A 56392-nucleotide genomic window follows, 5' to 3' on the forward strand; every position below is an offset into this window, starting at 1 on the left:
CAGCCCGGAGTTTTTTGCTAGTCGACAGAAGTTGCTCAGGCAACTGGATGGACAGTTGAAGGCGGCGTTTTTGAACAAGCGTCTGAATCTCGGCCCGTACGAGCGTCTTCGCCATGATCTGAAGATATCTACCAAAAGCCTGGTTCACCATTGGTCAAAAGCCGGTGGGCCGGGGCAGATTCCGGGGTATGCGACGCATCTGGATGAGGTGGCGAAGGCGGTCAAGTACGTCAAATATGGCGGACACATCGGCACAGCCTTGGGAGGTACTTCGTCTTATTTGAAGGTGGAAGAAGTATGTCGGGCGGGCGAGACCGAAGAGTGCAAGCGTATTCGGTTTATGGAGGCAGGTAGTTTTTCAGGTGGTTTAGGGGGAGGAAGTCTTGGGTCTCTTTTGGTAACCCAAGCGGCTCCATATATATGTAGCTTCGGCGTTTATGGGCGGCTCGCTTGTGGCATCGCATTAGCAGTGGGTGGCTCCGTCGTAGGGGGCGCAGCCGGGGGTAAGGCGGGCGAGACATTTGGCGAGGTCATGTACGAATGGATTACACCCTGATTCCTAACCCCAGATCCTGGTCAATAGTATGGCAAGTGGTCGTAGTGCTTGGTCCTCTCGCGATCATGATCGTGGGCATGTTCATGAGCATTTTGATTGCTTGGGGGCGCGACCTTGAACGCATGCTAGGCGCTTTGCAGAGTAGTGTCTGGCTCGATACGCAGAAGCGGATGTGGGGTAACGAAAGACTTTTTTCTCGCTGGCTGTTGTTTGGCACCATTAGTGGAATTCTCGCCATGCCGGGAATTCATATAAAGCGAGGTGAGCTTGACGAGCAAGAGCTGGATAGTTTTCCAAGATCACTGAGGCAGCGGGTTCTTACAGCGAACGCAATGATGTATGGCGCAGCGTTGATCTTGCTCTGTGTAGCCGGCCTGTACAACTTACACAAGCAATAATTTGGGGCTTATCCTGGCAGTTCCGGCGGCTGCGTCCATCGCTATACCCGCGCTCGTGGTACTGAGCCGCCGTCGGATCAAAATCAAGATAACGGCGCGCTTCGCTCCGCCGGGCCACGCCGGAATCGTAAGTGGGGTCGGGGCCGTGATGGTGGCTTGATGTTCGATTGCCGGGGCCGCGGCGCAGCCCTGGCCCTATGGGCTGCAAGCACAAAAAAAGCTGACACTCCCAAAAACGACCCCGAGCAACCGCAAAGGGCCACAAAGCCGTGCTCACACGAGCGCTTCAGAAGCTGGCCTTGACCTGCAATCCCACCACCAGCGCATTATCGATATCGGCCCCGGAAAACGCTCCAGGCTCGATGATGTATTGCACGTCCGGCCGCAGATTCAGCCAGGGCGTGGCCTGATATCCATAGCTCAGCTCGATCAACTGCTCAGCACTGTCGATATTTGGGAACTCCCGATCACTGCCAGCAGCTGCATCCTCCAGCACTTCCCGACTACGTGGATTCGGCACTGCTCGGCCATAGCCCAACGACAAGGTGTCCCGCGGGCGGCCTGCAAACGGCTGGTACAGCACCACGCCCGTGCCATACCACTTGGTAAACGGCGATGCCGCCTTGCTCGACGCCGAGTATTGACCAAACGCATGCAGGCTACGGCCCGCCAGGGCGGGGTCATTCCATACCGCCTGATCAATCAACAGGTAGTGCCCACCTCGGCCAGCCACCTCGTCATCACTGCCAATGCGTTTGACGTTGGAGCTGTCGTAGTAGTAACCCAGCTTGTACTCACCCGGCAGTTCGCCCCGCAGTTTGTACACCAGCTCTACCGGCACAACCGTGCCTGTGGTGTGCTTGGGGCCCAGCTTCCAGGCACGGCTGGAATTGCCGTTGCTTTCGGGGTCAACGTTGAACGCCGCCACGCGCACTTGCCAGGCTGGCGAAAGGTCATATTTGACCCGCGCACCGAGCCGCGCATTGGGGTAGTTGGTCCAGCCACTGCCGCCGGACATGTTCAGCGGATGGCCGCAGAAGCCGGCGTTCATGAAGTTGCACAGGATGCCGCTGTCGAGGCCGCCGAGGTCGTTGCCCATGGCCATGTAGCCGAGCTTGATGTTCAGCGCCGGAGTGAAGTTGCGTTCGTAGCTGAGCTCGGTCAGGCGTGTGTACAGGCCGCCGAAGTTTTCCTGGATCGGCAGGCGGTTGCCTACCAGTTCCTCCGAGGCGCTGTGGCCGCGGCGGTCGTTGATGCTCAGTTGGACCTTGCCGGCGTTATCCACCCCATACAAGCGGGACAAGTCGAACTGCACGCCCAGCTTGATGTTCTGTGAATAGCGCGCCGAGCGGTGCAGGCCGCCATCGGCGTTGTAGGCGGTCTCGCCGCTGTAGTCGGCGCTGAACTTGACGCCATCGTCTTCAAGTTGATGGCGCAAACCGCCCCAGTCACCACTGAGGGTGCTGCGCTGGAGCAGATCGGCTTCGGCCATGGCGCCGTTGCTGGCCAGTACCAGCAGCAGGCTGGCGGTGATGCGGGTAGGAGTAAAACGGAACACGGAGGACATTGCGCAGCTTTCCTGGGAATCGCGAGGGGGTGATAAATAGCGCCGCTGAAAGCATGAGGCCGCTCCTGCAAAGGGTGTGCAGGAGCGGCCTCATGCCGCACGGGAGTGACGCGCGTTATGGCAAGGCGTAGGCCATTACATAATCGCCACGGTCGGTCGACTGGCGGGCACCGCCAGCGGTGACGACCACGTATTGCTTGCCGGTCTTGGGCGAGACGTAGGTCATCGGGCCACCCTGGCTGCCGACGGGCAGGCGGGCTTTCCAGACCTCTTCACCGTTGCCGCTGTTGAAAGCGCGCAGGTAGAAGTCCTGGGTGCCGGCGATGAACACCAGGCCGCCTTGGGTTGACAGGGTGCCACCCAGCGTCGGCAGGCCAACCTTGATCGGCAGGTGCATGCGGATGCCGAGCGGGCCGGTGTCTTCAACGGTGCCGACCGGCACTTGCCAGGCGACCTGGCGGGTCTTCATGTCGATCGCGGTCAGGGTGCCGAATGGTGGCGCCTGGCAAGGGATGCCGGCAATCGACAGGAAGCGGTTCTTGTTCACCGCGTACGGCGTGCCTTTCAGCGGTACCGCGCCCATGCCGGTGTTCAGCGCTTCGCCACCACCGGCGGCTTTGCCCTGGTTCTGCGACGGGATCATCTGGATCCACAGCCCCAGGCGCATGTCGTTGACGAAGATGAAGCCATGCACCGGATCGGTGGAGATGCTGCCCCAGTTCATGCCGCCCAGCGAGCCCGGGAAGCTCAGCGACAGGTCGGTGCCTGGCGCGGTATAGAGGCCGTCGTAGCGCATCTTCTTGAAGTCGATGCGGCACAGCAGTTGGTCATACGGGGTTGCGCCCCACATGTCCGATTCGGTCAGGGTCTGCGCGCCGATCTGCGGCATGCCGACTGACTTCGGTTGGGTCGGCGAGTACGGTTCGTTGGGGATGTTGCTTGGCTTGACCGGCACTTCGTCGACCTGGGTCAGCGGTTTGCCAGTGGCACGGTCGAGCACGTAGATCTGCCCGGCCTTGGTGCCGATCACCACCGCAGGGACGGTCTGGCCGTCGTCCTTGGTGAAGTCGATCAGGCTCGGCTGCATCGGCAGGTCGAAGTCCCACAGGTCGTTGTGGACGGTCTGGTAGACCCACTTCTCGTTACCGGTGGTGGCGTCCAGCGCCAGTACCGATGCGCCGTAGGTGTGGTCGAGCTTGCTGCGTTCTACACCATAGATGTCGGTGGACGACGAACCCATCGGCAGGAACACGGTGTTCATTGCCGGGTCGTAGGACATCGGCGCCCAGCTGTTCGGCGTGCTGCGCACGTAGGTGCTGCCGTCAGTCGGGGCGTTACGGTCTTCAGGGTTGCCTGGGTCAAAGGCCCAGCGCATTTGCCCGGTGATCACGTCAAAACCACGGATCACGCCACCTGGCATGTCGGTCTGGACGTTGTCGGCGACACGCCCGCCAACCACCACGGTGGTACCGGCCATCAGCGGTGCCGAGGACAGCTGATAGAACGAGTCCGGGACATCGCCCAGGCCCGCCATCAGATTGACCTGGCCGTTGTTGCCAAAGCCTTGGCAGAACTCGCCGGTGTCAGCGTCGACTGCAATCAAGCGGCCGTCGATGGTGTTGGTCAGCAGGCGGCGCTGGCAGTTGGCGCCAGGGGCAACCGTGGCTGCAACGACCGGCGAGCTGTTCGGCTGGGAGGGCTGGGCCAGCGGCGCGCTAGCGTCGAAGTAGGCCATGCCGCGGCAGCGCTGCCAGACTTTCGACTGGGCGTTGATGGTGTTTTTCCACAGCTCTTTGCCGGTGTCGGCGTCGAGTGCGATCAGGTTGTTGTGCGGGGTGCAGATGAACACTTTGTTGCCGACTTGCAATGGGGTCAGCTGGTCTTCGGCACCGTTGCCGTCGCTGAGGGCAACATCACCGGTGTGGTAGGTCCAGGCGACCTGCAGCTTGTCGACGTTGCCACGGTTGATCTGGTCGAGGGCGGCGAAGCGGCTGCCACCTTCGGTATTGCCGTAGTGAGCCCAGTCTTTCTGCGCTTGCGCAGGTTCGACGGCGGTCAGCCCGGGGCCTTTGCCAGTTGGGGCGACGCTTGGGTGGGCGACGAACATGTTGCCGGCCGCGACCATGACTGCTACCGCCATGACGCCAGCGACGGCGTAGGCGCCGCGGCCAGTGGCGGTGCCGTTGGCGCGGGCCAGCAGCGGGTACACCAGCGCGACTACGGTGCCGATCACGGCAAACATGAACAGGCGCGAGAACAGCGGCCAGAACACCAGGCCGGTGTCGAGCACTGCCCACAGCGCGGTGCCGAGCAGGAACGCGGCATACAGCCAGGCGCCGGCGACCTTGCGACGGGCGATGAGGATACCGGCGATGGCCATGGCCAGGCCGCCGATCAGGAAGTACCAGGAGCCGCCCAGGCCGGCCAGCTTGATGCCGCCGGCAGCCAGCAGCAGGCCGAGCAGGGCGATGATCACGCCCAGGCCAACCAGAATGATTTTCGAGGCGCCAGAGGCGCGCGGTGAGTCGTTCATGCCAAGGATCTCGCAAGTGGAATGCGCCGAGTTTAAGCCCTTAGCAAGCTAATTAACAAGTTGGTACATTTATGCTTGAGGCCTATTGTCGCAGGCCTGAGCTTGCCAAGATGCCTCGAAAAGCTTAGATCAAGTCGCCAATTTCAGCTTAAAAACGGCCAAATCACTAATGTGAAAATTTCGCGAAAAAGCTCGATCTAGCGTTGTCGAGGTGGTTTTTTGCGTCTGCCCCCTGGGGTTAAGCTGACGGACTGGTCAGGTAAGGCTGGCCGGGATTGCACCCAGGCTCCGTTTGGAGCAAGGTTGGCCGATTTGGCGGACAACAACTGCGATGGACAAGCTGCTGGCAATCAAGGCCTTCATGGCAACCGTCGACGCGCGCGGCTTCTCGGCTGCAGCGCGTAGCCTTGGGGTCGCCACCTCTTCGGTGACGCGCCTGGTCGACGCCCTGGAGGCTGAACTGGGCGCCGCCTTGCTCAACCGCTCCACCCGGCAAGTCAGCCTGACCGAGGCGGGCGCCAGTTATTACCAGCGCTGCCGCGAGGTGCTCGAGGCATTGGCCGAGGCCGATGCCAATGTCGGCGACCGTGGCGAGGAGCCCGTCGGGGTGCTGCGTTTGTGCCTGCCCGTCGAGTTCGGCCGGCGGGTGATAGCGCCGCATCTGGGGCGCTTTCTCGCCGCGCATCCGGGGCTTGAGCTGGACATCGACCTGAGTGATCGCTTCGATGACCTGCTCGAAGGTCGCTACGATGTGAGCATTCGCCTGGGCGAGGCCGCGGCCCATGACGAGCTGGTCTGCCGTCCGCTCGGACGCTTTCAGCGCTGGCTGGTGGCAAGCCCCGCGTACCTCGCCGGGCACGCGCCGCTGGAGCACCCACGAGGTCTCAATGAACACGCCTGTCTGCGTTTTCGCTATGGGCAGTCCGCACGGCCGTGGCGCCTGTCACGTGACGAGCAGACGCTGGAGCTGGATATCAGCGGGCCGCTGCGCAGCAGTAACGCCGACGTGCTGCGCGAAGCTGCACTGAGTGGCGCCGGCATTGCCTTGCTGGCCGACTGGCTGGTGCGCGAAGACGTCGCCGCCGGGCGTTTGCTGCGGCTGTTGCCTGATTGGCAGATCAGCCCCGGCTCCGCCAGCAACGCGATCAATGCCCTGTACCTGCCCAACCACCGCGGCTCACGCCGGGTACAGGCGTTTGTCGGCTTTTGCGAGGCACTGCTGGGCGAGTGAGGGCAGGGCGTTGCGCTACGCGCAAAGACCCCTTGCGCAGCCGCTGGATTCTCTTGCACTGCACCGCTGGGTAACGTGCACAGCATCTCCCCTGAACATCGACCGAGGCACCTGCACATGAGCCCATCCATCGCTGCCAGCCAGCCCTCCACCGGGGGCCTGAGTCGGGCCCTGGTAACCCTGTTGGCGTTTTGCTGTGGCGCGATCGTCGCCAATATCTACTACGCCCAGCCGATTGTCGGCTTGATTGCGCCAGACCTTGGCCTGTCAGCCAAGCACGCCAGCCTGATCGTGTCGCTGACGCAGCTCGGCTACGCGCTCGGTCTGCTGTTGCTGGTACCTCTGGCAGACCTGGTGGAAAACCGCCGGCTGATGGTTGCTACCGCAGTGCTGGCTTGCATCAGCCTGGTCCTGGCGGGCACCAGCAGCAATGGCCAGGGTGGCTTGTTTCTTGGCTATGCCTTGTTGATCGGCTTCAGTTCGGTGTCGGTGCAGATGCTCATTCCTCTGGCAGCGCACCTTGCCCCTGAGCAACAGCGCGGGCGCGTGGTCGGCAATATCATGGGTGGCCTGTTGCTGGGGATACTGCTGGCACGGCCACTGGCGAGCGTGGTTGCTGACCACTTCGGCTGGCGCACAGTGTTTGTCGGCGCCGCCGGGATCATGTTGGCGATCATCCTGTTGCTGGCGCTGACCTTGCCGCGGCGGGTGCCCGAGCACAAAGCCAGCTATGCGCAACTGATGGCCTCGTTGGCAGGGCTGTTGCGCCGCTACCGGGTGCTGCGTCAGCGCTCGCTGTATCAGGCATTGATGTTCGCCGCGTTCAGCCTGTACTGGACGGCGGTGCCTATGGCATTGAGCGGGGAGCATGGCCTGTCGCAGAGCCAGATCGCAGTGTTCGCTCTGGTGGGCGCAGTCGGCGCAGTCGCTGCGCCATTGGCGGGGCGGCTGGCTGATGCCGGGCATGCCCGCCGCGGCTCGCTGCTGGCATTGGTGCTGGCGCCGCTGGCGCTGTTGCTGGGCCTGAGCGCACCGGGGTTCAGCGTGATCGGCCTGGCGCTGAGCGGGGTACTGCTGGACTTTGCTGTGCAGATGAACATGGTGATCGGCCAGCGTGAGGTGTATGCACTGGACCCGGCCAGCCGCGGCCGATTGAATGCGCTGTACATGACCAGCATCTTCGTCGGCGGCGCAGCGGGTTCGGCGCTGGCCAGCCCACTGTATGAGCAGCTCGGCTGGCATGGCGTAGCGCTGGTTGGCGCCGCGCTGCCACTGCTGGCGCTGGGCATATTCGTGCTGCGCAGCCGGCGCGGTTGAAGGCGCCGCTTCAATGACTGTAGCGCGAGCCGATTCAACTCAAGCGATCACAGCGGCGCACCAAATAGTCCGGTCCAGTAGATCCCGGCATCGCTCTTGGGGTCCACGGCGTAGGCCGCGCCCAGTTCGCTGAAATCGGGGTTCATCAGGGTCGCGCAATGGCCTGGGCTGGCCAGCCAGCCATCGATGACCTTGCGCGGAGTGTCCAGCCCGGCCGCGATGTTTTCGCCGACCAGCCGGTAGGAGTAGCCGGCCAGTTCGGCGCGGTCACCCGGGGTGCGGCCATCACGGTCGATATGATCGAAGAAGTTCTGATTGGCCATCGCCCGGGTATGGTCGGCAGCAACGCCGGCCAAGGTCGCGTTCCAGCTGAGCGGCGCGGCGGCGGCGAACGGCTGGCCACCACATTGGCGGGGCACCTGGCGCGCTGCATTGATCTCCTGCAGCAGCTTCTGGCCCTCGGCCTGCCAGTCACCGAGGCGACCACTGAGCAGCGGCCGAGCCAGCACGATGCGCCAGTCGCGGCCTTCCTGGCTGACGCCTATATCGACGAACTGCGGGTCGAGTACCACCTGGCAGAAGCTTTCGGCGATGGCCTTCATCGCCGCCGGCGCATCGCGGGGCCCGGACAAGCTGATCGCCTGCACATTGACCATCGGGTAAGCCGCGCGGGACATCGCCTGCTGCAGGTCGCGAGTACCTTCCGGCGACAGCGCCAGGCGCGTATCGCTGCTCAGCGGCGGCAGCTCCAGCGAACCCTCGCCGGCGCAGCTCTGCGGCTGGCTGCGGTAGGCGTTGATCGACGCGATCAGTTGCCCTTCCTCGCTGGTGAACGCCTGGGCGCCACAAGACACACCAAGGCCCAGCGTCAGCACAGTAAGACAGGCAACGGATGACAGGACGCGCATGTGTATCTCCCTATCTGGCAGCGCGAGACTCGGCGCTGCTCATCCTACACAAGCATCTGGCTTTTCGCCCTGCGTCGTGCGGTGCAATTGAACGGCCGATTGTCGAACATTATCGGCAAAAGGGGGAGTAGACCTTTCTTGCTGAAGAAAGTGCGGTACTTGCTGGGAATTATTTGCATTCTCAGCGGGGCAACCACCGTTACTGTCCGCCGGCCAACAGTAATGCAACAGTTTGCCCGTCGCCATTCACTGCCAATAAAGCCTAACCCAGCAAAATCAGGCAGTTGCAACCCGGCACAAGTCCTGCAATAGCCCTGGCATCACCCTTGGGCCCGTGCAGGAGCATCCTTGAATAACTCCATCCTCCCCCTGACCTTGCTCAGTGCAGCATTGATGCTGGCCGGCTGCGAACGCACCGAGCAGGTCAACGCCCATGGCGATCAGCCGGTCCACGGCGGCACACTGGTGTACGCCACCGACCGCGAACCAACCTGCCTTGACCCGCACGTCGCCGGGGACATGCCGCAGGTATTCGTTGCTCAGCAATACCTCGACTCACTGGTGTCGATGGACAGCCAGGGGCGCGTCGGCCCATGGCTGGCCACGCACTGGCAGGTCGCCGCCGATGGCCTCAGCTACACCTTCCAGCTACGCCGCGATGTGCGCTTTACCGATGGCACGCCGTTCAATGCCGAGGCGGTCAAGGCCAACCTTGATCACATGGCCAACCCCAAGACCCAGTCGAGTACCGCCGGTGGCTATATCCGCCAGTATCGTGGCACCGATGTGATCGACGAGTACACCGCTGTGGTCCACCTGGCAACGCCCTATGCAGCGTTTCTTGAAGTGCTGGCGCAGGGCTTTCTCGGTATTCAGTCGCCTACTGCGCTCAAGCGCAGCCGTGACGTCAACTGCGAAAGCCCGGTCGGCAGCGGGCCGTTCAAGGTGGCGCGCTGGGACCGGCAGAACCAGGTCGAGCTGGTGCGCAACCCGGACTACAACTGGGCGCCGCCAACCGCCCAGCACCAGGGCCCGGCTTACCTGGAACGGATCGTGTGGAAGTTCATCCAGGAGCCGTCGGTACGCTTTGCCTCGCTGCAGGCCGGCGAAGTCGATGTGATCGAAACCCTGCCGCCCGAATCCCACGAGGCCGCACGGCGCAACCCGGATGTCGAGCTGATCGTCGCCCAACGCCCGGGTAACCCCACCAACGGCACTTTCAACCTGCGTCGCGCACCGTTCGATGACATCCGCGTGCGCGAAGCCTTTGTGCGCAGCGCCGATATCGAGGGCGCGCTGAAGAGCGTTTATTTCGGTGAATTCCCCCGCGCCGGCGGCCCGCTGAGCATGGCCACGCCGTTCTACAGTGCCGATTTCGAGCACAGCCAGGACTACCAGCCGGCCCGCGCCGGCAAGCTGCTCGATGACGCTGGCTGGACCAGCCGCGATGCCGAGGGCTACCGCAGCAAAGACGGCAAGCGCCTGCGCGCAACGGTGTTGATCGGAGCACGCACACCACCGTCGGAGCTGACCTTGTGGGAGCAGGTCCAGGCCACCACCCGCCAGGCTGGGATAGAGCTGGTGCTGGAGCAGATGAGCGATGTGCAGGTCACGGCCCGGCAGGCCGCCTGGGACTACGACATCCGCATTGGTTACTGGAACACCAACACCCCGGACGTGCTGCGGATCATCTTCAGCTCGGCCTTCGTCCAGCCGGCCGGGGTCGGTGGCTACCACCAGAATTCCTCAGGCTACGCCGATCCCGGCTTCGACAGCCTGCTTGATCAGGCCCTCGCCACGCAGCAGCCGGAGCAGCGCCGCACGCTGTATCAGCAGGCCCAGGCGCAAGCCGCCGGGCAGTACCTGCAGCTCACCACCTATCCGCAAAGCACCCGCCTGGGCATTTACAAGACCGCCCGAGGGGTGCGCCTGGAGCCGTCGTTGGCGGTCACTTACCTGTATGACGCCTGGGTGATCAAATGAGCAGTGCAACTGAACTGGCAATAGCCGACCCGCGCCGCGAGCGCCTGGCCGCACTCGGCCGCCGCGCAGTAATCCGCCTCGGTGGCGGGTTGCTGGTGCTGTGGGCCGTGGCGACGCTTACGTTTTTTGCCTTGCGTCTGATGCCGGGCGACCCGGTGCTGGCGATTCTCGGTGGTCCCAGCGGCAACCCCAGTCCGGAAACCATCGAAGCCACGCGCATCGAGTTCGGCCTGGATAAACCACTGGCCGTGCAATACCTGCTGTACCTGGGCCGCCTGCTGCAAGGCGACCTTGGCGTGTCCTACTCGCAGCACCTGCCGGTGACGCGGGTGCTGGCCGAGCAGGGCGGTGCGACGCTTGAGCTGACCATCGCCGCGTTGCTGCTGGCCTGGGTGCTGGTGTTGTTGCTAACGGTGATCACCGCCGGGCGCGGTCGTCTGATCGGCGGGCTGGCCTCGCTGGCGGAAACACTCAGCGCCGCCTTGCCGCACTTCTGGCTTGGTGTGGTGCTGCTGGCGGTATTTGCCTTTGGCCTGCGCTGGTTCCCGCCGGCGGGCAGCGACAGCCTAGCCAGTTTGGTATTGCCGGCATTCTCTCTGGCCATTCCGCTGGCGGGCTTCATCGCCCAGGTGACCCGCGAGTCGCTGGAGCTGACCCTGGAACAACCGTTCATTCTCACTGCCCGCAGCCGTGGCTTGAGTGACCTGGCCGTGCGCTTCCGGCATGCCTTGCGCCATGCCTTGTTGCCTGGCGTATCGCTGTCGGGATGGGCCGTTGGCGCGCTGATCAGCGGCGCGGTGGTGTGCGAAGTGATCTTTTCCCGCAAGGGCATCGGCCGCCAGCTGTATCAGGCGGTGCAGGCCCAGGACATGCCGCTGGTGATCGGCATCAGCCTGGTAGTTGCTGCGGGCTATGTGCTGGCCAACATTCTGGTGGACCTGCTCTACCAGTGGATCGACCCCCGCCAACAGGAGGCCACGCCATGAGCGACCTGATACTTGACCGTGTGCAGGCGCCGCTGCGCCGTCGGCGCCGGATCACCCTGCCGCCAGTCGGCGCAAGCCTGGCCCTGCTGTTTCTGGCCGCGTTACTGCTGGCTGCGCTGTTTCCCGAGCTATTTACCCACGTCGACCCACTGGCAATCGTGCCGCGCGATGCGTTCCAGGCGCCGAGCTGGGCGCACTGGCTGGGCACTGATCAATCCGGACGCGACATCTTTGCGCGGACCATTCACGGCGCCCGCCAGAGCCTGTTGATCGGCGTCGCCGCCACGGCGTTGTCGATGACCATCGCAATCAGCCTGGGCTTGCTTGGCGGCCTCGGTGGTGCGCGGGTCGACCGCGCTGTCGGCTGGCTGCTGGAGGTGCTGTTTGCTTTCCCCAGCTTGATCCTGGCGTTGCTGTTCGTGGCGGTGTTCGGCAGCGGCGTCGGCACGCTGATCGTTGCCACCGGCCTGGGGGGTGCGCCCGGTTACGCGCGCATGGTGCGTGGCCAGGTGCTGGCGGTGCGCAACGCCGGCTACATCGAAGCGGCGCGCGCGCTCGGCCATCCCACCTCGCGGATTGTGCTGCGCCAACTGCTGCCCAACGCTATGCGCCCACTGGTGGTGACCATGACCATGGGCGTCGGCCAGGCCATTGTCTGGGCCTCGGCGCTGAGTTTTCTAGGCCTAGGCGCCCGGCCGCCGGCACCGGAGTGGGGGACCATGCTGTCGATGGGCCGCGACTTCATCGCCAGCGCCTGGTGGCTGACGTTCTTCCCTGGGCTGTTCATCGTTCTTACCACCTTGGCCACGACGGTCACGGGGCGCTTCATTCAACAACGCCTGGAGGGTCGCCAAGCATGAGTGACAAGACCTTGATCGTCGACGGCCTGACAGTGTCGTTCGCCGGCCACAGTGTGGTCCGCGACCTGAGCTTTACCCTGGCGCCCGGGCGTTGCGTGGCCTTGGTCGGCGAGTCCGGCTCGGGCAAGAGCGTCAGCGCCCGGAGCCTGGTCGGCCTGACCGGCACGGGCGCCGAGGTGTCGGCGCGTCAATTGCGCTTTGCCGACCACGACCTGCTTGATCTCAGCGAGCATCAGTGGCGGCAGGTGCGCGGCAAAGACATCGGCTTTGTCTTGCAGGATGCCCTGGTCTCGCTCGACCCGTTGCGACCGGTCGGCAAAGAGATCCTTGAAGTGTTGCAGACCCATGGCTACGGCGACCGCCAGCAGCGTGCGGCGCGGGTGCATGAGCTGCTTGAGCTGGTCGGCGTGCCGGACCCTGCACTACGCGCCCGCCAGCGCCCCGGACAGCTGTCGGGAGGCTTGCGTCAGCGTGCCCTGATCGCCAGCGCGCTGGCCATGCAGCCGGCGCTGGTGATCGCCGACGAGCCAACCACCGCGCTGGATGCCACGGTGCAGGCGCAGATTCTGCAGGTGTTTCAGCAGATCAAGGCGCGCGGTGCGTCGTTGCTGATCATCAGCCACGACCTGGCCGTGGTCGCCCAGCTGGCTGACGAAGTGCTGGTGCTGCGCCATGGCGAAGTGGTCGAGCAGGGGCCGATGCAGCAGGTGCTGCGCGAGCCTCGACATGCCTACACCATGGCGTTGCTGGCGGCGGTGCCAGCCGAGCATCCGCGGGGCACCCGGCTGTCGCCGCAACGCGTGGCCAGCACGCCCAGGCTGGTCAACCGTGGCCTGGGCGAGGTCCTGCTCGAAGGCCGTGACCTGGGCAAGCGCTACACCGGCCCGGACGGGCTGGCGCGGCAAGTGGTGCAGGGCGTCAGCTTCACCCTGCACGCCGGCCGCACGCTAGGCATCGTTGGTGAGTCCGGCTCGGGCAAAACCACCGTGGCGCGCCTGGCGCTGGGCCTGCTGACGCCAGACCAGGGCCAGGTGCTCTATCGCGGCAAACCCTGGAACCTGCCCGACGATGCCATCGCCGAGGCCAGCCGGCGGCCGCTGCGCCGCGAAATCAGCGTGATCTATCAAGACCCGCTCGGTTCGTTCGACCCGCGCTGGACGGTTGCGCAGATTTTGGATGATGCCTTGCAGGTCGCCGGCGTCGAGGCGTCAGCACGGCCGGCGCGGATTGCCGTGCTGCTCAATCAGGTGCGCCTTGCCGCGGACCTGGCCCAGCGCCGGCCGTTGCAGCTGTCGGGCGGCCAGCGTCAGCGCGTGGCGATCGCCCGCGCCATCGCAAGCGAGCCGAAGCTGATCATCTGCGACGAGCCGGTGTCGGCGCTGGACGTTTCGGTGCAGGCGCAGGTGCTGGATCTGCTCGCTGATCTGCAGGACGAACTGGGCCTGGCCTACCTGTTTATCTCCCACGACCTGGGGGTGATCCGCCATGTCAGCGACGACGTGCTGGTGATGCGTCACGGCGAGGTCGTCGAGCATGCACCGGTCGAGCAGCTGTTCCGGCAGCCGGCCCATAAATACACCCAGCGTCTGCTTGGCTCAGTACCGCGCCTGCCCGGCGCGGGTACTGAGTTGGTCGTACCGCCGCTCGACCTCGAGCATGAGGCCTTCGACCTGTTCGACGAAGCAAGACTGTGGAAAATTGCCATCTAAGGACTGCCCCATGACTACCTTTCAACGTTTGCCTGCCCAAGCCCCAGCCAATACCGTCGCCGCGCTCAAGGCCCGTGTCAGCGCCTTGCTGCCGGCGATTGCCGCCGGCGCTGCCGAGCGTGAGCGCGAGCGCCGGCTGCCCTATGCGGCCATTGCCGAGCTGGCCGCAGCCGGCCTGTACACCGTGCGTATCCCGCAGCAGTACGGCGGCCCTGGTGGCAGCGTCAGTGATGTGGTCGAGTTGCTGCTGCAGGTGGCCGCCGCCGACTCCAACGTCGCCCAGGCGCTGCGCCCGGGCTTCGCCTTTGTCGAAGGCCTGCTCGCGGCCAGCGCCGAGGGTGCCGAACAGGAGCGCGTGCGCTGGTTTGCCGTGTACCTGCAAGGTGCGGTGATCGGCAATGCCGGCTGGGAGCTGGGCGGTGCCAATGGCGCCATTGCCGCGCGTTTGGTGCGCGAGGGCGATCACTTCCGCGCCAACGGCAGCAAGTTCTATAGCACCGGGGCGCTGTTTGCCGACTACGTCAGCGCGGTGGCGCTGGACGAGGACGAGCAGCCGGTGTCGTTCATCCTGCCGCGTGACCGCGAAGGGCTGGAGCTGGTCGACGACTTCGATGCCATGGGCCAGCGCCTGACCGCCAGCGGCACCACCCACCTGCACAACGTGCGGGTCGAGGCCAGTGACATCCGCACGCGCACCGTGGAGGAGGGCAAACGCACCATCGTCACGCCGTTCCTGCAGCTGTTTCTCGGCACCGTGCTGGCTGGTATCGCCCGCAATGCCCTGAACGACGCCAGCCAGTTTGCCCGTGAGCATGCACGGCCCATCAAGCACAGCAGCGCCAGCCAGTCGGTCGATGACCCTTACGTGCAATTGTCGGTGGGCGATATTGCCGCCAGGGCTTTCGGTGCCGAGGCACTGGTGCTCAAGGCCGCCGCCAGTATCGATCGCGCCTGGGCCGCGCAGTTGGATGAAAGCGCCGTCGAGCAGGCTGCACTGGAAGTCGCCCAAGCGCAGTACCTGGCAGCCGAATTGGCGCTGAAAGCCGGCGAAACCCTGTTCGATGTCGGCGGTGCCTCGACCACTGGCCGTCAGCACAACCTCGACCGGCACTGGCGCAATGCGCGCACGGTGGCCAACCACAACCCGCGCCACTGGAAGGCGGCGGTAGTCGGCGCCTGGCAGCTCAAGGGCACCCGGCCACCCGTCTCGGGGCTGTTTTGACGGCTCAGCCGGCGGCGCTGGTCGGCCATCTGCAAAGCCCCAAGGTGCCGGTGATCATCGGCGCTGCGCTGTTCATGGAACTGCTCGACAGCACGGCGGTGATGACCGCGCTGCCGAGCATGGCCGCGGATTTTGGCGAGCCGGGCCTGCGCATGAATCTGGTGGTCTCGCTGTACATGCTGGCCCTGGCGCTGTGCGTGCCGATCAGCGGCTGGGCGGCCGAGCGTTTTCGTCCGCGTCAGGTAATGCTGCTGGCGATGGGCTTGTTTACCGGCGCCTCGCTTACCTGTGCGCTGGCTGACACGCTCTGGCAACTGTGCCTGGGGCGAATGCTGCAAGGTGCGGCCGCAGCGCTGATGACGCCGGTGGGGCAGGTGATCATCCTGCGCTGGTCGAGCCGCGATCAGCTGCTGCAGTCGATGTCGTGGCTGGCGTTGCCGGCCTTGGTCGGGCCGTTGCTGGGGCCGCTGTTGGGTGGTTTGTTGGTGACGGTGCTGTCGTGGCACTGGATCTTTCTGGTGAACCTGCCGATCTGCCTGCTTGGCTGCTGGTTGATTCTCAAACATGTGCCGGACTTCCCGGCGCGCAGCGTACCGCCACTGGACTATCGCGGCCTGCTGCTCAGCGGCGGCGCGTTGGCGCTGCTGGTGGCTGGCCTGGAGTCGCTAGGCCTTGGCCAGTTGCCGCGGCCATGGGCCCTCGCGCTGATCGCCGCCGGCGGGCTGTTTGCCCTCGGCTATTGGCTGCATGCCCGCCGCCATGCCAGCCCGCTGGTCGACTTGAGCTTGTTGCGCCTGCGCAGCTTCGGTGTTGCCCAGGCGGGCGGGGGGCTGTTCCGGCTGGGCTCGGCGGCGCAGCCGTTTCTGCTGGTGCTGTTGCTGCAGAACAGCCTTGGCATGAGCCCACTGGCGGCGGGGTGGTTGATGGTCAGCGGCGGCGTCGGCGCGTTGTTGATGAAGTTGCTGGCAGTGCCGCTGGTACGCCGTTACGGCTACCGCCGGGTACTCAGTTGCAACGCGCTGCTCAGCGGCGTGGGCATCGCCTTGTGCGCAGCGTTCGACCGCGACACGGCAGTGTGGTTGATGGCGGTGGTGCTGTTTGCCGCAGGCCTGGTGCGCTCGTTGCAGTTTTCCACCCTGGGTGCAGCGAGCTATCAGGATGTGCCAGGCGAACGCTCGGCGGCGGCCAGCTCGCTGTCGGCGATGTCGGTGCAGTTGACCATGGCCATGTCGGTAAGTATGGCTGGGGTGATGCTGGGGATCCTGGCCGCGGCTGATAGCAGGGTCGAGACGTCTGTCGAAGATATCGCTGCAGTGATGCTGTTGTCGGCGCTGCTGTGTGTGCTCTCGGGGCTGGTGTTCCGGCGTTTAGCCAACTGATGAACGGGGCCGCACAGCAGCACCGTTCATTGGTCGATCAGTGCGCGCCGGCGGCCTTGCTCAGGTCGCTCTCGGCCCACTCGGTGTAGATGCAGGCATCGGCCACCGCCCAGCGCACCTTGACCGTGTCGCCCGGCTGCATCGGCATACCGGCTGCCGACAAGGCCTTGACCGTCATCTCGGTGCCGCCTGCGCTGACCACATGGCAGGTCTGGCTTTCACCGAGGAACAACACTTCGCTGACCTTCGCACTGACTTCGTTCCAGCCTGCCGGCAAGGGCTCCCGCGCTGCCTGTTCGGCGCTCAGGGCCAAGGCTTTTTCCGGGCGCACCATGATCAGCGCGTCCTGCCCGGCGACCAGTCCTGGGGTCAGGCGAATCGCCAATGGCTGCCCTTCGAAACTTCCGGCACCGTTGCTGCTGGCCTTTATCCGGAAGAAGTTCGAGTTGCCCAGGAACGAGGCCACAAAGGCATTCGGCGGGTTCTGGTAGAGATCATAACCGCTGCCCAGGCCGACGATCTTGCCGTGGCTGAAGATGGCGATGCGCTGCGACAGGCGCATGGCTTCTTCCTGATCGTGGGTCACGTAGACGATGGTGATACCCAGGCGACGGTGCAGCTGGCGCAGTTCGTCCTGCAGGTCTTCGCGCAGTTTTTTGTCCAGTGCGCCGAGCGGCTCGTCCATCAGCAGGATGCGGGGCTCGTAGACCAGCGCGCGAGCAATCGCCACGCGCTGCTGCTGGCCCCCGGAGAGCTGCGCCGGGCGGCGGTGGGCGAACTGCTCGAGCTGCACCAGCTTGAGCATGGCGTCGACGCGCTTGCTGATCTCGCTGGCGCTGAGCTTGCGGATCGCCAGCGGGAAGGCAATGTTGTCGCGCACCGACAGGTGCGGGAACAGTGAGTAACGCTGGAACACCATGCCGATGTCGCGCTTGTGCGGCGGCACATTGACCAGCGATTGCTCGTCGACCAGGATTTCGCCGCTGCTGGGGGTCTCGAACCCGGCCAGCATCGACAAGGTGGTCGACTTGCCCGAACCGCTGGAGCCGAGGAAGGTCAGGAATTCGCCGTTCTGGATATCCAGGTTGATGTTGTCGACGGCGGCGAAATCGCCGTAATGCTTGTTCAGATTACGCAGGCTGACAAGGGTCTTGTTCGGCGCGTTGTCTTTCATCACTGCACTCATTGTTATTGTCTCCGGGCACTCAGGCGCTGACTGGATTGCGCCGGCGCAGGGCGGCGGCGATGAGCATGACCAGGAGCGACAGGCCGATCAGCAACGTCGAAGCGACGGCGATCACCGGGGTCAGGTCCTGGCGCAGGGTGGTCCACATTTTGACCGGCAGGGTCTGCAGGTTGGGGCTGGCCATCATCACACTGAGCACCACCTCGTCCCACGACACCAGAAACGCGAACAGGCCGCCGGCGATCATCCCCGGGCGAATCGCCGGGAAGGTCACCTTGAAGATCGCCTGCAAGCGCGAGGCGCCGCAGATCACCGCAGCGTCTTCGATCGATTGGTCGAACAGCTTCAGCGAGTTGATGATCGAGATGATGGTGAAGGGCAGGGCGACGATCACATGGCTGACGACAAAGGCGAACAGCGTCCCGGTGTAGCCGAGCTTGAGAAACAGCGCGTAGACCGCCACGGCGATGATCACCAGCGGCACGATCATCGGCAGGGTAAACAGGCCGTAGAGCATTTCCCGCCCGGGGAAGCGCCCGCGCACCAGGGCGAAGGCGGTCGGCAAGCCCAGTGCTACTGCGCACACGGTGGTGAGCACGGCAACCTTGAGGCTGGCCAGGGCGGCGTCCATCCACTCCGGGTTGGAGAAGAACTGGCCGTACCACTTCAGGGTCCAGCCTGGCGGTGGGAATACCAGCCATTGCGAGGAGCCGAATGACAGCAGCACGATGAACAGGATCGGCAGCAGCAGAAACGCGGCAATCACACCGGTGGTGGCATACAGGCCAAACCGCAGCGGGCGGCCCATGGCATTTGGAGTCAGGAGCATTGCGGCTTACCTCGCATTGCCGACCGGGGATTCCGGCTGCAGCTTCAGGTACAGGTAGAAAAGCACCAGGGTGATCAACACCAACAGTGCGGCGGCAGCGCTGGCCAGGCCCCAATTGAGGAACGACTGCACCTGCTGGACGATGAACTCGGGCAGCATCATGTTCTGCGCACCACCGAGCAGGGCCGGGGTGACGTAGTAACCGAGCGACATGACGAACACCATCAAGGCCCCGGAGAACAACCCCGAGCGGCACAGCGGCAGGAACACCTTCCAGAAATTGGTCCACGGGCTGGCGCCACAGATGGAGCCTGCCTGCAGCACCATCGGGTCGATGGCGTGCATGGTTGCCTGCAATGGCAGCACGATGAACGGGATCATGATGTAGCTCATGCCGATCACTACGCCGGTCAGGTTGTGCACCATTTCCAGCGGCGCATCGATGATGCCCATCGCCATCAACGCCTTGTTGATCACTCCGGAGGCCTGCAGCAGCACCAGCCACGAGTAAGTCCGTGCCAGCAGGCTAGTCCACATCGACAGCAGCACGATGTTCAGCAGCCAACGGCCCCAGCCCTTCGGTACCAAGGTGATCGCCCAGGCCAGCGGAAAGCCCAGCAGCACGCTGATCAAGGTCACCAGGCCGGCCACCGAGAAGGTGTTGAACAGCACCCGTGCATAGGCCGAGTTGGCGAACAGCTGCTCGTAGTTGCCCAGCCCCGGCACCGGCTCGAGCACGCCGCGCAGGAGCAGGCCGATCAGTGGCGCAAAGAAGAACAGGCCAAGGAACACCAGCGCGGGCAGCAGGTTACGGCTGCCGCGCCAGCGCTGACCCATCCCGTTGCGGCGGGTGGCCGTGCCGGGGGCGCCGGTGCCGCTGGGGGCACCTTGCGCGTTGTGCAGGGCGTTGATGGCGACTTTCATTTGACCAACCACTCATTCCAGCGCGCAGCGATAGCCTGGCCGTTTTTCGCCCAGTAGGCGAAGTCCAGCGTGACCTGATCCTGGGCGTAGGCGGTGGGCAGGTTCGGCGCCAGTTCAGGTTTGAGCTGGCTGACGCTGTCGAGGTTGACCGGGGCGTAGGCGGTGAGGTTGGCGAACTCGGCCTGGCCCTTGGCGCTGCTGGCGTTGGCCAGGAACTTCATCGCCGCGTCCTTGTTCTTGGCGCCTTTGGGAATGACCAGAAAATCAGCCATGACCAGGTTCTGCTTCCAGCTCACACCGACTGGGGCGCCGTCTTGTTGCAAGGCATACACGCGGCCGTTCCAGAACTGCCCCAGCGACACTTCACCAGACGCCAGCAGTTGCTGCGACTGGGCGCCGCCGCCCCACCAGACGATGTCTTTCTTGATGGTGTCGAGTTTCTTGAAGGCGCGGTCCAGGTCCAGCGGGTACAGTTTGTCGGCGGCTACACCATCGGCCAGCAGGGCCAGTTCCAGCACGCCGGGGCTTGGCCACTTGTACAGGGCGCGCTTGCCGGGGAAGGTTTTGGTGTCGAACAGCGCCGACCACTCGGCCGGCTTGTTGCTACCAAGCTTGCCTTCGTTGTAACCGAGCACAAACGAGAAGAAGAACGAGCCGACGCCGTGGTCGGAGACGAACCGCGGGTCGATCCGGTCGCGTTTGACTGTGTTGAAATCCAGCGGCTCGAGCAGGCCTTCTGCTGCGGCGCGAAGGGCAAAGTCGGCCTCGACGTCCACCACATCCCACTGCACGTTGCCACTCTCGACCATGGCCTTGAGCTTGCCGTAGTCGGTCGGGCCGTCCTGCACCACCTTGATGTTGCTCTCTTTGGAGAACGGCTCGGCCCACGCCTGCTTCTGCGCGTCCTGGGTCGTACCGCCCCAGCTGACGAAGTTGAGGCTGTCGGCGGCCTGGGTGGCCTGACAGGCCAGGGTCAGCAGGCTGGCGGACAGCACTGCGCTTACACGTTTGCTCAACAGCATGGTTACGCCCTCGTTACTTTTGTTATTCGAGGCGGGTTCTGTCACCCGCCAATATGTTCGGGAGCAGCGATTTCAACGATGTGGTGCGGCCGGGTTTGAGTGTAGGAGCCGGCCAGGATTTTAAGGTCTACGGGATATCATATTATGGTATTCCAAACTTTTCGCAAGAGGCATCCGTGTACCGGCGGTCAGCGATTGCTCAAAGCGCAGCGGGCTCGAACGGGATGCTTTGCACCACTTCAAGCTCATACCCAGCCAAACCCGCGTACTTGAGCGGCGGCCCCAGATGGCGCAGTTTGCCCACGCCCAGGTCCTGCAGAATCTGCGCGCCGGTGCCGACCTCCGAATAGACCTTGGACTGGCCTCGCTGATAGGGCCGCACGGGCTGGGTCAGGTGTGGCACACGCTCCAGCAACGCTTGCGAAGACTCGTGATTGGCCAGCACAACCACTACCCCGGAGCCTTCTTCGGCGACCCGTTGCAGGGCGGCCCACAAGGTCCAGTTGGCGGGACCGGCGTACTCGGCGCCGACCAGGTCGCGCAGCGGGTCGATTACGTGCACACGTACCAGGGTGGGTTGTTCGCGGCGGATATCGCCCATGACCATGGCCATGTGCACACCACCTTCGATCCGGTCTTCATAGGTCACCAGACGGAAGGTGCCGTGCACGGTGGGCAGTTCGCGCTCACCGATGCGCTTGATGGTCTGCTCGGTGCTCAGGCGATAGTGGATGAGGTCGGCGATGGTGCCGATCTTGATGCCATGCTCGGCGGCGAACACTTCCAGGTCGGGGCGGCGGGCCATGGTGCCGTCGTCATTGAGCACTTCGACGATGACCGAGGCCGGGCTGAACCCGGCCAGGCGTGCCAGGTCGCAGCCGGCTTCGGTATGCCCGGCCCTGGTCAGCACGCCGCCTTCGCGGGCGCGCAGGGGGAAGATATGCCCCGGCTGGACCAGGTCCTCGGGGCGAGCATCGGCCGCCATCGCAGCCGCTACCGTGCGCGCGCGATCAGCGGCGGAAATACCGGTGGTGACGCCGCTGGCGGCTTCGATGGAAACGGTGAAGGCGGTGCTGAACACGCTGCCGTTGCTTGGCACCATCTGCTCAAGGCCCAGTCGCTGGCAGTGCTCGTCGGTGAGCGTCAGGCAAATCAGCCCGCGTGCCTGGCGCGCCATGAAGTTGATCGCCTGGGCGTCGCAGCGTTCAGCCGCGATCAGCAGATCGCCTTCGTTTTCACGGTCTTCGTCGTCCACCAGCAGGACCATCTTGCCTTGCCGATAGTCCTCGAGAAGTTCTTCGATACTGTTGAAAGCCATGCTGCACGCTCGCTGTAGTTTGTCGATGATTGTGGTATACCATCATACACAACAATCTGAAAAACTGGAGAGCAGCGGATGAAGGCTTACTGGATCGCCCACGTCGATATCAGCGACCTCGAGCAGTACCAACAGTACACCCAGCGCGCGCCGGCAGCGTTCAAGGCGTACGGCGGCAGGTTCCTCGCCCGGGGCGGGCGCAGTGAAGCATTGGAAGGCAGGTCGACACCGCAGCGCAGTGTGGTGATCGAGTTCGATTCTTATGAGCAGGCACTGGCCTGCTATCGCTCGGCGGAATATCAAGACGCCTGTAGCCACCGACATGGGGTGGCCAAGGCTGAGGTAATCATTGTTGAGGGGTTCGAGGGTTGAGCGCTGCGTGAAGCAGGTGAGGGGCCAGCACTGATGGCCCCTCTGCTCATGCCATCCCAGGCAGCTCGTTCGGGCGCAGGTCAAATACCAGCACTTCGGCGTCGTGGCCGTTGGCCAGGCTCAGCACCTGCTCCTGGCGTAGCCGCACGCCGTCACCTTCGCTGAGCAGCTGGCCGTTCAGCTCGATGCTGCCGCGGGCAACATGCACATAAGCATGGCGGTTGTCCGGCAGCTTCAAGCTGGCACGCTCATCACCGTCGAACAGCCCGGCATAGACCTTGGCATCCTGGCGCACCTGCAGCGAGCCCTGTGCACCATTCGGCGAGATGATCAGGCGCAAGCGGCCACGTTTGTCAGCAGCGCTGAAGTGCTGCTGCTGATAGCGCGGCTCGGCGCCTTTGACCTGTGGCACGATCCAGATCTGTAGAAAATGCACCGACTCGTCATGGCTGTGGTTGAACTCGCTATGGGCAACACCGTGGCCGGCACTCATCAGTTGCACGTCACCGGGGCGGATCACCGAGCCGGTGCCGAGCGTGTCCTTATGTTCCAGCGCGCCTTCCAGCACGTAGGAAAAAATCTCCATGTCCCGGTGCGGATGTTGACCGAAGCCCTGGCCGGGCGAGACGCGGTCGTCGTTGATTACCAGCAGGTCGGAGAAGCCTTGCTCTTCAGGGTCGCGATAGCTGCCGAAGGAGAAGGTGTGAAACGATTTCAGCCAGCCATGAAAGCCCAGGCCGCGGTCTTGTGCTTTGCGAAGTGTGAGCATGGTGATTCTCCTGTGAGCCTGCGCCGGAAAGGCTTTGGGCTGTTGATGGATGAATCTTACTGTCACTCAGTATCATGAAAAACTAGCTTTTCAGAGATTAACTGTCAGATTCAGGCTGACAATGCTGCGCCAATACAGCGAAGTGGGCTTTATCTGGATCTATCATCAACCGACTGATTCAGTTCAACGATCCCGAGGCGTTTCGATCAACCACCAAACCAATAGATGCCCAGGCAGACAAAAGCCGCTATAAAGCGCTCGACCGTCACCAAGAGCAACCCGATGAATCCATACGAAGACATGCGCATTTTCACCCAGGTCATGCAGGCCGGTAGCTTCACCGCGGCAGCCGACCTGCTGGGCATGTCCAAGCAGTCGGTCAGCCGGCGCCTGATGCAGCTTGAAGAACGCCTCGGCGTGCGCTTGCTCAACCGTTCGACCCGGCGCCTGGACGCAACCCCGCTGGGCCAGCAGTACTACGATTCTGCCGTGCGCCTGCTCGGCGAGATGCAGCAGGCCGAGCAGGACATCAGCGGCCAGACCCAGGCCCTGCGCGGGACCCTGCGCCTGAGCGCGCCGCTGTCGTTTGCCATCAGCCATCTGGGCAGCTTGCTCACCGAGTTTCTGCAACTGCATGCGCAGTTGATCGTCGAGATCGACCTGAGCGACCGCGCAGTGGACCTGATCGGCGAGGGCTACGACCTGGCGCTGCGGATTGGCACGTTAGAGGACTCAAGCCTGGTTGCGCGGCGTATTGCAAGTATCGAGCGGGTGTATTGTGCCAGCCCGGGCTATCTAGCCGCGCGCGGCACACCGCTCGAACCCGAAGCGCTGCGCGAGCATGATTGCCTGCCCTATGGTCATTCACGCCAGGTGCAGTGGCAGTTCAAGGGCCAGGGCAAGACACTGCAGGCGATCGCCGTCAGTGGGCGCATGCGGGCCAACAATGGCGAGCTATTGAGAGATGCGGCGATTGCCGGGATGGGGGTGACCTACTTGCCGGCCTTCATTGTCGAGCAGGCGCTGGCCGATGGGCGTCTGGTCAAGCTGCTCGAGGCCTGGACACCGCCGCCGCTACAGCTGTCGGCGGTGTATCCGCAGCACCGCCAAATCGCTCGGCCGGTGCAGGCCTTTGTCGAGTTTCTGCGCGAGCGGCTGTAGCCAAACCGGGCCGGCGCGAGGCCAGCCCGTGATGGCCTTGGCTCAGGCAGTTGCAGCCAGTTTGGCGCTGGTCTGGCGACGACGATAGGCGCTGTCGCGGCTGGCCAACCACCAGTACAGCGGCGAGGTGATCAGCAGGCCGACCAGCCACGACAAATCGGCGCCGTTGATGTGCTCGGACACCGGGCCGACATACAGTGGGGTGTTCATGAACGGGATCTGCACGATGATGCCTACGGCATAGGCCAGCAGCGCCTGCGGGTTGTAGCGGCCGTAGATACCGCCATCGACCTTGAAGATCGACTCGATGTCGTAGTCGCCCTTGTGAATCACGTAGAAGTCGATCAGGTTGATCGCGGTCCACGGCACCAGTACCACCAGCAGCACCAGCACCATGTCGACGAAGTGGCCGATAAAGTCCGCCGAAGCAAACACTGCCACCACGCAGCAGGCTGCAAGGACGATCAGCGACAGCACCGCGCGGCTCTTGGCGGTGGGGATCCAGCGCCAGGCGAAGGTCTGGATCAGGGTGATGATCGACAGCACCGCGCCATACAGGTTGAGTGCGTTATGGCTGATCACGCTGAGCAGGAACAGCACCAGCATCAACGGGCCTATGGCGCCGGTGGCCATCTTCACCGCGTCCATGGTGTCCATCCCGGCCGGGATTGCCAGCACGGCTACAGCGCCGAACACGAACGACAGGCTCGAACCGAGCGCTGAACCGAGGTAGGTGCTCCAGAACGTCGAGGAGACTTTGACGTCGGCTGGGAGGTAGCGCGAGTAGTCGGACACATACGGCGCAAAGGCGATCTGCCACAGTGCGGCGAGCGAGACGGTGGCCAGCCAGCCGGCCAGGTTGAAGCTGCCGCGGGTGAGGAAGTCGTCGCTTTGCACATGGCTGAAGATATAGCCAAAGCCGACCACGATACCGATGCCCAATACCCAGGTGCCGATACGGTTGAGCACATGGATGAAGCGGTAACCGATGATGCCGATGATGCCCGATCCCAGCGCCCCGACCACGATGCCGACCGATACCGGAATCGACTCCGCGACACCGTGCAGTGACTTGCCGGCAAGAACGATATTGGATGCGAAGAAGCCGATATACATGACCCCGGCAATCACCACCACCAGCAGGGCGCCGAGCGAGCCGAACTGGGCGCGGCTCTGAATCATCTGCGGGATGCCCATCTGCGGCCCCTGCGCCGAATGCAGCGCCATTAGCACGCCACCGAGCAGATGGCCAACCAGAATGGCGACGATGCCCCACACCAGGTTCAGGTGAAACAGCTGCACGCCGAGCGCGCCGGTGACGATCGGCAGCGGCGCGATATTGCCACCGAACCAGAGGGTGAACAGATCCCTGACCTTTCCGTGGCGATCCTGCGGCGGTACGTAGCCGATTGTATGTTTTTCTATCAGAGGGGCCGAATTGGCTGCACTGGTCATGACTGACTCCAAGGCAAGGAGGGGCGTCGGGAGATCCCCGGGTACGCGCCGGCAATGGGCGACGTGTTCTTGTTGGAGGGATGATGGCGGCTGGCTGGCGAACGAGAAATTAGTAAATATGTACTCATGAACGTTAAAAAACCTAAGGCTGAACTCGGCCTGAAAGGTCTTGGCAGGCAAGCTTCGTGCCGGCCTGGCAAATGCCCGCAGGCACGCGAGTACAGCGCCATGCGTGGTGAGTCTGTGCCATGCAATGGGGCGCGCTGTAACGCCCTGCACCAGCCTGGTGAGCGCTACTGTCGGCCGTTTGTCCGACCTAGTACAAAATGGCACGGAACGTCTGCGCCGGTTTGATCTCCTATTCAGCAGATGGAGGACAACGCGCCTTTGGAATTGATGGTCAGCAAAAGATGAAATCAGATCAGGATAAGCACCCCGACCAGACGAACCCTCCGTTCCTGCTAGAGGGCGGAATTGTAAGCAGCCTGATCCAGACCATGGATTGGTCGTGCTCGCCCTTGGGCGCTCCCCGACAGTGGTCGTCCAGCCTGAAGACGCTGATGGCAACCATCTTGCCAGCCCAGGCGCAGATCGTGCTGTTCTGGGGGCCTGAATATGTTGCGCTGTACAACGATGCCTACACCCCCACGATTGGCGCCAAGCACCCGCTAGCACTGGGCCGCCCCGCTCAGGAAAACTGGACAGAGCTTTGGGATGACCTCGAACCGCTGCTGAGCGGCGTGCGCAACACCGGGCAGACTTTTTCGGCGAAAGATCGGCCCTTTTACATCGAGCGTAGCGGCTATGGAGAGACGGCTTATTTCGATGTTTCCTATTCGGCAGTGCACGAGATCGACGGCACTGTCGGTGGCGTGCTGTGCATCGTCGCAGAGACGACCGAGCGGGTGCAGTTCGAGCGCCGGCAGAGTTTTCTGCTGGAGCTGGGGCAGGCCCTGCCGGAGCTGAACGAGCCGGAACAAATCGAGGCGTATGCCATTGAGCGGGTAGGCCAGCAATTGGGCGCGGCGCGGGTATTTCTCGCCGAGGCGCAGGGCGATGACCTGCAGGTGCGGATTGCCCGCGACTGGGTCAATGGTGCGAGTTCCAGGATTGGTGAGCTGCGCTATGCGGACATTGCCGCGCAACTGCCCGAACAGCTGGGCCGCGGCTTTATCGTAAACGCTGCCGAGACTGCCAGCGTGTATGTGCCGGTGCTGCGCGGCAACAGGCTGGAGGCCATGCTTGGCGTCGAGTTTGCGCAACCGCACTTCGTCGACAAAGACCAGTGCCTGCTGCTCGAGGACACCGCCAAGCGGGTTTGGCAAGCGATCACCCATGCCCGCTCCGAACGGGCTTTGCGCGCCAGCAGCGCGCACCTTGAGGCGACCTTTGCCGAGCTGATGGCGCTCAACGAATGCCTCGAAGAACGCGTCTCGTCCATGCTCGCCGAACGCGAAGAAGCCAACCGGCAACTGCATGAAGCCAGCAAGATGGAGATGATTGGCCAGCTCACGGGCGGCATCGCTCATGATTTCAACAATATGCTCACACCGATCATTGCCTCGCTCGAGCTGATCCGTCGCCACCCTGAAGATGCCCAGCGTTCGGTGCGCTTGATCGATGGCGCACTGCAGGCAGCCGACCGCGCGCGGATTCTGGTCGGGCGCCTGCTCAGTTTCGCTCGTCGGCAGACGCTCAAGCCACAGGCTGTTTGCCTGGCAACGCTGGTCGATGAGATGCACGAGTTGATCGCGCGCTCGCTGGGACCGACCATCGAAGTCGTGGTGCAGATCGATCCGCAGTTGCCCAATGTGCTGGTCGATCCGCATCACCTGGAGCTTGCCTTGCTCAACCTGGTGATCAACGCGCGCGACGCCATGAGCAATGGCGGGCGGGTGTATCTGGCCGCTGGGGTTGGCGAAGACGACCCGGCCTGGCCTGAGAACGTGCATGGCCGGCAGGTCTGGCTGCAGGTGCGCGACAGCGGCTGCGGCATGAGTCAGGAAGTGCTGGGACGTTGCTTTGAACCGTTCTATTCGACCAAGCAGGTCGGCAAAGGCACCGGGCTTGGCTTGCCCATGGTGCAGGGCCTGGCAGCCCAATCAGGCGGTGGCTTTGTCATCAAATCGCAGCCGGGACAGGGGACCCAGGCGACATTGTGGTTGCCGGTGAGTCGCGGTCAAGTCAGCGAACCGCTCGCCGAGGGCGCCGAGGACATCATGGCGCAGGGGCCGCTGCAAGTACTGCTGGTGGATGACGAGGACATCGTGCGTAACGCGACGGCTTTGCAATTGCGTGATCTGGGCTACCAGGTGGCTGAGGCAGCGAGCCCCGCCCAGGCGCGGCAGTTGCTGGCCGATGGGTTGGTGATGGATGTATTGGTGACCGACCAGATCATGGCCGATGAGACCGGTGCCGAGTTCGCTCAACGACTACGGCAGCGGCACCCACAGTTGCCGGTGTTGATCATTACCGGTTACGCCAATCTGACCCCGCGTGAGTTGAATGGCTTTGCTGTTCTGCGCAAGCCGTTTCGCCGGGCCGAACTGGCTGAGAGTCTGGCCCAGTTGCTCGCGCTCAACAGCCCACTGACGGAACCTCCTGAGGCAAGTACAGGGTAAACGTGGTGCCCTGGCCAGGTCGGCTGATCACCTGCACATCGCCGCCCGACTGCTTGGCGAAGCCAAATACCTGCGACAAGCCCAGGCCGGTGCCTTCACCGGCCGGCTTGGTGGTGAAGAAGGGGTCAAAAATCCGCTCCAGCAGCTCTGGCGCAATACCCGTGCCATTGTCGAACACCGAAATAGCAGCAAACGCCCCCGCCTGCAGATGATCACCCGGTTGCGCAGGCATGCTCTGGTTGGCGTCCAGCCGCAGCACCAGCGTGCCCACTGCACTCAACGCATCACGGCCGTTGATCATCAGGTTGAGCACTGCCGTCTCCAGCTGGCCTGGGTCAGCGTGGACAAAACACGGCGTCTGGGGCAGTTCCAGTACCACGTTGACCCGCGCACCGGTGGCGGTATCGAGCATGTCGGCCATGGCTTGCAGGCGGTGGCCAACCTCGAATATCTGCGGGCTGAGCGCTTGGCGCCGGGCAAAGGCGAGCAGCTGGCCGGTCAGTTTCGAGCCACGCTCAACCGTCTCGATCATGGTTTGCAGATAGCGCTGGCGGCGGCTGTCTTCCAGGTCGGGACGTTGCAGGAAGTGCAGCGACGAGCGAATGATGGTCAGTAGATTATTGAAGTCGTGCGCCACGCCTCCGGTCAGCTGGCCGATGGCTTCGAGCTTTTGCGACTGGCGCAGGACTGCTTCGGTTTGCAGCAATTGCTCGGTGCGCTCTTCGACACGCTGTTCCAGGCTGGCATTGAGTGCTTCGAGGGCGGCGGCGCTGGCGCGCACCTCGGCAACGGCCTGGACCCGCTGGATATGCGCCCAGCAGCGCTCGGTGACTTCGCTGATGAGCCCCTGCTCGTAAGCCGTCCAGTGGCGCGGTTGGCGGTCATGGATGGCCATCAGTGCGGTCAGCCGACCGTCCTTGATCAGCGGCATGCAGATGGTCGCAGTGATGCCAATGGCCTGGAATGTCGCGGCCTCATGTGGCAGCAGTTGGCTGAGGTTGTCGTCGATCACCAACGCCCGACCGGCGCGCAGCTGGCTGACCGCCATGCTGCCGAAATCAGCCAGCCGATAGTGGCCCACCAACCGTGGTGAGCCGGTCGCGACGGCATCGCCGCAAATGGTGAAACCGTCCTGATCTGCGTCCATGACGGCGTAGGCACAGCTGGACAGGCCGAGATGTCCGACCAGTAGACGGGTGGTGGTGGCCATGATCAGGTCAGGCTCGGTGGCGTCGGCCAGGGAACGGCTCAGACCGTCGAGAAAATTCAGGCGCTGATTGGCGACCACTGTCGCGGTGGTCTCAGTGACCGTATCGAGCATGCCGACCAATTCGCCATTGTGGTCGCGGATCGGGCTGTAGCAGAACGTGAAGTAAGCGCGTTCGGTACCGCGCTGGCGATCAATCAGCAGTGGAAAGTTATCGATGAACACCGCTTCGCCGGCAAGGGCGCGCTCGGCAAGTACTCCGATGTCGCTCCACGCCTCCTGCCAGACTTCGCTGAAGGGAATGCCCAAGGCCAGTGGCTTGCCGCCCAGGATATCGCTGAAGGCATCGTTGTGCAGAGTGAGCATCTGCTCGCCCCATAGCACGGCCTGAGCGAACCGTGAGTTAAGGCACAGCGACAGGGTGGTCTTGAGCACGTCGGGCCAGCTTTCCATAGGCCCGAGCGAAGTTTCCGCCCAATCGTGGGCGCGGATGCGTTCGGCCATCAATCCGCCGCCTTCCAGCCATTTAGCCATTGCTAGGTCGATCCGTTTGCAGGGAGCACAAGGGTGCCCGGTGGCAGGGCTGATTGCGAGCGCTTTATGCGGGATGTCAGGCACTTTCGCGCGCCATCAGCTCGCAGTGCAACAGGTTCAGCCGCGGCACATCGCCATCCACGGCGATTGCTCCCAGGTGCTGCAGGACGCGCAGCGCGGCGATCTCGCCAATCTCCCGCGAGGGCGGGCGCAGGGTGGTCAGGCTTGGCAGCAGCATGTCAGCGAAGGCGTAGTCACCAAAGCCCATGATGGCCATGTCTTCGGGCAGCTTCAGGCCGGCGCGCTGGCCGGCGAGCACCGCGCCGGCGGCCAAGTTGTCGTTGGCAAAGATGATCGCATCCGGGCGCGGCTCGCGGCGGATCAAGGCCTGCATCGCCTGCTTGCCCGCCTCGAACGGAGCGCTGTCCGCCGTCGGCACGAAGAACCACGGCTCCAGCCCGGCATCGCGCAAGGTTTGCGCATAACCATCGCGCCGTTGCAGCGCACTGAAGTCGCCGGCCGCGCTGTTCTGCACGAAGGCGATGCGCCGGTGGCCCTTGTCGAGCAGATAGCGGCAGGCCTGCACGCCGACCTCGAAGTGCAGAAAACCTACCTGTAATGGCTCCCGCTCGGGACAGTAGTCCCAGATTTCCACGACCGGTACATCGGCCTCTGCCAGCATCTTCTCGGTGGCCGGGCTGTGAAACTGGCTGGTGACCACCAGTGCCGCCGGCGACCAACCGAGAAACGCGCGCACTGCGCTTTCTTCCTGTTCTTCGCTGAAATAGCTCGACGCCAGCAGCAACTGATAACCGTGCTTGCTCAGGGTGTCGCTGAAGGCCTGGATGGTCTGGGCAAAGATCGGCCCGGAGATGTTTGGGATGACCATACCGACGATACGCCCGCGTGCCGAAGCCAGCCCGCCGGCTACCAGATTGGGCACATAGCCCAAGGCTTCGACCACGGCCTTGATGCGCTCACGCAGGGGCGGCGAAACCTGCTCGGGTTGATTGAAGTAGCGAGACACGCTGATCGATGAGACGCCGGCCTCGCGCGCCACTTGGGCGAGGGTGACGCGGCCCGCACCGCGGCGCTTACGAGGGGTGTCCTTGAGCTGGCTCACAGGGGCATCTCGAATGAATGAGCGCCGATGTTAGCGCTAACCCAGGCATGCTGCGCAAATAGCTTTATGGAATAACAAAAGTTTTTTTAAGTATTTGACCTGCTAAGCGACGGGCTTGGATACTCGGTCCATGTTAGCGCTAACACAGCGCTGCTGTTGGCCACCGACTGCCACTCGCACGAGCGAGACCAGACATCGACAGCACTTCAATTCAGTCTGGTCTTTCAGGGCAGTAAGAATCATGCACACACATCACATCCGAGGCGCCGTTGCGCGCGCCAGCCGTTTCCCGGGCCGTTCACCACTGGCAACAGCCGTGCTGCTGGTAGCCATTGGCCAGTCGGCCCACGCCGCCGCTGACGACCAGCAGAGCCCGCAGGCTACTGCGCTGAGCGCCGTCACCGTGACCGCTACACGCCGCGAGGCGAGCCTGCAGGAAGTGCCGGTTGCGGTCTCGGTGGTGCAGGGCGAACAGCTCGAACGCGATAACCGCAACAGCGTCGCCAGCATCGTCCAGCAGGTGCCGACCCTCAACTACCGCGCGGGTGCGTCGAACAAGGACACCTCGCTGTTCATCCGTGGCGTCGGCACTATCTCGACCTCACCAGGCGTCGAGCCGACCGTAGCTACGGTGGTCGACGGCGTGGTGTTTGGCCGACCAGGCCAATCCACCCTCGATCTGCTTGATCTGGAACGCATCGAAGTGCTGCGCGGCCCGCAGGGCACGCTGTTCGGCAAAAACGCCTCCGCCGGCGTGCTCAACGTGGTCAGCAAAGCCATCCCCGAGCAGACCCAAGGCTATGTCGACTATTCGCACTTTGGCGGTGGCGACGAAAACCGTCTGCGCTTTGGCCTCGGTGGCCGCTTGAACGAGCAGCTCAAAGGTTCGTTGAGCACGCTGTGGGGCGACTATGACGGCAACGTGGAGAACCTCGCCAATGGCCATGATGTAAATGGCTATGAGCGCAAAGGCCTGCGCGGCAAGCTTGAATTCGAACCCAGCGATGAGCTGCGCCTGACCCTGATCGGCGACTACATGAAGGGTGAGGACACCTTGCCCAGTGGCGTCGTCACCCAGGCCAGCACGGCCTTTCGCAACCAGCTGGGCGCGGTCCGGCCGAGCGCGCACAACCGCGACATCAGCAGTGATTTCAAGACCCACGTCGAGGACGAAAACCAGGGCTTCTCGGCCCAGCTTGACTGGCAACTGGGGGATTACACCCTGACCTCGATCAGCGCCTGGCGCGGTTGGGACAACACCCAGTATCAGGACGGTGACCGCCGTGCGCTGCTGCCGCTGACCGCCTCCCATGACAAAGGCACTGTCGACTACGACCAGTACAGCCAGGAGTTTCGCCTGACCTCGCCCAAGGGCCAGTTCAACGAGTACGTGCTGGGCGCGTTCTACATGCATGGCACATCGCAGGAAACCTACCAGCGGCTGTCGGTCAACGGCGGCGTAGCCAACAGTGGCCGCGCCGACTATTCGACCACCAATGACAGCGTCGCCCTGTTCGGTGAAAACACCTTCAACTTCACCGATGATTTGCGGGCCATCTTCGGCCTGCGCTGGACCCACGATGACCTCGAATACGATCACCGCCGGGTGTCCACCTCGCCGACCTCGGTGACCGGCATCCAGCCCTCGACTGCCAGTCAGGGCTCGGTCGATGAAGACGGTTGGAGCGGCCGCACTGGCCTGCAATATGACTTCAACGACAACCTGACCGGCTACGTGACCTATTCACGTGGTTACAAGGGGCCGGCCTACAACGTGTTCTTCAACATGCAGCCGCGCGATACCGGTGCACTCAAGCCAGAAACCTCCGACGCTTACGAGATCGGCCTCAAGAGCACTGCGCTGGACAACCGCCTGGTGGCCAACCTGGCGCTGTTCCATACCGACTACGACGACTACCAGGCCAACTTCTTCGACACCGTGGCCAACCAGGTGGTCACCCGCCTGGTCAACGCCGGCAAGGTCAAGACCCAGGGCGTCGAGCTGGATGCCAGCTTCCAGGTCACCTCGCAGCTGAAACTGTCCGCCGCAGCGGCCTATACCAAAGCCCGCGTCGACCACTTCAACTGCCCAGCGGGCGCGGCTGCCAGCTGCGACATCGACGGCGGCCGCCTGCCGTTCACCCCGGACTGGAAGACCTACCTGCGCGCCGACTATGTGATCCCGCTGGACAACGGCCTGGATATCGAGTTGGCCAGTGACTACAGCTGGCAGGACTCGGTGCAGTTCAGCCTCGACCAGAACCCCGACACCGTACAGGGTGCCTACGGCATCTGGAACGCCAGTGTTGCCCTGGCCGATTACAACGAGGGCTGGCGGGTCGCACTGCTGGGCAAGAACCTCGGCGACAAGTCTTACGCACAGATGCTCTCCAGCGGCGGCGACTACATCTATCGCTCGGTGCCGCGCGATGACGGCCGCTACTTCGGCGTGCAACTGCGCAAGGACTTCTAACCGAGCGGCCCGTCCTGTGGCCGCCTCTTTGCACCGATCAGCGAGTAACTCCGATGAGTACAGCACCCCGTCAACTCAGCCTCGGCGCCTTCATCATGGCCACCGGGCACCACGTCGCCGCCTGGCGTCATCCAGACGTGCCGGCTGATCCGCTGGATTTCGCCACCTACCGGCGCGTAGCTCAGGCCGCCGAGGCGGCCTGCTTCGACGCACTGTTCGTCGCCGACAGCGTGGCCGCGCCGAGTGATGCCCTAGCCAGCCACAGCGCACGCTCGGTGTACTTCGAGCCACTGACATTGCTGTCAGCACTCAGCGCAGTTACCGAGCGCATCGGCCTGATCGCCACGGCCACCACCAGCTACAACGAGCCGTACCATGTGGCGCGCAAGTTTGCCTCGCTCGATCACTTGTCCGCCGGCCGCGCCGGCTGGAACCTGGTCACTTCGGATGCCGCCGCCGAGGCTGGCAATTTTGGCCGCAGTGCGCACATCCCGCATGGCGAACGCTATGCCCGCGCTCGCGAGTTTCAGCTGGTGGTGCAGGGCCTGTGGGACAGCTGGGCGGATGATGCGTTTGTCCGCGACAAGGCCAGTGGCGTGTTCCATCACGCCGATGGCGTGCGTGCCCTTGAGCATGTTGGCAAGCACTTTCGCGTCAAAGGCCCGCTCAATGTTGCTCGCACGCCGCAGGGCAGGCCGGTGCTGGTGCAGGCCGGTTCGTCCGAGGCCGGACGCGAGCTGGCGGCCGAAACTGCCGAAGTGGTATTTACCGCGCAGCCTTCACTGGCCAGGGCGCAAGCATTTTATGCCGACCTCAAGGGCCGCTTGGCGCGCTACGGGCGCGAGCCGGATGCGCTGAAGATCATGCCCGGCGTGTTTATCGTAGTGGGGCAGAGCGAGGCCGAGGCGCAGGACAAGGCCGAGCAGTTCCAGGCGCTGGTCGACCCCCGGGTAGGCGTGGCCTTGCTCGGGCGCATGCTCGGTAACTTCGACCTGTCCGGCTACCCGCTGGACGGCCCGTTGCCTGACCTGCCACCGACCGAAGACGGCCAGCGCAGCCGCCAGCAGTTGCTCACCGAGCTGGCCGGCAGCGAACAGCTGACCCTGGCCCAGCTTGGCCAGCGCATCGCCGGTGGCCGCGGCCACTACAGCCTGATCGGCACGCCGACGCATATCGCCGATGAGCTGCAGGCCTGGTTCGAAGGCGCCGCCGCCGACGGTTTCAACGTGCTGGTGCCGCACTTGCCGCAGGGCCTGGAAGACGTCGCCCGCTGGGTCGTGCCTGAGCTGCAGCGCCGTGGGCTGTTCCGCCGTGAATACCAGGGCCGCACCCTGCGTGAGCATCTGGGCTTGCAGGTGCCGGCCAATCCCTTCTTTGCCAAACGAGGTCAACCATGAGCTACACCGCCCACCCCGAGCGCTATGCGCGCATGCCGTACCGCCGCGTCGGCCGCAGTGGCCTGGTCCTGCCGGCGTTGTCACTGGGCCTGTGGCACAACTTTGGCGATGCCACGCCGATTGATACCCAGCGCGCGCTGCTGCGCACGGCGTTCGATGCCGGCATCAATCATTTCGACCTGGCCAACAACTACGGCCCGCCGTACGGCAGCGCCGAAAGCAACTTTGGCCGCTTGCTGCGCGAAGACCTGCGCGCCTATCGCGATGAGCTGATCATATCCAGCAAGGCTGGCTGGGACATGTGGCCTGGGCCCTATGGGCAGGGCGGCAGCTCGCGTAAGTACCTGATTTCCAGCCTCGATCAGAGCCTGACGCGGCTGGGTCTTGACTACGTCGATATCTTCTATTCGCACCGTTTCGACGCCGACACGCCGCTGGAAGAAACCGCGATTGCCCTGGCCGATATTGTCCGCCAGGGCAAGGCTCTGTACATCGGTATCTCGTCCTATGCGGCGGGTAAAACCCGCGAGATCGCAGCATTGCTGCAAGCGCTGAACGTGCCACTGCTGATCCATCAGCCCTCGTATAATCTGTTCAACCGCTGGATCGAACAGGACCTGCTCGACACCACCGCAGAGATCGGCGCCGGGGTCATCGTGTTCACTGCGCTGGCCCAGGGACTGCTCACCGACAAGTATCTGCAGGGCGTGCCGGCTGATGCTCGGGTCAACCGTGCCGGCGGCAGCTCGCTGCGCGCCGAACACTTGTCCGAAGCCAATATCGCTCGCGCTCAGGCGCTCAATGAAATCGCCCGCCGGCGTGGCCAGAGCCTGGCGCAATTGGCCTTGGCGTGGACCTTGCGCGACCCACGCGTGAGTTCGGCCCTGATTGGCGCCAGCCGGCCCGAGCAGATTATCGAGAACGTCGCCGCTCTGGACAACCTCGCGTTCAGCGCCGAGGAGCTGGCCGAGATCGACCAGTTCGCCGTGGAAGGCGGGATCAACCTCTGGGAAAAACCTTCGACCGACTGGAAGGAGTAAGCCATGACTATTGTTCGCTTGGCCGCAGCACTGCTATTGGCCCTCGCGGGGACTGTGCAAGCGGCAGATCCGGCCAGTTTGCGCATCGGCTACCAGAAGGGCTCGATCAGCCTGGTGCTGGCCAAACAGCACGGTTTGCTCGAGCAGCGCTTTGCCAATACCAAGGTGCAATGGATCGAGTTTCCGGCCGGGCCGCAGATGCTCGAGGCGCTCAACATAGGCAGCCTGGATATCGGCTCGACCGGCGATATCCCGCCGATCTTCGCCCAGGCGGCCGGTGCCGATCTGCTCTACATCGGCGCCGAGCCGGCCAAACCGCAAGCCGAAGTGATCCTGGTGCCCAAAGCCAGCACGCTGGCCAGCGTTGCCGAGCTCAAGGGCAAGCGCATCGCCCTGCAGAAAGGCTCCAGCGCGCACAACCTGCTGTTGCGCAGCCTGGCCAAGGCCGGCTTGAGCATCCGCGACGTGCAACCGGTGTACCTGGCCCCGGCCGATGCCCGCGCGGCGTTCGAACGCGGCAGTGTCGATGCCTGGGCGATCTGGGACCCGTTCTATTCGGCCATCGACGTCGAAGGCAAGGCGCGGGTACTGGCGGACGGGCAGGGCTTGGGCCTGATCGGCCCGTTCATGCTCGGCGCGCGGGGCTATGTCGAAGCCAACCCCGAATTCGTCGGCCACCTGCTTGAGCAGATAAGCCAGGCCGAGGCGCTGACCCGCAGTGACGAGGCCGGCAGTATCCGCACATTGGCGGACTTCATGGGTATGCCCGAGGAGGTCGTGCGGCGCAGTTTCAGCCATCGTCCGGCGTCGCCAGTGCTTGCCGTCAGTGACGAAATCATCGCCGCGCAGCAGCGCACGGCACAGTTGTTTTTCGACAACCGCTTGCTGCCCATGCAGGTGCAAATCGCGCCGGCAGTGTGGCGGCGACCGTGATCTATCCCGCAGCAGTACAAAATGTGTATCTGCTTATTTGAGGCTAACTGTATAGGTGGGCGGGCGAGGGCGCTGGGCTACTGTGGGTGCACAACATCTACCCGCTCGGGACACTTGCTCATGTTTGCCTCCTTCGACCTGCTGATGGCGTTCGTACTGTTCGCCTTCGTATCCTCCATCACTCCGGGGCCCAACAACACCATGTTGCTGGCCTCGGGGGTCAACTTCGGCGCGCTGCGGACCATTCCCCATGCGCTGGGGGTCAGCATTGGCTTCATGTTGATGGTGCTTGGTGTGGGTTTTGGTCTGGGTGAAGTGTTCAAGGCCTGGCCTGTGCTGTACACGGTATTGCGCTATGTCGGCGCCGCCTACCTGCTGTACCTGGCGTACAAGATCGCTACCTCCGGACCGATCTCCGCCAACGGCAAAAGCACGGCCAAACCGATGACCTTTCTCGGCGCTGCGGCGTTTCAGTGGGTCAATCCGAAGGCCTGGGTCATGGCTGTTGGCGCCATTACCACCTACACCCCAGCGCAAGGCTACGTGGTCAACGTGATCGTGATTGCCGCCGTATTCGCTCTGGTCAACCTGCCTAGCGTCGGGATCTGGGTAATGTTCGGCAGTGCCTTGCGCAACCTGCTGCAGAATCCGCGCTGGCTGATGCTGTTCAATGTCCTGATGGCCGTGCTGCTGGTGATATCGCTTTACCCGCTGCTGTTTGTACAATCGGCGTTTTCCTGAACCGGCGAGTACAGCCAAGCAATGCAATTGATCCCCTGGTCTCACGACTGCTCCGAAGGCTTCACCCTGCGCAGCTGGCGCACGCCGGCCAGCGGCAAGCCGTTGTTGCACTTTCTGCATGGCAACGGCTTTTGCAGCCTGGCCTATCAACCCCTGCTGATGCGCCTGGGTGATCACTTCGACTTGTGGCTGAGCGATGTGCAGGGCCACGGCGACAGTGACCACGGCGGTGAATTTCGCGGCTGGAATCGCTCGGCGCAGCTGGCGGTGGAAGCCTTCGAGACTGGCCGAGGCGAGTACGGCGAGGTACCGCGCTATGCGCTGGGGCACAGCTTTGGTGGCGTGTTGACTGGGCTGATCGTGGCTGATCATCCGCAGTTGTTCGAGCGCGCCGTGCTGCTCGACCCGGTTATCTTCAGCCAGCGCATGCTCGTCACCATGGGCGCTGCCCGGCTGTGTGGCCTGCACCGCAGTCATGGACTTGCGCGCAAGGCAGCTACCCGCCGCAGCCACTGGCCTGACCGCGAGGCGGCCTTCGCTGCGTTGCAGGGAAGGGGGATTTTCAAGGGCTGGCACGACTCCGCGCTGCGTGCCTACGTCGAGCATGCGATCGGTGATTGCGGCGAGGGAGTCGTGCTCAAGTGCCGGCCTGCGCGGGAGGTCGATATCTTTAGTTCGTCGCCGCAGCGGTTGTGGTCGAATCTGGCCAGGATCAGCACGCCTACGTGCATTCTCTATGGTGAGCAGACGTACCCGTTTGTGTTGGCGTCGGTGCAGCGGCTGGCTGCGCTCAATCCGCAGGTGAGCAGCCAGGCGGTGGCGGGTGGGCATTGCTTCATGCAGGAAGATCCAGCGGCGGCAGCGGAGCGAGTATTGAGTTTTTTCTGCCAGTAGGAGCCGCGTGATCAGCGCGCCTGACCAGACTGCTTTTTGCGCAACGCAGCCGCCACCTCGGCCTCGATCGCGTAGGCCGGGGCTTCCAGCTCGTTGTAGTTGCGCGTGTAGCGCCGGGCGAACTCGCTGACGCCCAGCTCCTGATACTGCTGTACATGCTTGAGTTCATGGGCCCATAGCGCGACGTTGTTCTCGGCGTCGCTGGCATGGCGAAAAATCACCGTGTCGATCAAGGTCACCGCGTTCACATCAGGGTTTTGCAGCAGGGCATTGGCGGCACTGACCTGCTGTTGGTCACCGACCCGGAAGCGCACGGCGTCGAGCACGGCAAAGTCGTACCAGGCGTCTAACTGAACGCGGATATGCAGCGGGATCGGCTCGGTGCCGAGTGCAGTGGCGTCGGCCTGAGCTTGTTGCAGGGCGAAGACCAGGCCGCTTGCGGCCATCTGCTCGGCATCCTGCAGGATCTGCCCAGCCTGGTCGGGGTCGAAGGGGGTGCAGAAACAGCCCATCAAGCACACTTGATACTGGCCCGCCGGGCAGGTGTCTGCGGCAGCTGCAGGTTGGGCCAGGGCCAGGCTGAGCCACAGCAGCAGGGCAGGCCTCAAGCGAGCACCTTGGCGACCAGGCTGCGGCTGGCCTGAAGCAGTTCGCTTTGCACGGTTTCGCTGGCCAGCATGCGCCCGACCACCACCGCGCCGACACATTGGCTGATCAAGGCCCAGGCCAGTTCAGGATCATCCAGGGTCTCGCTCCAGGCTGCATGCAGTACAACCAACCAGTGCTCTGCCTCCTGGCGTACGGTTTGGTCGGCGCGGGCGATCTCCACCGCCAGTGGCGGCAGCGGGCAGCCTTCTTCGGCGTTATGCAGATGGGCCAGGCTCAGGTACTGCTCCAGGCAGCGGGCCAGACGCTGGCGTTCGGCGCCGCGCGCGGCCAGGCGGGCGAGGGGGCTGTTGCTCAGCTCACGGCGGACGATCTCGCTGAACAGGTCGTCCTTGCACGGGAAGTGGTTGTAGAACGCGCCGCCGGTGAGGCCAATAGCTTTCATCAAGTCAGCCACGCCGGTGCTGGCGAAGCCGCCGCGCTTGGCCAGTGCGCCACTGCTGGCGATGAGTTTTTCGCGGGTCTGCAGTTTGTGTTCAGTGGAGTAGCGCATCCAGATGACCTCCGCGCCCGGGCTTGACGATGGGCGAATCATAACATAGCGTTCGTTTACTAAATGATCGTTCACCAATGGAGGTGGCCGTGGCTGAACAAGACAAGGTGGTGCTGGTGATCGGTGCCGGCGATGCGACCGGCGGAGCCATTGCCAAGCGCTTTGCTCGTGAGGGGTATATCGCCTGTGTGACCCGTCGCGACGCGGCCAAGCTGCAGCCGTTGCTGGACGAGATTCATGCCGAGGGTGGCCGGGCGCATGGCTTTGGCTCCGATGCGCGCAGCGAAGAGGATGTCGCCACACTGATCGAAACCATCGAGCGTGACATCGGCCCGATTGAAGCCTTCGTCTTCAACATCGGCGCCAATGTGCCGTGCAGCATCCTCGATGAAACCCCGCGCAAGTTCTACAAGATCTGGGAGATGGCTTGCTTTGCTGGTTTTCTGACCGCTCAGGCAGTGGCCAGGCGCATGGTCACTCGCGAACGCGGCAGCATCATCTTTACCGGCGCCACCGCCGGCACTCGTGGCGCGGCGGGGTTTGCCGCGTTCGCCACCGCCAAGCATGGCCTGCGGGCGCTGGCGCAGAGCATGGCGCGGGAGCTGGGGCCGCGTAATATCCATGTTGCCCATGCAGTGGTCGATGGGGCCATCGACACCGCGTTCATTCGCGACAATTTCCCTGAGCGGTATGCGCAAAAAGACCAGGACGGCATCCTCGACCCTGCGCACATCGCCGACAGCTATTGGTTTTTGCATGCCCAGCCCCGCGATGCCTGGACCTTCGAGCTAGACCTGCGGCCGTGGATCGAACGCTGGTAAAACTGCCCTTCAAAGGATCGAGCGATGAATAAATCCGTGGAGTTTTTCTTCGACCTCGGCAGCCCGGCCAGTTATCTGGCCTGGACGCAACTGCCCGAGTTATGCGCGCGCCATGCTGCGCAGCTGGTCTATCGGCCGATGCTGTTGGGAGGGGTCTTCCAGGCGACCGGCAACGCATCGCCAGTCATGGTCCCGGCCAAGGGCCGCTACATGATGCTCGACCTGCAGCGGTTCGCGCAGCGCTATGGCGTGGTATTCGGGCTGCCAGCTGGCTTTCCGCTCAATACCCTGGGGTTGATGCGCGGGCTGACGGGTATGCAATTGCAGGCACCTGAGCGCTTTGAGGCCTTGCTTGCGTTGCTGTTCAACGCACTTTGGGCAGAGCAACGCGCACTGGGCGATGCGCAGGTGTTGGAGCAGACGTTGGCTGCTGGCGGTTTCGATCCACAGCAGTTCGCCGAACTCGCAGCGCAAGTCGAAGTCAAGCAGGCATTGAAAGCGGCAACCGAGGAGGCAGTCACGCGCGGCGTATTTGGTGCGCCGACCTGTTTTGTCGAGGGGCAGATGTTCTTTGGTCAGGACCGGTTGGACTTTGTCGAACAGGCCTTGCGCTAACTATCCAGGCCTAGCAGTAGCTCGATCTGTCGGCGCTCCCAGATGCTCAGCAGCTCGACCGGGTTGGTGCCGTAGCGCTGCCAGCTGTCACCGTTGCTGCTGACACCTTGCGGGTTGCAGCAGTTGGCGCAGTGGGCGAGGCCTTCTTGATCGATGATCAAACTCAGTTGCCAGCCGGCGCTGCTGACTTCGATCAGGTCTGGGCGCGGGCGCGCACAGACCTGCAACGGCTCGACCCCCATCGCAACATCACGCAGGCATTGGTATACCTCACGGGTGCTGGGCGCGCGCATGCTGTCGATCAGAAGTTGGCTGGGGTGTTGGCGCTGATGATCTCAGCCTCGTCCTGGCCGATGTTCTTGAAGCTGTGGGCCAGGGTAGTGGGGATGTAGTAACCATCGCCGGCATTGAGCACGCTGACCTGGCCGTCTACCCACAGCTCAATGGTGCCGCGGGTAACCAGGCCGCATTCTTCGCCTTCGGCATGCACGATCGGCTCGCCGGAATCGGCGCCAGGCGCATACAACTCACGCAGCATACGCATCTGCCGGCCTTCGACGCTGGCACCGACCAGCAGCATGCGCAGGCCGTTGCGGCCCAGGTCGGGCTGGTCGCCGCCGCGGAAGACAAAGCGCTCTTCGCGCACCGGGGTATCGAAACTGAAGAACTCCGCCAGGGACATGGGGATGCCTTCAAGCAGCTTTTTCAAGGAACTGACAGAGGGGCTGACGCGGTTTTGCTCGATCTGCGAGATGGTCGAATTGGTCAGGCCGCTGCGGCGAGCCAGTTCTCGTTGCGAGAGGCCGTTGCGTTCACGCACCAGTTTGAGTCGTGTCCCCGTGTCCATTAGCCGCCTTGTCTGTACTGAAGAGTGGTGTAAAAAATAATAAGCGACGCATTAAAACACACTCTTGTCAGCAACGCGCTGAGCATCTAAACGGCGCTGGTTGTGGTGGCTTGAGTCACGGCCAACGCCTGCTGCAGCTTATTTGCTGTCGCGCAGCGGCCCCGGCCACATGCTTTTGAACACTGCATCGCGGCGGACCCAGGCGTGCATCAATGCCGCACCCAGATGCACCAGCACCGTGGCAAACAGCAGATAGCCAGCCCAGCTGTGTGCGCCTCGCAGCAGCGCATACAGCTGCAGGTCGTGCGGGGCAATGGCCGGCAACTGCAAGGGACGTGGATAACCACCGGCCGAGAGCATCGCCCAGCCCAGCAGCGGCATGCTCAGCATCAGGCCATACAGGGCAATGTGCGAGGCCTTGGCGGCTAGCCGCTGCAGCGCCGGCAGGTCTGCCGGCAGCGGTGGATGGGGAACTGTCAGGCGTACAGCGATGCGCACCAACACCAGCAGCAACAGCAACAGGCCGGTTGCCTTGTGCAGTTCCACCAGCAACGGATGGCGGGTCGACAGGTCGCTGACCATGCCCACGCCGATAAACAGCATGGCCAGGATCAGCACCGCCATCAGCCAGTGCAGCAACCGCGCGAAGGGGTGAAAGGCAGCAGGTTTCATGGCCGTACTCCAGTGTTGAGGGACTCGCGGCTACGCCGATTGAAGGACTCCGAGTAGGCCGCCGAGCGCGCTGCCAGGATCGGATCGGCAGTGGCCTGAATGCCAGTCGGCAGAATCAGCGGGTCGAAGTTGAGATCACGGCAGGCGCCTTGCTCGGGGGCATCGACGGCATTGATCACCAGCGTGCCGGCATCGATGCTGCGCCGTTGCGCGGGCCACGGTTTGGACGGGTCTTCCAGCGGGTCGCCCGGCTCTGCCAGCACCAGGCGCAAGGTCCAGCGCAGTGGGCCCTGGCTCAGCCGTTGGGCGAGGTCGTGCTGCAAGAACAGCGTGTCGCTGACCTGTGCAGGGAGGGCGCTATAGGGTGTTTGCGGTTCGACCTGCCAGCGCACCGGCTGCTCTTTGCCCTGGCGGTCGATCAGGCGGAAGGCGTTGATGCTGTGGTATTGGGTGCTGGCAAAGCTGTCGCTGGGCTTGTATGACGCCGCCCATTGGCGAAACGCCGAACTTTCCGGGTGCTCGGCAAAAAACGCCTGCATACGCGCCGGGTCCGGTTTGCCGGTGGCCGGGTCCGGGGTCATGGCCAGCACCTGTTGGTAGAATGCCTCTGGCGTGCCGATTGCCAGTACCGGCGGGTTGTTCATGCCGGTGCGCCACAGCTGGCCGTCGTCGGTAGCAAATTGCAACGCCATGCTTCGCACGGGCACACCGGTGTCAGGCGTGGCCGGGTTGGCGCCGCCAATTGCGAAGCGGCCGATCACCGGCACCCGCGCTTGCTCGAAGACCCGCGCGCTGGACAACGGCGCGGCCAGCCCGCTGCTCTCGAAGTAGCCGGTGACGCAAAGGCCCTTGGCGTGGTTCTTGCGATACCCGGGGTGGTGCCCGGCCTGGGCTTCGAAGGTGTCGATGATGCGTTGCGGGCTGAGTTTGGGGCCGCCGATCCAGCCAGCGGTGTAGGCAAACGCGCAGCCGGCGGCGAGCAGGCCGGCGGCAATGGCCGTCAGCCGCCAAAGCTTGGCGGGGCCGTGCACGGGAGTGTTCATAAGCAACATCCGGGTCAGTGAAGATGCGAGTACGACGGGGCAGGGCGCAACTTATTCCAGCCCCCCGGGAATAAATTTCGTGGCGCTGCGTCTGCCCCTTACACTGACTATCCATGGGGCCGGAATCACAGCATGCACGATCTCGACGACTCGCAATGGCGCGAACTGCTGCAGCGCCTGCGCCGCTTTGCCGTGTGGCTGACGCGCGAGCCGGGCAGTGCCGACGACCTGGTCCAGGCTACCATCGAACGCGCCTTGAGCCGCAGCGGCCAGCAGCGCGAGGCCGAGGCGCTGCGGGCGTGGCTGTTCAGTATCCTGTATCGGCTGTTTCTCGACAGCAAGCGTCGCGACCGGCTGCACCGGCGGTGGCTGGCTTGGTTCAGCGGCGGCCAGGAGATCAGCGAGCCGATCGGCGACAACACCGAAGACATCATCTTCGCCCAGGCCGACCTGCAGGCATTTGCCCAGTTGTCGGCCGAGCAGCGCGCGCTGCTGTTGCTGGTCAGCGTCGAGGGCTTGAGTTACAAGGAGGCTGCCGAGGCCTTGGCTATTCCTATCGGCACGGTGATGTCTCGCTTGTCGCGGGCCCGTGCAGCATTGCGCCAACTGACCGAGGGCAGCCCAGCGTCCCCGGCCCTGCGGAGACTGAAATGACACACCTGATCCCCAGCGAGCACGAGTTGCACGCCTATATCGACGAGCGCCTCGACCCTGCGCGCCGCGCTGAAGTACACGCGTGGCTGGCCGCCAATCCGCAGGAGGCTGCGCGTATCGAGGCCTGGCGCAACGACGCCCGACGCCTGCGTGCAGCCCTGGCCGGTTTTGGCGAACTGGCCCCCGGCCCGCCGCTTGAGCTTGGCCAGCTGCAACGGCGCTTGCGTCAACGGCGTGTGCGCCGGCTGGCGACGGCTGCGGCATTGCTGTTGAGTCTGGGTGTCGGCGGCATGGGCGGCTGGCAAGCGCGGCAAATGAGCATGGCCTCCACCGAGCTGCCCATGGCCGATGCGCTGCAGGCTCATCGGTTATTTGTCGGCAGCAGCGCATTGGATATTCAGGCCAGCGACCCGGGCCAGCTACGCGCCTGGCTGGGCAGCCATTTCAATCGGGTCGGCCAATTGCCCGACCTGGCCGGCTTGGGCTTTCAGCCAGTGGGTGCGCGCCTGTTGAGCAACGAGCAGGGGCCGGCGGCGCTGGTGGTGTTCGAAGACAAGCAGGGCGAGCGGGTCAGCCTGTTCATGCGCCTGCCCGGCGAGCACTTTGCCAAGATGCCGACCGGTCAACGCACCGATGGCCAGCTGGAAGCCCGCTACTGGTCGCATGGCGCTTACAACTTCGCGTTGGTCAGCGACGCTGACGATCAGCGCAGCGAGTCGCTGCGTGAAGTACTTGGCGTCAGCCTTTAGCGGTTGCTGTCAGCCGCGCAGCTGTTCGATCAGGTGCCACAAGCGCGGGTCGTTGAAATCATCGATGACCAGTTGCGCGCCGGCTTGCTGCAAGCGTTCGGCCGTCTGGGTGGTGGCTATGGCCACGGTGAAGATCCCTGCAGCGCTGGCAGCGGTTACGCCGGGCAGTGAGTCTTCAAACGCCAGCGCATGCTCGGCATTCGCCTGCAGCCGCTCCAGGCCGGTCAGGTAGGGCAGCGGATCGGGCTTGGCCCGCGCCAGTTCGTCGGCTACCAGCACATGCGTGAAGCGTTGGGTCAGGCCCATTGCGCCAAGCATGTGTTCAGCATTCAAGCGCGGCGCATTGGTCACCACACACATGCCGATGGCCTCGGTCTTGGCGTAATCGAGCAAGCGCAGTAACCCAGGCAACGGTTGCAGTTCAGGGGCGAGCTCGCGAAACAGCGCTTCCTTGCGCTCCGCCAGCGCCTGGCGCTGCGCCGGGCTCTGATCTGGGAACAGCCTGGCGAATAGCTCACCGTTGGCCTGACCGCTGATCTGTTCATCGAACTGCGCCTGGGTCAGCTCGCGGCCGTCCTGCTCGTGCAGCAACTGGCGAAAGGCTTGCAGGTGCAGCGTGTCGGTATCGGTCAGGGTGCCATCGAGGTCAAACAGCAGGGCGGTCAGCATTGGTTATCCATAAGCTTGAACATCGAGCAGGGGATCATAACCAATGCGCACGACGAAGGGGGCTGTTCAGTTTTAGCAGAAAAGAGTACAAATGTGCTCCATGGACAATATGACCCCAAAACGCCGCGCGATTCTGGCTTTTATCCGCGAGCGCATCACCGATCACAGCCAGCCCCCGAGCCTCGCCGATATCGCCGAGCGCTTTGGTTTTGCCTCGCGTAGCGTTGCCCGCAAGCACATCAGTGCGCTGTGCCAGGGCGGCTACCTCGAAGTCACGCCCAATCAGGCCCGCAGTATCCGCCTGGCCGAGCCTTTGCGCCGGCCAGAAATCCTTGAACTGCCGGTACTCGGCCAAGTCGCTGCCGGTGCACCGATCGGGCCTGATCTGGATATCCACGAGCAGTTGCTGCTCGACCCAAGCCTGTTCCGGCGCACGCCCGACTACCTGCTCAAGGTGCGCGGCGAGTCGATGATCGATGACGGCATATTTGACGGTGACCTGGTCGGCATCCGCCAGCAAGGCGAAGCCGACGACGGCCAGATCGTGGTCGCCCGGCTGGATGGCGAGGTCACTATCAAGCGTCTGCAGCGCATCCCCGGCGGCTTTCGTTTGCTGCCGCGCAACCCGGCCTATGCGCCGATCGAGGTTGGCCCTGAGCGCGACTTCTGTATCGAAGGGGTCTTCTGCGGCCTGCTGAGGCGCGACTGATGGGCGCCGTGGTCGATCTGGACGGCCTGCTCGACCAGCGCCGAATTTGGCGTGGCCGGCAAACCCAGGCGCGCCCGCTCGGCCAGCAGCCAACCGGCCATGCCCATCTCGATGAGCGCTTGCCCGACGGCGGTTGGCCTGCCGCTGCGCTGAGTGAGCTGCTGTTGGCCAGTCCAGGCTGTGGTGAATTGCAACTGTTATGGCCGAGCCTGGCCCGGCTCACCGCAGAGTCCGGGCGGGTGGTGCTGATTGCACCTCCGTTTATCCCTTTTGCGCCGGCGTGGCAGGCAGCCGGGGTTGATCTGCGCTGGCTGACCCAGGTCGAGGCTGCGCCTGCCGATGCCTTGTGGGCTGCCGAGCAGTGCTTGCGCTCGGGCAGTTGTGCAGCGGTGCTATGCTGGCCTGAACGGGCCGATGATCGCGCCCTGCGCCGCTTGCAGGTGGCTGCCGAAACCGGCCAGGCGCTGGCGTTCGCCTGCCGCCCGCAGCACGCGGCGCACAACCCGTCACCGGCGGCGCTGCGCATTGCTGTCGATACCCGCCCCGCACAATGGCGGGTGCTCAAGTGCCGCGGCGGCATGCCGCCTGCTGTGCCAATTGCCAGTCGCCGTCAGGGTTGATGCAGCATGTTGTGGGCCTGCATTTTATTGCCACAGCTGGCGCTGGACAGCGTCCTGCGTGAACGCGACGATCCGGATACGCCGCTGGTATTGATCGGCGGGGCGACCCAGCGCCGCGTGCTGCAAGCGGTCAACCCGGCTGCCGCCAGGCTCGGCTTGCGCGCTGGGCAGACGCTTATGGCCGCCCGCGCATTGGCCGATGGTTTCACCTGCGTTGAAGCCGACCCGGCCCAGGTCGAGCAGGTCCAGCAGTTGCTGGCTGCCTGGGCCTACCGCTACAGCGCGCAGGTTAGCCTGCATTATCCGCGGGCCTTGCTGCTCGAGGTCGGTTCCAGCCTGCAGTTGTTCGGGCCATGGCCTGTGCTTCAGGCGCGCCTGCGCGAAGAGCTGGATGCTCTGGGGCTGCGCCAGCGCATTGTGCTGGCGAGCAATCCGGTGGCCGCTCGCATGCTTGCCAACTGTCATGACGGCCTTGCCCTGAGCGATGCCGACGACACCCGCACGGCCCTGGCCAAGCTGCCGATCAACAAGGGCGGGCTGCCCACCGAGGCCAGCGAGGCCTTTACGCGGATGGGCCTGCGTCAGCTCGGCGAGGTGCTTGGCCTGCCGCGTGATGCGCTGGCCCGGCGCTTTGCCGCCGGGGTACAGCTGCATCTGGATCAACTGCTGGGGCTGCGCAGTCTGGGTCTCGAGTTCTACCTGCCGCCGGACCGCTTCGAGACGCGTCTAGAGCTCAACTTCGACGTTGAATCGCATCAGGCCTTGCTGTTCCCGTTGCGGCGGATGATCAACGACCTGGCGGCGTTTCTGGCCGGGCGCGACTGTGGCGTGCAGCGCTTCGAGCTGCACCTTGAACATGTTGAGGGCCCGGACACCGTGCTCAAGGTCGGGTTGTTGGCCGCCGAACGTGATGCGACCCTGCTGTTCGAGCTGGCCCGCGGGCGCCTGGAGCCGCTGCGCATCACTGCGCCGGTGCGCAACCTGCGCTTGCTGGCAGCAGACCTGCCGGCCTTTGTGCCGCAGCATCAAGCGCTGTTCGACCCGCGCGCGCAACAGGCGCAGCCGTGGGAGCAACTGCGCGAACGGCTGCGCGCGCGGCTGGGTGATGAAGCGGTGCAGGGCCTGCGTGCCGAAGCCGATCATCGCCCCGAGTGCGCTTGGCAACTTGCCAGCCAAGGTGCGTCCGGGACGCTGCAGGCTGCTGCAGATAGCCGCCCAGGTTGGTTGTTGGCGGCGCCTTTGCGCTTGAGTGAGGCCGATGTGCAGCTGTTGGGGCGGGCCGAACGGATCGAATCGGGCTGGTGGGATGGCGGCGATGTGCGCCGTGACTACTACCGTATCGAAACCCGTGAAGGCATGCGCGGCTGGGCCTATCAAGACCTCGCCGAGCCTGGTCCGCTGTGGTTGCAGGGGTGGTTCGCATGAGCGCCGGCGGCTATGCCGAGCTGCATTGCCTGTCGAACTTCAGCTTCCAGCGTGGGGCTTCCAGTGCCGACGAGTTGTTCAAGCGTGCCCGCGAGCAAGGCTATACGGCGCTGGCGATCACCGATGAGTGCACCCTGGCCGGTATCGTACGCGGCTGGCAAGCCGCCAAAGCGCACCAGCTGCGGCTGATCGTCGGCAGCGAAGTACGCTTACAGGACGGGCCGAAACTGGTTTTGCTGGTCGAGAATCTGCGCGGCTATCAGAGCCTGTGTGGCTTGATCACCCGCGCCCGGCGGCGGGCGGGCAAAGGTGAGTATCAGTTGTTTGCTGCGGACCTTGAGGCCAATTGCGAGGGCTTGCTGGCGCTATGGATACCGGATGAGGCTGACGACGCGAACGCTGCTCAGTGGCTGCGTGAGCTGTTTGGTGAACGGCTGTACCTGGCCGTGCACCTGCACCGTGGCGCTGACGATACTACGCGCCTGGCTCGTTTGCGCACGCTGGCTGCCCAGTTAGGCATTCGCGCTGTGGCCTGTGGTGATGTGCACATGCACAGCCGTGGACGGCGCGCCCTGCAGGATTGCATGACCGCCGTGCGCCATCACTGCACGATCACCAGCGCCGGGCGTTACCTGTTCGCCAACGGCGAACGCCACCTGCGCAGCCTGGCTCAGCTCAACGAGCTGTACCCGGGAGACTTGCTCGAACAAAGCCAGGTGATCGCCGAGCGCTGTCACTTCGAGCTGAGTGAGCTGAAATACCAGTATCCACGCGAAGTGGTGCCGCCAGGGCACACCCCGGCCAGTTGGCTGCGCCACCTGTGTGAACAGGGCATGCCCCGGCGTTGGCCGGACGGCGCCAGTGCCGAGGTGCGCCAGGTCCTCGACAAGGAGCTGGCGCTGATCGAAGAGCTGCACTACGAAAGCTACTTTCTCACTGTGCACGACATCGTCGATTTCGCCCGCAAGCAAGGCATTCTCTGTCAGGGCCGCGGTTCGGCGGCCAACTCGGTGGTGTGTTTTGTGCTCGGCATCACCGAGCTTGATCCGATGCAGCATCATCTGCTGTTCGAGCGCTTTCTCTCACGCGAGCGCAACGAGCCGCCCGATATCGATGTGGATTTCGAGCACAACCGCCGTGAAGAGGTCATTCAATATGTGTTCCGCCGCTATGGTCGCCACCGTGCGGCACTGACCGCCGTGGTCAGTACCTATCACGCGGCTGGCGCGGTGCGCGATGTGGCGCGGGTGCTCGGGCTGCCGGCCGACCAGGTCGATGCGCTGGCCAAGTGCTGCGGCCGCTGGACGGATCGCATCCCCGATGCGCAGCGCCTGGCTGAGGCGGGCTTCGAGGCGCAAAGCCCGTCGTTGCGGCGGATTCTGGTGCTGGCCGGCGATCTGATCGGTTTCCCCCGGCACCTGTCGCAGCACCCTGGGGGCTTTGTCATTTCCGAGCAACCGCTGGACCAGCTGGTGCCGGTGGAAAACGCGGCCATGGCCGAGCGCACGGTGATCCAGTGGGACAAGGACGACCTCGATATGGTCGGCCTGCTCAAGGTCGACGTGCTGGCGCTGGGGATGCTCAGCGCGCTTCGCCGTTGTTTCGATCTGCTCGCGCAGCACCGTGGGCGCCATTTGACCCTGGCTACCATTCCCAGCGAAGACCCTGCGACCTACGCCATGATCAGCCGCGCCGAGACCATCGGTGTGTTTCAGATCGAATCACGCGCGCAGATGGCCATGCTGCCGCGGCTCAAACCCAAGACGTTTTATGACCTGGTAATCGAAGTGGCGATCGTCCGCCCGGGCCCGATTCAGGGCGACATGGTCCACCCGTATCTGCGCCGGCGGCTGAAGCAGGAAGAGGTGACGTATCCATCGCCAGCGCTCGAGGCCGTGTTCAAGCGCACGCTGGGTGTGCCGTTGTTCCAGGAACAGGTCATGGAGTTGGCGATGGTTGCCGCCGACTACAGCCCTGGCGAAGCCGATCAGTTGCGCCGCAGCATGGCCGCCTGGAAACGCCACGGCGGCCTTGAACCGCATCGCGTGCGCTTGCTCGAGGGCATGCTGCGTAACGGCTACGAGCTGGCCTTTGCCGAGCGAATCTTCGAGCAGATCAAGGGCTTTGGCAGTTATGGCTTTCCCGAGTCGCACGCTGCCAGCTTTGCCTTGTTGTGTTACGCCAGCAGCTGGCTCAAGTGCCACGAGCCGGCGATCTTCACCTGTGCCTTGGTCAACAGCTGGCCAATGGGCTTCTACAGCCCTGACCAGTTGCTCCAGGACGCCAGGCGCCAAGGGATCGAGGTGCGCCCGGTGGACGTCTTTTACAGCGAGTGGGACTGCACCCTTGAGCCCTTGGTCGGCGACGCCTTGGCCATTCGCCTGGGCTTGCGCCAGATCCGCGGGTTTACCGAAGCCGACGCTTCACGGCTGCAGCAGGCCAGGCAGCAACGACCTTGGCGCGATGTCGAAGACCTGTGCCTGCGCGCCGAACTCGACAGCCGTGCCCGCGCGCGCCTGGCCGATGCCGGGGCGTTGCGCGGGTTGGCCAGCGATCGTCATCAGGCCCGCTGGCAGGTGGCTGCCGTGCAGGCGCAACTGCCCTTGTTCGCCGATATCGGCAGCGCAGGCGAGCAGGCCGTGGCGTTGCCAAGGCCAACCGTGGCGCAGGACCTGGTAGCCGATTACGCCACCCTCGGCACTACCCTTGGGCCGCACCCATTGAGTCTGTTGCGCCCGCGCCTGCGCGCATTGGGTTGTCGCAGCTCGGCGGAGCTGGACAGCGTCGAGCATGGCGATGCGATTGCCGTGACCGGTCTGGTGGTTGGTCGGCAGCGACCTGGCACGGCCAGCGGGGTGACGTTTGTCACCCTGGAAGATGAGGCGGGCATGGTCAACGTGGTGGTCTGGCGCGACCTGGCCGAACGTCAGCGAAGGGCGCTGGTTGGCGCCCAGTTGCTCAAGGTCAGTGGCCGGCTGGAACATGAGAAAGGCGTCAGGCACTTGATTGCCCGCCGGCTGGAAGACGTCAGCCCGCTATTGCAAGGGCTGGACGTGCGCAGCCGCGACTTTCACTGAGGCCGGCCTAGACCATCGCCAGGTGCTGCTTGCGCGTAGGCGGGGCAAAGGCCTGATCAATCGCTTGCAGGTCGGCAGCGCTCAAGCTTAGCTCGCCTGCCGCGGCATTGAGCTGCACATGCCTTGGGTCGACGGCCTTGGGGATGGCAATCACTCCCGCATGGCGGGTAACCCAGGCCAGGCTGACCTGCGCTGGGGTGGCGTTATGGCGCTCGGCGATTTCGGCCAGCAGCGGATGCTGCAGTAGCTGGCCTGCCTGGGCTAGCGGGCAGTAAGCCATGATCGGCATCTGCTGCGCCTGGCTCCAGGGCAACAGGTCGAACTCGATGCCGCGTTGGGCCGGGTTGTACAGCACCTGGTTGGCTGCACAGGCCGCGTTATCAAGCTCGATCATGTCGTCCAGATCGAAGTTGGAAACGCCCCAGCGGCGAATCTTGCCTTGTTCGCGCAAGCGCTCGAAGGCCTCGACGGTTTCTTCCAGCGGATACTGGCCACGCCAGTGCAGCAGGTACAGGTCAATGCAATCGGTGCCCAGCCGGCGCAGGCTGCGCTCGCAGGCTTGCGGCACGCCGCGCTGGCTGGCGTTGTGCGGGTAGACCTTGCTGACCAGAAACACCTGGTCACGGCGACCAGCCATGGCGGCGCCGACCACTTCCTCGGCGCCACCTTCGGCATACATCTCGGCGCTGTCGATCAGGCTCATGCCAAGCTCGATGCCTTGCTGCAAGGCCGCCACCTCGGCGGCCTTGCGCGCCGGGTCTTCGCCCATGTACCAAGTGCCTTGGCCTATGGCGGCAACGCGGCGGTCTGCAAGTTCTACTGTGCGCATGTCAACTCCTGTGGTGGGGTGTGGGCAATGACGACATCCAGCAGCGCCTCGGCTGCGGTTGAAAGCTTGTGTTCACTCAGCGAAATAACGCCAATACGCCGCTCGACGCTGGGTTCAACCAAGGCGACGCAGCGGGCGCCAAGCTCCTGCATCTGCTTGATGCACAGGGCCGGCACAGCGCTGACGCCAAGGCCATTGGCGACCATGCGGCCAATGGTGGTCAACTGATGGCTCTCGAACGCCACGGTCAACTTGCCGTGGCCGGCGGCGACGTTCTGTTCCAGCAGCAGGCGCACCGCAGACGGTCGTTGCAGGGCGATGAAATCTTCGGCCAGCAATGCCTGCCAGCTCACCTCATGCTGCAGTGCCAGCGGTGAGTCTGCTGGCACCACCGCCACGAAGCGGTCCATGTACAGCGGCACAAAGCGCAGACCGTCGAGGTTGTCCGGCTCGAAACCAATGCCTAGTTCGACGCGGCGATGGCGCACCAGTTCCTGCACCTGTTCATTGATCACGTCATGCACGGTGACGTTGACCCGCGGATAACGCTGGCGAAACACCTTCAACGCCTGCGGCAGCAAGTTGCCGGCGAAGGCCGGCATCGCCGCCACCGAGACCCGCCCCAGTTGCAAGGTAAAGCGCTGGCGCAGCATCTCTTCGGTGTCGTCCCAGTCGGCCAGCAGCCGCCGCGCCAACGGCAGCAGCACCTCGCCTTCGGGGGTCAGGCTGACGCTGCGGGTGGTGCGGGCGAGCAGGGCGCCGCCGAGGTTGTCCTCCAACGCCTTGATGGTCAGGCTCAAGGCCGGCTGCGACACATGCAGATGCTCGCCCGCCTGGGCAAAGCTCAGGTACTTGGCTACGGTGACAAAGGCACGCAACTGCTTGGCGTTCATGCGGGGGTGGGCCTTTTGTTTTAGAAAAATTATCAATCGATGACTAAAACAAAATTAACAAATCAGTCGGCAGCGGTGAAGATGGCTGCACGCACAAACAACTATAAAGGCGAATCAGCATGGCCGGACTGGACAAGCGCGTTGCAACCTACGAAGAGGCCCTGGCAGGCCTGACCGACAACATGACCGTACTGGCCGGCGGCTTCGGCCTCTGCGGCATCCCGGAAAACCTCATCGCCCAGATCAAGCGCAGCGGGGTCAAGGGCCTGACCGTGGTCTCGAACAACTGCGGCGTCGATGGTTTCGGCCTGGGCATCCTCCTCGAAGAACGGCAGATCGCCAAGATGATCGCGTCCTATGTCGGCGAAAACGCCGAGTTCGAGCGCCAGTTGCTCAGCGGCGAACTTGAAGTGGTACTGACCCCCCAAGGCACTCTGGCAGAGAAAATGCGCGCTGGTGGCGCTGGCATACCGGCGTTCTTCACCGCCACCGGCTATGGCACCCCGGTTGCCGAAGGCAAGGAAGTGCGTGAGTTCAATGGCCGCAAGTACATCCTCGAAGAAGCCATCACCGGCGATTTCGCCATCGTCAAAGGCTGGAAGGCCGACCACTACGGCAACGTGATATATCGCAACACGGCGCAGAACTTCAACCCGCTGGCCGCTACTGCCGGCAAGATCACCGTGGTCGAGGTCGAGGAGATCGTCGAGCCCGGCGTGTTGCTGCCAAGCGAGATCCATACCCCAGGGATCTTCGTCGATCGTGTGATCGTCGGCACCTTCGAGAAGCGCATCGAAAAGCGCACCGTCAAGGCCTGAACGCCGCCCATAGAACAACAAAGAGATCCAGACCATGGCACTGACCCGCGAACAGATGGCCCAACGCGTCGCCCGTGAACTGCAGGATGGCTTCTACGTCAACCTCGGCATCGGTATCCCGACCCTGGTGGCCAACTATGTCCCCGCCGACATGGACGTGATGCTGCAATCGGAAAACGGTCTGCTCGGCATGGGCGAGTTTCCCACCGAGAGCACCATCGATGCCGACATGATCAACGCCGGCAAACAAACCGTCACCGCCCGCCGCGGCGCCTCGATTTTCGATTCGGCACAATCGTTCGCGATGATCCGCGGCGGCCATGTAGACCTGACCGTACTCGGCGCCTTTGAAGTGGATGTGGAAGGGAACATTGCCTCGTGGATGATCCCCGGCAAGCTGGTCAAAGGCATGGGCGGCGCCATGGACTTGGTCGCAGGCGCCGACAACATCATCGTCACCATGACCCATGCATCCAAGGACGGCGAGTCCAAGCTGCTGTCACGCTGCAGCCTGCCGTTGACCGGTGCTGGCTGCATTCGCAAGGTGCTGACCGACCTGGCCTATCTGGAAATCGAAAACGGGGCATTCATCCTGCGCGAAACCGCGCCGGGCGTGACTGTCGAAGAAGTGATTGCCAAAACCGCCGGCAAGCTGATCGTTGCCGATGATGTGAAAGAAATGACCTTCTGATCGCCGCTGGTTTACCCCAGCCCCCTGTAGTGGTGGGCTTGCTCTGCAAAGGCTGACCCCTTTGCCGAGCAGGCCCGTTGCTGCAGGTTTTTTGCGTGTGCCTTGAAATCCCCTGACAAGACCAATAAAAGGAAAACTACCGTGGCCGCTGAAATTCAGGATAGCCGCTCCGCCCGGTTCGCTCTGCGCTGCTCCAACTGGGCCGAGCGCTGGTTCCCCGACTCGTGGGTATTTGCCGCCTTGGCGGTGGTGCTGGTGTGCGTCGCCGCAATGGCCATGGGCGCCAAGCCGACCGACACTGCCAAGGCCTTTGGCGATGGTTTCTGGAGCCTGATCCCGTTCACCATGCAGATGGCCTTTGTGGTCATCGGCGGTTATGTGGTCGCCAGCTCACCGCCGGCGGCACGGCTGATCGATCGGCTGGCACGGATCCCGAAAAACGGCCGTTCTGCAGTCTGCTGGGTGGCGCTGATCTCGATGGTGGCGTCGTTGCTCAACTGGGGCCTGTCGCTGGTGTTCGGCGGCTTACTGGTAAGGGCACTGGCCCGCCGCACCGATCTGAAAATGGACTATCGCGCTGCAGGCGCAGCGGCCTACCTTGGCTTGGGCGCGGTATGGGCGTTAGGCTTGTCGTCGTCGGCGGCGCAGCTGCAGGCCAACCCGGCCAGCCTGCCACCGTCGATCCTGTCGATCACCGGCGTGATTCCCTTCACCGAGACCATCTTCCTTTGGCAGTCCGGCGTCCTGCTGGCGGCGCTGGTGATCGTCTCGCTGATCGTGGCCTATGCCACCGCACCCGGCGCCAGCAGCGCGCGTACTGCCGAGCAATGCGGGATCGACCCCAGCTTCAGCGCGCCGCCGCCGGCGCCGCGTACCCGTCCCGGCGAATGGCTGGAACACAGCCCGGTGCTAACCTTGTTGCTGGTGGCATTGGCTGCTGGCTGGCTATATCAGGAGTTCGCCAGCAAGCCGGCGATTACCGCGATTTCCGGGCTCAATACCTACAACTTCCTGTTCATCATGCTCGGCGCTCTGCTGCACTGGCGACCGCGCAGCTTTCTCGATGCCGTGACCCGCGCGGTGCCGACCACCACCGGGGTGCTGATCCAGTTTCCCCTGTATGGCTCGATCGCCGCGGTGCTGACTCAGGTCAAGGGCATCGATGAGCAGACTCTGGCTCATCATATCTCGACCTTCTTCGTGCAGATCGCCACGCACGACACCTATGCCTTGCTGATGGGTGTGTACTCGGCGGTGCTGGGCTTCTTCATCCCCTCGGGCGGCGGTAAGTGGATCATCGAAGCGCCGTACGTGATGCTGGTGGCCAACGACCTGCAGTATCACCTCGGCTGGGCGGTACAGATCTACAACGCGGCCGAAGCCTTGCCCAACCTGATCAACCCGTTCTACATGCTGCCGCTGCTTGGGGTGCTTGGGCTCAAGGCGCGGGACC

General features: G+C 63.7%; 50 protein-coding genes and 1 pseudogene (1 of these 51 cut by a window edge). 30 read left to right on the plus strand and 21 right to left on the minus strand.

Translation table 11 applies throughout. From position 1 onward, the window contains the following. Together FW789_RS04830 and FW789_RS04835 are read left to right on the plus strand one after the other, a co-directional pair. Nucleotides 1-556, plus strand: a pseudogene (locus FW789_RS04830) (PAAR domain-containing protein); the annotation flags it as partial. Then, on the plus strand, nt 541-954 hold the full coding sequence (locus FW789_RS04835) for a hypothetical protein (protein ID WP_146047371.1): 414 nt from the start codon (nt 541-543) through the stop codon (nt 952-954). The pseudogene FW789_RS04830 and the gene FW789_RS04835, both read left to right, overlap by 16 nt. A gap of 286 nt (nt 955-1240) precedes the next feature. On the opposite strand, the gene FW789_RS04840 is transcribed toward FW789_RS04835, so the two are convergent. Both FW789_RS04840 and FW789_RS04845 read right to left on the minus strand, forming a co-directional pair. Further along, nucleotides 1241-2521, minus strand: a complete 1281-nt coding sequence (locus FW789_RS04840) for a carbohydrate porin (RefSeq protein ID WP_446431059.1) — start codon at nt 2519-2521, stop codon at nt 1241-1243. A gap of 115 nt (nt 2522-2636) precedes the next feature. Continuing rightward, nucleotides 2637-5054, minus strand: coding sequence for a glucose/quinate/shikimate family membrane-bound PQQ-dependent dehydrogenase (locus FW789_RS04845; protein ID WP_103437066.1), 2418 nt, complete (start codon nt 5052-5054; stop codon nt 2637-2639). A 331-nt stretch (nt 5055-5385) separates the two neighbouring features. Between FW789_RS04845 and FW789_RS04850 the strand changes: the two genes are divergently transcribed. Both FW789_RS04850 and FW789_RS04855 read left to right on the plus strand, forming a co-directional pair. Next, entirely contained in the window at nt 5386-6285 is a 900-nt protein-coding gene (locus FW789_RS04850) for a LysR family transcriptional regulator (protein WP_446431060.1), read from the plus strand. A gap of 117 nt (nt 6286-6402) precedes the next feature. Further along, nucleotides 6403-7602 (plus strand): MFS transporter, encoded by a 1200-nt coding sequence (locus FW789_RS04855; protein ID WP_446431061.1) that lies wholly within the window; start codon nt 6403-6405, stop codon nt 7600-7602. Nucleotides 7603-7649: 47 nt separating this feature from the next. On the opposite strand, the gene FW789_RS04860 is transcribed toward FW789_RS04855, so the two are convergent. Continuing rightward, on the minus strand, nt 7650-8510 hold the full coding sequence (locus FW789_RS04860; RefSeq protein ID WP_103437069.1) for a CAP domain-containing protein: 861 nt from the start codon (nt 8508-8510) through the stop codon (nt 7650-7652). 393 nt (nt 8511-8903) lie between these two features. Here FW789_RS04860 and FW789_RS04865 point away from each other — a divergent pair, with 393 nt between their 5' ends. From FW789_RS04865 to FW789_RS04890, 6 genes are read left to right on the plus strand one after another with little or no spacing between them, the layout of a single operon-like run. Further along, a complete protein-coding gene (locus FW789_RS04865; protein ID WP_446431234.1) occupies nt 8904-10493 on the plus strand; it encodes an ABC transporter substrate-binding protein in 1590 nt (529 codons plus the stop codon). Continuing rightward, nucleotides 10490-11479, plus strand: coding sequence for an ABC transporter permease (locus FW789_RS04870; RefSeq protein WP_446431062.1), 990 nt, complete (start codon nt 10490-10492; stop codon nt 11477-11479). Before FW789_RS04865 ends, FW789_RS04870 begins: the two co-directional genes overlap by 4 nt. Beyond that, on the plus strand, nt 11476-12339 hold the full coding sequence (locus tag FW789_RS04875) for an ABC transporter permease (RefSeq protein ID WP_186698496.1): 864 nt from the start codon (nt 11476-11478) through the stop codon (nt 12337-12339). The genes FW789_RS04870 and FW789_RS04875 overlap by 4 nt, the downstream gene beginning before the upstream one ends. Beyond that, on the plus strand, nt 12336-14048 hold the full coding sequence (locus FW789_RS04880) for a dipeptide ABC transporter ATP-binding protein (RefSeq protein ID WP_446431063.1): 1713 nt from the start codon (nt 12336-12338) through the stop codon (nt 14046-14048). Before FW789_RS04875 ends, FW789_RS04880 begins: the two co-directional genes overlap by 4 nt. 10 nt (nt 14049-14058) lie before the next feature. Further along, nucleotides 14059-15270: an acyl-CoA dehydrogenase family protein gene (locus tag FW789_RS04885; protein WP_446431064.1), complete on the plus strand. Its 1212-nt coding sequence runs from the start codon at nt 14059-14061 to the stop codon at nt 15268-15270. Beyond that, the gene (locus tag FW789_RS04890) at nt 15267-16649 is read left to right on the plus strand and encodes an MFS transporter (RefSeq protein WP_186698490.1); all 1383 of its coding nucleotides are present in this window, start codon (nt 15267-15269) and stop codon (nt 16647-16649) included. Before FW789_RS04885 ends, FW789_RS04890 begins: the two co-directional genes overlap by 4 nt. A gap of 37 nt (nt 16650-16686) precedes the next feature. On the opposite strand, the gene FW789_RS04895 is transcribed toward FW789_RS04890, so the two are convergent. From FW789_RS04895 to ribBA, 5 genes are all read right to left on the minus strand, one after another. After that, a complete protein-coding gene (locus FW789_RS04895; protein ID WP_101318767.1) occupies nt 16687-17835 on the minus strand; it encodes an ABC transporter ATP-binding protein in 1149 nt (382 codons plus the stop codon). Between the two features lie 19 nt (nt 17836-17854). After that, nucleotides 17855-18664, minus strand: a complete 810-nt coding sequence (locus FW789_RS04900) for an ABC transporter permease (RefSeq protein ID WP_103437076.1) — start codon at nt 18662-18664, stop codon at nt 17855-17857. A 6-nt stretch (nt 18665-18670) separates the two neighbouring features. Next, nucleotides 18671-19588, minus strand: a complete 918-nt coding sequence (locus FW789_RS04905) for an ABC transporter permease (protein ID WP_446431065.1) — start codon at nt 19586-19588, stop codon at nt 18671-18673. Continuing rightward, the gene (locus FW789_RS04910) at nt 19585-20610 is read right to left on the minus strand and encodes an ABC transporter substrate-binding protein (protein WP_101318773.1); all 1026 of its coding nucleotides are present in this window, start codon (nt 20608-20610) and stop codon (nt 19585-19587) included. The genes FW789_RS04905 and FW789_RS04910 overlap by 4 nt, the downstream gene beginning before the upstream one ends. A 199-nt stretch (nt 20611-20809) precedes the next feature. Beyond that, nucleotides 20810-21928 (minus strand): bifunctional 3,4-dihydroxy-2-butanone-4-phosphate synthase/GTP cyclohydrolase II, encoded by a 1119-nt coding sequence (gene ribBA / locus FW789_RS04915; RefSeq protein WP_103437078.1) that lies wholly within the window; start codon nt 21926-21928, stop codon nt 20810-20812. 78 nt (nt 21929-22006) lie between these two features. Here ribBA and FW789_RS04920 point away from each other — a divergent pair, with 78 nt between their 5' ends. Next, a complete protein-coding gene (locus FW789_RS04920) occupies nt 22007-22300 on the plus strand; it encodes a DUF1330 domain-containing protein (RefSeq protein ID WP_446431066.1) in 294 nt (97 codons plus the stop codon). 46 nt (nt 22301-22346) lie between these two features. Here the strand turns inward: FW789_RS04920 and FW789_RS04925 are convergent, their stop codons facing one another. Then, on the minus strand, nt 22347-23069 hold the full coding sequence (locus FW789_RS04925; protein ID WP_103437080.1) for a pirin family protein: 723 nt from the start codon (nt 23067-23069) through the stop codon (nt 22347-22349). A 282-nt stretch (nt 23070-23351) separates the two neighbouring features. Between FW789_RS04925 and FW789_RS04930 the strand changes: the two genes are divergently transcribed. Next, complete coding sequence (locus FW789_RS04930) at nt 23352-24230, plus strand: LysR family transcriptional regulator (RefSeq protein WP_427117980.1); 879 nt, start codon at nt 23352-23354, stop codon at nt 24228-24230. Nucleotides 24231-24272: 42 nt separating this feature from the next. On the opposite strand, the gene FW789_RS04935 is transcribed toward FW789_RS04930, so the two are convergent. Beyond that, nucleotides 24273-25685, minus strand: coding sequence for a purine-cytosine permease family protein (locus tag FW789_RS04935; protein WP_186698482.1), 1413 nt, complete (start codon nt 25683-25685; stop codon nt 24273-24275). Between the two features lie 410 nt (nt 25686-26095). Here FW789_RS04935 and FW789_RS04940 point away from each other — a divergent pair, with 410 nt between their 5' ends. After that, nucleotides 26096-28306 (plus strand): ATP-binding protein, encoded by a 2211-nt coding sequence (locus FW789_RS04940; protein ID WP_446431067.1) that lies wholly within the window; start codon nt 26096-26098, stop codon nt 28304-28306. Here the strand turns inward: FW789_RS04940 and FW789_RS04945 are convergent. Both FW789_RS04945 and FW789_RS04950 read right to left on the minus strand, forming a co-directional pair. Next, on the minus strand, nt 28263-30047 hold the full coding sequence (locus FW789_RS04945; RefSeq protein ID WP_207074202.1) for a sensor histidine kinase: 1785 nt from the start codon (nt 30045-30047) through the stop codon (nt 28263-28265). The genes FW789_RS04940 and FW789_RS04945 overlap by 44 nt on opposite strands. A 76-nt stretch (nt 30048-30123) precedes the next feature. Further along, complete coding sequence (locus tag FW789_RS04950) at nt 30124-31170, minus strand: LacI family DNA-binding transcriptional regulator (protein ID WP_446431068.1); 1047 nt, start codon at nt 31168-31170, stop codon at nt 30124-30126. 241 nt (nt 31171-31411) lie between these two features. Between FW789_RS04950 and FW789_RS04955 the strand changes: the two genes are divergently transcribed. From FW789_RS04955 to FW789_RS04980, 6 genes are all read left to right on the plus strand, one after another. Beyond that, nucleotides 31412-33643: a TonB-dependent receptor gene (locus FW789_RS04955; protein ID WP_446431069.1), complete on the plus strand. Its 2232-nt coding sequence runs from the start codon at nt 31412-31414 to the stop codon at nt 33641-33643. A gap of 53 nt (nt 33644-33696) precedes the next feature. Then, nucleotides 33697-35040 carry an LLM class flavin-dependent oxidoreductase gene (locus tag FW789_RS04960; protein WP_446431070.1) on the plus strand — a complete coding sequence of 448 codons (1344 nt, stop codon included), beginning with the start codon at nt 33697-33699 and terminating at the stop codon, nt 35038-35040. After that, a complete protein-coding gene (gene mgrA / locus FW789_RS04965; protein ID WP_446431071.1) occupies nt 35037-36080 on the plus strand; it encodes an L-glyceraldehyde 3-phosphate reductase in 1044 nt (347 codons plus the stop codon). Before FW789_RS04960 ends, mgrA begins: the two co-directional genes overlap by 4 nt. Nucleotides 36081-36083: 3 nt before the next feature. Continuing rightward, nucleotides 36084-37013 carry an aliphatic sulfonate ABC transporter substrate-binding protein gene (locus FW789_RS04970; protein ID WP_103437088.1) on the plus strand — a complete coding sequence of 310 codons (930 nt, stop codon included), beginning with the start codon at nt 36084-36086 and terminating at the stop codon, nt 37011-37013. Nucleotides 37014-37133: 120 nt separating this feature from the next. After that, nucleotides 37134-37754: a LysE family translocator gene (locus tag FW789_RS04975; protein ID WP_103437089.1), complete on the plus strand. Its 621-nt coding sequence runs from the start codon at nt 37134-37136 to the stop codon at nt 37752-37754. 21 nt (nt 37755-37775) lie between these two features. Beyond that, nucleotides 37776-38648, plus strand: coding sequence for an alpha/beta fold hydrolase (locus FW789_RS04980; RefSeq protein WP_186698471.1), 873 nt, complete (start codon nt 37776-37778; stop codon nt 38646-38648). Nucleotides 38649-38659: 11 nt separating this feature from the next. On the opposite strand, the gene FW789_RS04985 is transcribed toward FW789_RS04980, so the two are convergent. Then, nucleotides 38660-39256 (minus strand): eCIS core domain-containing protein, encoded by a 597-nt coding sequence (locus FW789_RS04985; RefSeq protein WP_446431072.1) that lies wholly within the window; start codon nt 39254-39256, stop codon nt 38660-38662. Further along, nucleotides 39253-39807 (minus strand): TetR/AcrR family transcriptional regulator, encoded by a 555-nt coding sequence (locus tag FW789_RS04990; protein ID WP_103438753.1) that lies wholly within the window; start codon nt 39805-39807, stop codon nt 39253-39255. Before FW789_RS04990 ends, FW789_RS04985 begins: the two co-directional genes overlap by 4 nt. Nucleotides 39808-39896: 89 nt before the next feature. Here FW789_RS04990 and FW789_RS04995 point away from each other — a divergent pair, with 89 nt between their 5' ends. Next, a complete protein-coding gene (locus tag FW789_RS04995) occupies nt 39897-40628 on the plus strand; it encodes an SDR family oxidoreductase (RefSeq protein WP_103438754.1) in 732 nt (243 codons plus the stop codon). A 24-nt stretch (nt 40629-40652) separates the two neighbouring features. Beyond that, complete coding sequence (locus tag FW789_RS05000) at nt 40653-41243, plus strand: 2-hydroxychromene-2-carboxylate isomerase (protein ID WP_446431073.1); 591 nt, start codon at nt 40653-40655, stop codon at nt 41241-41243. On the opposite strand, the gene FW789_RS05005 is transcribed toward FW789_RS05000, so the two are convergent. The 4 genes from FW789_RS05005 to FW789_RS05020 all read right to left on the minus strand — a co-directional run bounded on the left by FW789_RS05005 (nt 41240) and on the right by FW789_RS05020 (nt 43811). After that, entirely contained in the window at nt 41240-41536 is a 297-nt protein-coding gene (locus FW789_RS05005; RefSeq protein WP_446431074.1) for a DUF7693 family protein, read from the minus strand. The genes FW789_RS05000 and FW789_RS05005 overlap by 4 nt on opposite strands. A gap of 8 nt (nt 41537-41544) precedes the next feature. Next, nucleotides 41545-42090 carry a cupin domain-containing protein gene (locus tag FW789_RS05010; protein ID WP_101318818.1) on the minus strand — a complete coding sequence of 182 codons (546 nt, stop codon included), beginning with the start codon at nt 42088-42090 and terminating at the stop codon, nt 41545-41547. 138 nt (nt 42091-42228) lie between these two features. Further along, nucleotides 42229-42762, minus strand: coding sequence for a cytochrome b (locus tag FW789_RS05015; RefSeq protein WP_103437094.1), 534 nt, complete (start codon nt 42760-42762; stop codon nt 42229-42231). Beyond that, complete coding sequence (locus tag FW789_RS05020) at nt 42759-43811, minus strand: catalase family peroxidase (RefSeq protein ID WP_181107271.1); 1053 nt, start codon at nt 43809-43811, stop codon at nt 42759-42761. Before FW789_RS05020 ends, FW789_RS05015 begins: the two co-directional genes overlap by 4 nt. Nucleotides 43812-43937: 126 nt before the next feature. Between FW789_RS05020 and FW789_RS05025 the strand changes: the two genes are divergently transcribed. Beyond that, nucleotides 43938-44459: a sigma-70 family RNA polymerase sigma factor gene (locus FW789_RS05025; RefSeq protein ID WP_150569456.1), complete on the plus strand. Its 522-nt coding sequence runs from the start codon at nt 43938-43940 to the stop codon at nt 44457-44459. Further along, a complete protein-coding gene (locus FW789_RS05030) occupies nt 44456-45208 on the plus strand; it encodes an anti-sigma factor family protein (protein ID WP_186698463.1) in 753 nt (250 codons plus the stop codon). The genes FW789_RS05025 and FW789_RS05030 overlap by 4 nt, the downstream gene beginning before the upstream one ends. 9 nt (nt 45209-45217) lie before the next feature. Here FW789_RS05030 and FW789_RS05035 read toward each other — a convergent pair whose 3' ends face one another. After that, complete coding sequence (locus FW789_RS05035; protein WP_103437097.1) at nt 45218-45877, minus strand: HAD family hydrolase; 660 nt, start codon at nt 45875-45877, stop codon at nt 45218-45220. Nucleotides 45878-45977: 100 nt separating this feature from the next. Between FW789_RS05035 and lexA the strand changes: the two genes are divergently transcribed. The 4 genes from lexA to FW789_RS05055 are packed head-to-tail and all read left to right on the plus strand — an operon-like array spanning nt 45978 to nt 51708. Further along, nucleotides 45978-46586, plus strand: a complete 609-nt coding sequence (gene lexA, locus FW789_RS05040; protein ID WP_103438756.1) for a transcriptional repressor LexA — start codon at nt 45978-45980, stop codon at nt 46584-46586. Next, complete coding sequence (gene imuA / locus FW789_RS05045) at nt 46586-47206, plus strand: translesion DNA synthesis-associated protein ImuA (protein ID WP_103437098.1); 621 nt, start codon at nt 46586-46588, stop codon at nt 47204-47206. Before lexA ends, imuA begins: the two co-directional genes overlap by 1 nt. Nucleotides 47207-47212: 6 nt before the next feature. Next, nucleotides 47213-48631: a Y-family DNA polymerase gene (locus FW789_RS05050; RefSeq protein ID WP_446431075.1), complete on the plus strand. Its 1419-nt coding sequence runs from the start codon at nt 47213-47215 to the stop codon at nt 48629-48631. Next, entirely contained in the window at nt 48628-51708 is a 3081-nt protein-coding gene (locus tag FW789_RS05055) for an error-prone DNA polymerase (protein WP_446431076.1), read from the plus strand. Before FW789_RS05050 ends, FW789_RS05055 begins: the two co-directional genes overlap by 4 nt. Before the next feature lie 7 nt (nt 51709-51715). Here the strand turns inward: FW789_RS05055 and FW789_RS05060 are convergent, their stop codons facing one another. Both FW789_RS05060 and FW789_RS05065 read right to left on the minus strand, forming a co-directional pair. Next, nucleotides 51716-52537: an aldo/keto reductase gene (locus FW789_RS05060; protein ID WP_446431077.1), complete on the minus strand. Its 822-nt coding sequence runs from the start codon at nt 52535-52537 to the stop codon at nt 51716-51718. Then, nucleotides 52525-53430: a LysR family transcriptional regulator gene (locus FW789_RS05065; protein WP_446431078.1), complete on the minus strand. Its 906-nt coding sequence runs from the start codon at nt 53428-53430 to the stop codon at nt 52525-52527. The genes FW789_RS05060 and FW789_RS05065 overlap by 13 nt, the downstream gene beginning before the upstream one ends. Before the next feature lie 119 nt (nt 53431-53549). Between FW789_RS05065 and FW789_RS05070 the strand changes: the two genes are divergently transcribed. From FW789_RS05070 to FW789_RS05080, 3 genes are all read left to right on the plus strand, one after another. Continuing rightward, entirely contained in the window at nt 53550-54248 is a 699-nt protein-coding gene (locus FW789_RS05070) for a CoA transferase subunit A (RefSeq protein WP_186698450.1), read from the plus strand. A 34-nt stretch (nt 54249-54282) separates the two neighbouring features. Beyond that, nucleotides 54283-54939: a CoA transferase subunit B gene (locus FW789_RS05075; RefSeq protein WP_103437102.1), complete on the plus strand. Its 657-nt coding sequence runs from the start codon at nt 54283-54285 to the stop codon at nt 54937-54939. A 141-nt stretch (nt 54940-55080) separates the two neighbouring features. Next, nucleotides 55081-56392: the 5' portion of a short-chain fatty acid transporter gene (locus tag FW789_RS05080; RefSeq protein ID WP_103437103.1), read on the plus strand. The gene runs 107 nt beyond the window's last position; only the first 1312 of its 1419 coding nucleotides appear in the window; its start codon is at nt 55081-55083; its stop codon lies off the right edge, out of view.

It is taken from the genome of Pseudomonas sp. 1121_17 (genome assembly GCF_052850745.1).

What these genes read in the sequence shown, in the direction of transcription:
- FW789_RS04835 (WP_146047371.1), top strand. Translation starts at nt 541, where the DNA reads ATGGATTACACCCTGATTCCTAACCCCAGATCCTGGTCAATAGTATGG.
- FW789_RS04840 (WP_446431059.1), bottom strand. Translation starts at nt 2,521, where the DNA reads ATGTCCTCCGTGTTCCGTTTTACTCCTACCCGCATCACCGCCAGCCTG.
- FW789_RS04845 (WP_103437066.1), bottom strand. Translation starts at nt 5,054, where the DNA reads ATGAACGACTCACCGCGCGCCTCTGGCGCCTCGAAAATCATTCTGGTT.
- FW789_RS04850 (WP_446431060.1), top strand. Translation starts at nt 5,386, where the DNA reads ATGGACAAGCTGCTGGCAATCAAGGCCTTCATGGCAACCGTCGACGCG.
- FW789_RS04855 (WP_446431061.1), top strand. Translation starts at nt 6,403, where the DNA reads ATGAGCCCATCCATCGCTGCCAGCCAGCCCTCCACCGGGGGCCTGAGT.
- FW789_RS04860 (WP_103437069.1), bottom strand. Translation starts at nt 8,510, where the DNA reads ATGCGCGTCCTGTCATCCGTTGCCTGTCTTACTGTGCTGACGCTGGGC.
- FW789_RS04865 (WP_446431234.1), top strand. Translation starts at nt 8,904, where the DNA reads ATGCTGGCCGGCTGCGAACGCACCGAGCAGGTCAACGCCCATGGCGAT.
- FW789_RS04870 (WP_446431062.1), top strand. Translation starts at nt 10,490, where the DNA reads ATGAGCAGTGCAACTGAACTGGCAATAGCCGACCCGCGCCGCGAGCGC.
- FW789_RS04875 (WP_186698496.1), top strand. Translation starts at nt 11,476, where the DNA reads ATGAGCGACCTGATACTTGACCGTGTGCAGGCGCCGCTGCGCCGTCGG.
- FW789_RS04880 (WP_446431063.1), top strand. Translation starts at nt 12,336, where the DNA reads ATGAGTGACAAGACCTTGATCGTCGACGGCCTGACAGTGTCGTTCGCC.
- FW789_RS04885 (WP_446431064.1), top strand. Translation starts at nt 14,059, where the DNA reads ATGACTACCTTTCAACGTTTGCCTGCCCAAGCCCCAGCCAATACCGTC.
- FW789_RS04895 (WP_101318767.1), bottom strand. Translation starts at nt 17,835, where the DNA reads ATGAGTGCAGTGATGAAAGACAACGCGCCGAACAAGACCCTTGTCAGC.
- FW789_RS04900 (WP_103437076.1), bottom strand. Translation starts at nt 18,664, where the DNA reads ATGCTCCTGACTCCAAATGCCATGGGCCGCCCGCTGCGGTTTGGCCTG.
- FW789_RS04905 (WP_446431065.1), bottom strand. Translation starts at nt 19,588, where the DNA reads ATGAAAGTCGCCATCAACGCCCTGCACAACGCGCAAGGTGCCCCCAGC.
- FW789_RS04910 (WP_101318773.1), bottom strand. Translation starts at nt 20,610, where the DNA reads ATGCTGTTGAGCAAACGTGTAAGCGCAGTGCTGTCCGCCAGCCTGCTG.
- ribBA (WP_103437078.1), bottom strand. Translation starts at nt 21,928, where the DNA reads ATGGCTTTCAACAGTATCGAAGAACTTCTCGAGGACTATCGGCAAGGC.
- FW789_RS04920 (WP_446431066.1), top strand. Translation starts at nt 22,007, where the DNA reads ATGAAGGCTTACTGGATCGCCCACGTCGATATCAGCGACCTCGAGCAG.
- FW789_RS04925 (WP_103437080.1), bottom strand. Translation starts at nt 23,069, where the DNA reads ATGCTCACACTTCGCAAAGCACAAGACCGCGGCCTGGGCTTTCATGGC.
- FW789_RS04930 (WP_427117980.1), top strand. Translation starts at nt 23,352, where the DNA reads ATGAATCCATACGAAGACATGCGCATTTTCACCCAGGTCATGCAGGCC.
- FW789_RS04935 (WP_186698482.1), bottom strand. Translation starts at nt 25,685, where the DNA reads ATGACCAGTGCAGCCAATTCGGCCCCTCTGATAGAAAAACATACAATC.
- FW789_RS04940 (WP_446431067.1), top strand. Translation starts at nt 26,096, where the DNA reads ATGAAATCAGATCAGGATAAGCACCCCGACCAGACGAACCCTCCGTTC.
- FW789_RS04945 (WP_207074202.1), bottom strand. Translation starts at nt 30,047, where the DNA reads ATGGCTAAATGGCTGGAAGGCGGCGGATTGATGGCCGAACGCATCCGC.
- FW789_RS04955 (WP_446431069.1), top strand. Translation starts at nt 31,412, where the DNA reads ATGCACACACATCACATCCGAGGCGCCGTTGCGCGCGCCAGCCGTTTC.
- FW789_RS04960 (WP_446431070.1), top strand. Translation starts at nt 33,697, where the DNA reads ATGAGTACAGCACCCCGTCAACTCAGCCTCGGCGCCTTCATCATGGCC.
- mgrA (WP_446431071.1), top strand. Translation starts at nt 35,037, where the DNA reads ATGAGCTACACCGCCCACCCCGAGCGCTATGCGCGCATGCCGTACCGC.
- FW789_RS04970 (WP_103437088.1), top strand. Translation starts at nt 36,084, where the DNA reads ATGACTATTGTTCGCTTGGCCGCAGCACTGCTATTGGCCCTCGCGGGG.
- FW789_RS04975 (WP_103437089.1), top strand. Translation starts at nt 37,134, where the DNA reads ATGTTTGCCTCCTTCGACCTGCTGATGGCGTTCGTACTGTTCGCCTTC.
- FW789_RS04980 (WP_186698471.1), top strand. Translation starts at nt 37,776, where the DNA reads ATGCAATTGATCCCCTGGTCTCACGACTGCTCCGAAGGCTTCACCCTG.
- FW789_RS04990 (WP_103438753.1), bottom strand. Translation starts at nt 39,807, where the DNA reads ATGCGCTACTCCACTGAACACAAACTGCAGACCCGCGAAAAACTCATC.
- FW789_RS05000 (WP_446431073.1), top strand. Translation starts at nt 40,653, where the DNA reads ATGAATAAATCCGTGGAGTTTTTCTTCGACCTCGGCAGCCCGGCCAGT.
- FW789_RS05005 (WP_446431074.1), bottom strand. Translation starts at nt 41,536, where the DNA reads ATGCGCGCGCCCAGCACCCGTGAGGTATACCAATGCCTGCGTGATGTT.
- FW789_RS05010 (WP_101318818.1), bottom strand. Translation starts at nt 42,090, where the DNA reads ATGGACACGGGGACACGACTCAAACTGGTGCGTGAACGCAACGGCCTC.
- FW789_RS05015 (WP_103437094.1), bottom strand. Translation starts at nt 42,762, where the DNA reads ATGAAACCTGCTGCCTTTCACCCCTTCGCGCGGTTGCTGCACTGGCTG.
- FW789_RS05025 (WP_150569456.1), top strand. Translation starts at nt 43,938, where the DNA reads ATGCACGATCTCGACGACTCGCAATGGCGCGAACTGCTGCAGCGCCTG.
- FW789_RS05030 (WP_186698463.1), top strand. Translation starts at nt 44,456, where the DNA reads ATGACACACCTGATCCCCAGCGAGCACGAGTTGCACGCCTATATCGAC.
- FW789_RS05035 (WP_103437097.1), bottom strand. Translation starts at nt 45,877, where the DNA reads ATGCTGACCGCCCTGCTGTTTGACCTCGATGGCACCCTGACCGATACC.
- lexA (WP_103438756.1), top strand. Translation starts at nt 45,978, where the DNA reads ATGGACAATATGACCCCAAAACGCCGCGCGATTCTGGCTTTTATCCGC.
- imuA (WP_103437098.1), top strand. Translation starts at nt 46,586, where the DNA reads ATGGGCGCCGTGGTCGATCTGGACGGCCTGCTCGACCAGCGCCGAATT.
- FW789_RS05050 (WP_446431075.1), top strand. Translation starts at nt 47,213, where the DNA reads ATGTTGTGGGCCTGCATTTTATTGCCACAGCTGGCGCTGGACAGCGTC.
- FW789_RS05055 (WP_446431076.1), top strand. Translation starts at nt 48,628, where the DNA reads ATGAGCGCCGGCGGCTATGCCGAGCTGCATTGCCTGTCGAACTTCAGC.
- FW789_RS05060 (WP_446431077.1), bottom strand. Translation starts at nt 52,537, where the DNA reads ATGCGCACAGTAGAACTTGCAGACCGCCGCGTTGCCGCCATAGGCCAA.
- FW789_RS05065 (WP_446431078.1), bottom strand. Translation starts at nt 53,430, where the DNA reads ATGAACGCCAAGCAGTTGCGTGCCTTTGTCACCGTAGCCAAGTACCTG.
- FW789_RS05070 (WP_186698450.1), top strand. Translation starts at nt 53,550, where the DNA reads ATGGCCGGACTGGACAAGCGCGTTGCAACCTACGAAGAGGCCCTGGCA.
- FW789_RS05075 (WP_103437102.1), top strand. Translation starts at nt 54,283, where the DNA reads ATGGCACTGACCCGCGAACAGATGGCCCAACGCGTCGCCCGTGAACTG.